Origin of the sequence: Aliidiomarina sp., from assembly GCF_047920995.1 — a bacterium.
Taxonomy (GTDB): domain Bacteria; phylum Pseudomonadota; class Gammaproteobacteria; order Enterobacterales; family Alteromonadaceae; genus Aliidiomarina.
In genome coordinates this window covers 1-56,963 of sequence record NZ_JBLRWZ010000012.1, presented here as the reverse complement: position 1 = coordinate 56,963, position 56,963 = coordinate 1, and the positions used below count along the sequence as shown (strand labels likewise).

Below are 56,963 nucleotides of genomic sequence, written 5' to 3'. Positions count from 1 at the left end.
AGCAGCAAATGATTTATCGCCCATTAAACGACAAAATCAGCGATGGCACGATTCATGCTCTAACAATTAAAGCGTTTACTCCAGAAAAATGGCAGCGTGAAAAGCTGCTTAACATGCCGGGCTGAGTTTAGATTTATGGAAAAGTTAGTTGTTCAAGGCGGTACCCGCTTACAAGGCGAAGTGCGCATTTCTGGTGCGAAAAACGCGGCGCTGCCAATTCTTCTGGCATCAATTTTAGCACGCAGCCCGGTACGTATTCATAACGTTCCGCGCTTGCAAGATGTAGAAACTTCGTTGGAACTTCTTGGTGAGCTCGGCATTCCGCATGAACGCGAAGACGCATGTAGTTATTTAATTTCCCCGCCGGAAAAACACGGTTACATTGCTCCCTATGAGCTGGTGAAAACCATGCGCGCATCTATTTTGGTGCTCGGCCCTTTGCTGGCAAAGTGTGGCCATGCGGAAGTGTCGTTACCCGGTGGTTGTGCCATTGGTGCGCGGCCGGTAAATCTGCATATTGAAGGTATGCGGCAGATGGGCGCCAAGGTAGTAGTAGAAAATGGCTATATCAAAGCGCATGTTCCTGCCGAGCTGGGTGGCCGCTTGCAAGGCGCGCACATTATTATGGATATGGTGAGTGTTACCGGCACTGAAAACCTGATGATGGCTGCTGTGTTAGCGCAGGGCGAAACCATTATTGAGAACGCGGCGCGTGAGCCAGAAATTATTGATTTAGCTAACTTCCTTAACGCGCTGGGCGCTGATGTGCGCGATGCCGGTAGCGATACGATACACATTCATGGTGTAGAACGCTTGCATGGTGGTGAGTACGCAGTGCTGCCAGATCGTATTGAAACCGGTACATTCTTGGTGGCTGCGTTAGCCACGCAAGGGCACATTCGCTGTACCCACACGAACCCGAACTTTTTAGATGCGGTATTGAAAAAGCTTACCGAAGCTGGCGCCGAAATTCGCAAAGGCGATGATTGGATCGAGCTAATTAGCCACGGCCGGCCACGTGCTGTGAGTTTAGTTACTGCGCCGCACCCCGCGTTTCCTACCGATATGCAAGCACAGTTCATTGCGCTTAATGCCGTAGCGGAAGGCACAGGTGTAGTGCGAGAAACCATTTTCGAAAATCGTTTTATGCATGTACCGGAATTGCGCCGGATGGGTGCAAACATCGAACTTGAAGGCAATACTGCTATTTGTACTGGCGTAGATACCTTAATGGGTGCACAAGTAATGTGTACCGATTTACGGGCATCAGCATCATTGGTGATTGCTGGCATGGTTGCTGAAGGTACTACGGAAGTTGAGCGGGTATATCACATTGATCGCGGCTACGAAGCGATTGAAGAGAAACTGCGTGCACTAGGTGCCAATATTAAGCGTGAGCAAATGTGCCCAACGCGAATAAAACGCACGCAAGATTAGCAGCTAGGGTAAGCATTAGGCCTCAGGCTTTGGCAGTGTAAGCGGCAGCAATGCCGCTACTGCAATTTTTCGAGAATTACCTGTACTTCCATTTCCCGATTACCACGATAAAAACGAATATCCAGCGCACTGCCGGGTTTCGCTTCTGCCACTAAATCAAGGCCTTGGTTTACAGATGTAACGGCTTGGCCACCAATTTCAAAGATAAAATCACCTGGCCGTAAGCCCGCCCGCCATGCTGGCCCTTGGTCGTCTACTTCATCTACTCGTAAACCGCGAGTAGAGAAATCATCGCTATAATATTGCCCAGCTACGATACCGAGATAGCCGCGTGTTACCGTGCCTTCACTAATCAGCTGGCGCATAATGCGCTGCGCAAGGGGGTAGGAAAGGGCGAAGTAAATGCCTTGCGAACCGCGGCTGCTGTATTCTGCTTGGTACGAAGCACTGGCAATACCTACCAGTTCGCCACGGCTGTTCACTACAGCACCACCCGAGTTTCCTTCGTTAATGGCGGCATCCATTTGAATAAACTCTGCATACGCGCTGCCTAAGCTAATGCGGCCGGTTGCGGAGATAATGCCTTGGGTAACGGTTTGCCCAAGGTTGTAGGGGTTACCAATCGCCAGCACGATATCGCCAGCGCGTGGATTGTAGCTTTCGTTTACGGCAATGGTAGGTAGGTTCGCTGCATCAATTCGCAATACGGCCAAATCGGTAAGCGTATCGCTGCCCACCAATTGCGCACCGAATATACGCCCATCTTGCAACGCCACTTCAATTTGATCTACATCTTGCACCACATGCAATGCGGTAAGAATATAGCCGCGGCTCTCCATGATAATGCCAGAGCCCAAACGCATTGCCGTAGCAGGGCGGTTACGCACCCGCGTATCGCGAATGGATTGGGTGGTATAAATATTTACTACGGCCGGCGCAGCACGCTCGAAGGCGCTAGAAAAGCTCATTACATCGGAGCTTGCTGGCGGCTCAGGGAATTCGCTTGCAGGATTCGGCCGGTTTATGAACCACAACACAATAGCGGCAACAATCAAGCCCAGCAACGCTGGTTTAACGATATATTGCAGCAATAGCTGGCTAAAACTAATTAATTTGCGGCTTCCCGCCTGCCCAGTGTTTGGCTTCATTTTGGTTATTGATCGCTAGTTCTATGGAGTAGAATTTAACGATTAATATAACAGGAATACACCGGCTCGGATAGAGCCGGCGAATTCCCAATAACAGCCTAAATGTTGTTATAAAAGCTTAGTTTGGCAGCACTAAATACAATTGCGAGTTACCGCGGCGTACGTTTAATGCCACTACACCACTGGTTTCACCTATAGCCTGTTGTAGCTCACGGGCGTTGTTTACTAGCTGTCGGTTTACGGCAATCACCACATCATTTTCACGTAAGCCAATGCGATCTGCTGGTGAGCCAGTTTCTACGGCAATAACACGTATGCCTTGCCGATCATCGGTACGTAACTCGGCTCCACGCAGGGCTGGATGAAGCGTATCTGCGGCAATTTGTTGAGTTTGTTGCTTATCTAACTCAACAGCTACCGTTAACTCGCTGCCATCGCGCAGCAAAGTAAGTTCTACCGTGCGGCCAGCGCCAATGGTGCCTACTTTTGCAGCCAGTTCAGCAAAGGAGAACACCGTGGTGCCATCCAGCGCAATAATCACATCGCCAGCTTGAATGCCTGCTTTCGCTGCGGCACTGTCTTCTACCACTTCGCTTACCCATGCGCCTTGAGTGCGGTTAATATCTAGAGCATCGGCTAGCTCCTGGGTAAGGTTACCGCCGCGAACGCCAAGCACCCCACGGCGCACTTCACCAAACTCTACGATTTGCTCAACCAGGTTTTTCATCATGTTGGCAGGAATGGCAAAGCCAATGCCGATGTTGCCTCCTGCGGCACCTAAAATGGCAGTATTAATGCCAATCAAGTTACCCTGCAAATCTACCAGGGCACCACCTGAGTTGCCGCTATTAATGGCCGCATCGGTTTGAATGAAGTTCTCTAAGCGATCGATACCCAGGCCGCTGCGGCCAAGCGCCGAGATAATACCCGAGGTTACGGTTTGGCCGAGGCCAAATGGGTTACCAATGGCAACCGCAAAATCACCAACGCGAAGTTGGTCTGAGTTACCAATCTCGATTTGCACTAAATTACGCGGGTTTTCGAGTTGCAATAGGGCGATATCCGATTCTTCATCACGGCCCAGCACAGTGGCACTAAACTGGCGGCCATCTTTTAAGGTAACGGTTATTTCGTTGGCATCGTTAATCACGTGATTGTTGGTTACTACATAGCCTTGTTCGGCATCAATAATTACGCCAGAACCTAAGCCCTGAAATGGTTGTTCGCGCACTTCTTCGCGCGGCGCGTTGGGGCCAAAGAAAAAGCGAAAGGCTTCCGGTAGGCGTTGGCGGGTTACCCGTTTGCCTTGTACAGAAATATTCACTACCGCAGGAGTTACTTCTTCTAGCATCGGCGCAAGAGTTGGTACGCCGCGCTCGTTGGTAGCGGTAGCAGGAAAGTTAGCAAATGCTTGGCCACTTACGGCAGGTGAAAGCAAAAGTGCGCTGGCAATGGCCAGCGAAGCACACAACGTCGCTAATTTTCTCATTAATGATTCTCCGATTGATTACCAAAGTTAACGATAAAAAAGCACTGCGCGGTATTTAATGCGCGCAACTGCAGTATTAGTTACTGATGTTATTCACTACAAAGACCATAATTTTTGCAAATAAGTTCTGCGGAAATATTTTTCAAGCGAAAAATGCGCAAAAAAAAGGAGCCATGCGGCTCCTTTCTATGAATATTTTTTGGCGATTAATCTTCTTTCATAGCCTTAGGTATTGGCGTAAATAAACCGCTGCCTGGCTCTGAGTAATCACGCGGGGGCAGTTCTGCGGTATCACTTTCACTGCGGCGATCTTTATTCAGAATGTTCGCTTGCCGAATCGAGCGAATCGTATCTTCGGAAAAGAATGGTAATGTTTGCTGCCAATCTTTCTCTTGCTCTAATAGTTGTTGGCTATCTTGCAGAAACAGATTCAAGCGATGCTGGATATCTGTTACCTCAGAGGCTAACTGACGTGCAGTAGAAAGTTGCTCTACTACATCTTTACGGTAGGCTGAAAACTGCTCTTGCGAGCTCTCAATTTGTGCTTTTAGCTCTGCGGCATCACTGTACTTCGCCAGATAATGGCGTGCCGCGAAAAAGCCAATAACAGTACCGGCAATTAATAATAAAACTCCAACCAGCCAATCCATAATAAGTTCCTCTTAATGGTAATAGAGCACAGCTTAGTTTATTTCTAGCAGCTTAGCTTGTGCTTTGCTGCATATTCAAGTGTGATCCTGATGCTGAGTTAATGGTATCATGTAATTATTCAAACAGTCGTCAGATGTCAGGCAAATTTGTGTCGGAAAATGTAAATACTCCTTGGTTAGCTTACCAACGCGATCTAGAACGTGATGATTTTCATCATGATCCTGCGCAAGAAGAAGCTGTTCGTCACTTACAGCGGTTATATGATGATTTACTCGCCGTTAAACCCGCGCGTGGAATCAAAAAAATCTCCAAAAAGATACTGGGTAAACAAACTAAGGCTCGCGTAACCGGTTTGTACTTCTGGGGGGGCGTGGGCCGCGGTAAAACTTATCTGGTAGATACCTTCTATAATGCACTGCCATTTGAGCAAAAGTGGCGGGTACATTTCCATCGCTTTATGCATCGAGTGCATCACGAACTTGGCGAGTTGAAAGGAAAGGCCGATCCACTTCCCTTGATTGCCAAGCAGTTTGCGCGCGAAGCGCGGGTTATTTGCTTCGATGAGTTTTATGTACAAGATATTACCGATGCCATGATCTTGGCTACCTTACTCGATGCCTTGTTTAAAGAAGGTGTGGTGTTAGTAGCAACCTCGAATATTGTGCCGGAAGATTTATATAAAAATGGTTTGCAACGCAGTCGTTTCTTGCCTGCTATCGATTTAATCCAGCAGCATTGCGAGGTTGTGAATGTGGATGGCGGTATTGATTACCGGTTACGCACACTCACCCAAGCAGAAATCTATCACTCGCCGTTAGATCCGCAAGCTGATAAAAATTTAATTAAATACTTTTATCAACTAGCGCCAGATCACCAAGCGCACCGCTGTGATGAGAGCATTGAAATTAATAACCGCAAGCTTATGGTGCGATGCGAAACTGATGATGTGGCCTTTTTTGATTTCAAAGTGCTTTGCGAAGGGCCCCGTAGCCAAAATGATTACATTGAGCTAGCAAGGTTGTACCACGCGGTACTCATTAGTAACGTGCCAGAGCTTGGTCGAGAGAATGATGATGCGGCAAGGCGCTTTATTGCGTTGGTAGATGAATTTTATGAGCATCGCGTGAAACTTATTATATCCGCAGCTGTGCCGTTATCTGATTTGTACAGCGGTGGCACGTTAACCTTTGAATTTCGCCGTTGCTTAAGCCGATTACAAGAAATGCAATCACATGAATATTTAGGTTTCTCGCATCTACCGTAATTTCTTCAAGATCGTACGGATCTTCGTTGCGTTTAAAGTGCTGCGTGTATATAATACCCGCCGCCCACGTTACCTCCCCCGGTTCAAAGCGGGGTGAAACATAATTGGCATTTCGCGGGGAAGCCCGGAAGGCCCCAGGTAAACTCATGAATTTGGGTAATAGATAACTCATGAAAACATTTGTAGCAAAAGCAGAAACTGTAAAGCGCGACTGGTTCGTAGTTGATGCAGACGGTAAAACTCTTGGTCGTTTGGCCACTGAGATCGCAACTCGTTTGCGTGGCAAGCATAAGCCTGAATATACTCCACACGTGGATACTGGCGATTACATCGTTGTTGTTAATGCTGAAAAAATTACCGTTACTGGTAATAAAGCAAAAGACAAAATCTATCACTCGCACAGTGGTTATCCAGGTGGTTTGAAGTCTATCAGCTTTGAAAAGCTACAGGCGAAGAAGCCAGAAATGATCATCGAAGCAGCCGTAAAAGGCATGCTGCCGCGTGGTCCTTTGGGTCGTGCCATGTTCCGTAAGCTTAAAGTGTTTGCGGGTCCTGAGCATGCACATGTAGCTCAGCAGCCTAAAACTTTAGAGATTTAATACGGAGCATATACAGATGGCAGATAATCAATACTACGGTACAGGTCGTCGCAAAAGCTCTACAGCTCGCGTATTTATGCGTGCTGGCGGCGGTGACATTAAAATTAACAATCGTACGCTCGAAGAATACTTCGGTCGTGAAACTGCACGCATGGTAGTGCGTCAGCCGTTAGAACTTCTTGAAGTTACTGAGAAGTTCGATCTTTACGTTACCGTTACTGGCGGTGGTACTACTGGTCAAGCGGGTGCAATTCGTCACGGTATTACTCGTGCACTTATGCAGTACGATGAAGCATTACGCGGCGAATTACGTAAAGCGGGTTATGTTACTCGTGATGCGCGTAAAGTTGAGCGTAAGAAAGTTGGTCTACACAAAGCACGTAAGCGTCCACAATTCTCTAAGCGTTAAGCTGGAAAATTACCGACCTGTTGCAAGACCATTTGCAAGACAAAAGAAAGCCTGGCTCACGCTGGGCTTTTTTATATCTGCAGTTCAGCACTCCCCCGATGAACTCATTCTAGGCATTTCTCGTAACCCTTATAGAAGTAAAGCTGCGAAAGAGTTACCCAACACTGGTTATATGCTGAATAGCCCCTCATTTCACCCTGATTTGATTGCTGATTCACCTTGTAAAGAGAGTGGCTTTTCTTTATCATTATGTAGATTTTTTTTCGTGCGAGCATTGAGTAAAATTAGCTGCGAAATATCGCACAGCGTCCAAACTGGAGAGAGATGGATGAGCAATGCGCCTGTAGATAAAGGTCGCCGTCGGTTCCTAACCGTCGCTACTGCGGTAGTGGGTGGAGTAGGAGCTGTTGGTGCAGCCGTGCCTTTCATTGCTTCATGGAACCCGAGCGCTAAAGCCCGTATAGCGGGTGCTGCGGTGGAAATGAAGATTGATAAGATTGACCCGGGTCAATTAGTTCGTGCCGAGTGGCGCGGTAGCCCAGTGTGGGTTATTCGTCGTACTCAAGCCATGTTAGATAGCCTCCCATTAGTGGAAGGCAACCTACGTGACCCTGAATCAAACGAACCACAGCAACCCGAGTATGCAAAGAACCAACATCGTTCAATCGACCCTGAGTGGTTTGTTGCGGTAGGTATTTGTACCCATTTAGGTTGTTCACCACAATTTATTCAACGTGATTTCGTGGATATGGAAGGAGTAGATTCAGGTTTCTTCTGCCCATGCCATGGTTCACGTTTTGATATTGCTGGTCGGGTTTTCTCAGGTGTTCCGGCACCTACCAACCTAGTGATTCCGCCTCACTATTTTGTTGATGATGCAACAATCTTAATTGGTGAAGAAGAGGGAGCAGCCTAATGTCCTTCATGAATTGGCTTGATAAGCGTATCCCGTTTAGCAACACGATGAAGTTGCACGTAACGGAATACCCGGCACCAAAGAACTTCAACTTTTGGTACTTGATGGGCTCTTTAGCCATCGTTGTGTTGGTTAACCAAATTGTTACTGGTATTTGGTTAACAATGAACTACAACCCAAGTGCGGAAGGTGCGTTTGCCTCAATTGAATACATCATGCGTGATGTAGAATATGGTTGGTTATTACGTTATATGCACTCCACCGGCGCCTCGGCATTTTTCGTGGTGATCTATCTGCATATGTTCCGCGGCATGATGTATGGCTCTTATCAAAAACCACGCGAATTGCTGTGGATTTTCGGTATGTTGATTTTCTTAGTGCTTATGGCAGAAGCCTTTATGGGGTACTTGTTACCTTGGGGCCAAATGTCATATTGGGGTGCACAGGTAATTATTTCACTCTTCAGCGCAATACCGGTGGTAGGTGATGAACTCACCACTTGGATTCGTGGTGATTATGTAATTTCCGGCGCTACCTTAAATCGCTTCTTTGCTTTACACGTAATTGCCCTACCTTTGGTGATTGTGATTTTGGTGTTCTTACACTTAATCGCGTTACACGAAGTTGGCTCTAACAACCCTGAGGGTGTTGATAACAAGAAGCCAAAAGGTACTGTGAAGCCAGAAGATCAAGCGCAATTTAAGTTCCACCCACGCTACACTGATAAGTACGATATCGTTGATGCGATACCGTTCCACCCGTATTACACGGTGAAAGACATTGTGGGCTTGGTGGTATTCTTAATCTTGTGTTCATTGGTAATTTTCTACGCACCTACAATGGGCGGCTTCTTCCTTGAGCCACCAAACTTTGAAGCGGCAGATCCAATGCGCACACCAGAGCACATTGCACCAGTTTGGTATTTCACGCCGTTCTACGCAATTTTACGGGCGGTTCCAGATAAGTTGTTAGGTGTAGTTGCAATGGGTGGTGCTATCGTAATGCTTGCATTACTACCATGGCTCGATCGCTCGAAAGCGCGTTCTATCCGTTACCGCAGCACCTTGCATAAAGTGAACTTAACGCAGTTTGCTATTTCATTCGTAATCCTAGGTTACCTAGGTGCGATGCCAGCAACTGATTTGTACACCTTAATGGCACGTATTTGTACGGTGTTATATTTCGGTTTCTTCATCTTCCTCTTCTTGTACAGTAAGAATGAGAAGATCAAGCCATTACCAGAGAGGTTACTGAAATGATGAAGCGTTTTCTAATAGCTCTGGCATTCTTGTTACCTGCCGCTGTAATGGCGGCACCGTACTCGGGCCCGCTAGACAAAGCTGATATCGATCAATCTGATAAAGTTTCGTTACAGCGTGGTGCGCAAATCTACATGAACTTCTGCTTGGCTTGCCATAGCATGCAGTATCAGCGCTATTCGCGTACGTTCGATGATTTGGGTATTCCGGCTGATCTAGGTGAAGAGTACTTGCAGTTTACCGGTACCCCTGGCTCGCATAAGTTTTCAGCTATCGATCGTGAAGCAGCGGCAGAATGGTTTGGTTTGGCTCCGCCAGACCTCACCATGGTTGCTCGTGTGCGCGGTGCCGATTGGTTGTACACTTACTTCCGCAGCTTCTACGAAGATGATAGCCGTCCGTTTGGCGTAAACAATGAAGTATTTGAAAACGTGGGCATGCCGCACGTTTTACAAGAGCTTCAAGGTATACCGCGAAAAACGTACGAGCGTCGTATGGTAGATGGCGAAATGCGCGAAGTGTATGTAGGCATCAAATCAGATGGTTCAGGTTCATTAAGTGATGATGAGTTCGATCAAGCTATGCTCGATCTTACTAATTTCTTAGTGTACACCGGCGAGCCAATGATTCTCGAGCGCCAACGTATGGGCATGTTCGTGATTGGCTTTTTGCTAGTATTGTTAATTCTCAGCATCTTGTTGAAGAAAGAATACTGGCGTGATGTTAAGTAATTCATTTTACTTAAACATAATTACTAGTTATTGAGTATTAAACGTAAAGCATCCTGTTATGAGTTGCGTTATGTACTGATAGTTAAGTAATATTTTCGGGGGCGATATTCGCCCCCTTTGCTGTTTTCAGAGAGTGGAGAATTGTATGGCTGTGGCTGCCAATAAACGTTCAGTAATGACCCTGTATTCGGGTAGTGATGATTTGTTTAGTCATCAAACACGTATCGTGTTGGCTGAAAAAGGTGTAACTGTTGAGATCGCTTTTGTAGATCAAGGCAATCAACCGGAAGATTTACTTCAGTTGAACCCCTATGCAGATAACGTTCCTACGTTGGTAGATCGTGAGCTAGTGCTATATAAAGCACAGATCATTATGGAATACCTTGATGAGCGTTTTCCACATCCGCCGTTAATGCCGGTATATCCAGTAGCCCGCGGAACCAGCCGTTTAATGATGTATCGTATTGAACGCGATTGGTACACATTAGCGGATACGGTTTTGAAAGGTACCAAAAAAGAAGCCGATGCAGCTCGCCAAGAATTGAAGGAAAGCTTGTTAGCGCTTGCTCCAGTATTCTCTGAAATGCCGTACTTCATGAGCGAAGAGTTCACTTTAGTAGATTGCTACTTGGCACCGTTGTTATGGCGCTTACCAGTATACGGTATCGAATTAAACGGCGCCGGTGCGAAAGAAGTGAAAGCTTACATGTTACGTGTTTTCGATCGCGAATCGTTCCGTGATTCGTTAACCGAAGAAGAACGTGAAATCGGCCGTAGCTAAATATCACTAAAATTCAATGTAATTGAGAGTTTAGATTTGATGACACCAAAACGCCCCTACATTTTACGCGGCTTGTACGAGTGGTTAATCGATAATGAATTAACCCCGCACATCGTAGTAGATGCGGAGTGGCCCTATATTCAGGTGCCACAGCAGTACGTGCAAGATGGGCAGATCGTATTGAACATTGCTCCAGGTGCTTTACAAGGCTTGCAAATGGGCAACGAAGAAATTCGTTTCTTTGCACGCTTTCAAGGTAAAGAGCAGCGCGTACTCATTCCTATGGGTGCGTTACTGGCGATTTATGCAAAAGAGAATGGCGCAGGTACTATTTTCGAACCGGAAGAAGCTTATCTACTAGAAATACAAGATGAGCAGCAAGGGGCGAGTGGCATTGCGCTGGCCACTACTGATGCAAGCCCTGATTCGGGCCCTGATTCGAGTTCCGATTCAAGCACTGATTCGAGCACTGATTCAAGCACTGATTCGAGCCCTAATTCGAGCAAGAATGCGAATGCTGATCAAGATGATAGTCACGATAGCAGTAGTAAAACCGCGAAGAAGAGCCCAAGCTTGCGGATCGTAAAGTAACAACCAGCGAGTAAACGAGCAGCAACTAAACCCGATAATTACACAGTAATTAAGCAGAAAGCGGATAATTTACATCCGCTTTTTTTCTCAGTGAAGCTTTTGCAGAAAGCGCGTAAGGCAATACAGGCGGGCAGCTGTGTAAGGTTAATGTGGCTCAGCTTATGGGCTAATGGTTAACACATTCACCACTTTTTCAACGCCCCGAACATGCCGCGCTATTTCAATCGCTCGATCTGCGGCCTCGCTATCTACCACACCCAGCAAAAACACTTCGTTGTTCTCGGTAATTACTTTAATACCAGAGGTTTCGTATTGTTGCTCGCGCAGCAGTAGTGTTTTTACGCGCGTGGTAATCCATGTATCGTCGCTGCGGGTAATGAAATTGGTTCGCTCGCGAATACGGATTTGGTTAAACACATTAACGGCTCCAGCAGTTTCGCGTGCGTATTGCTCTGCTTGCCGAGCGATACTTTCACTTTCCGCCTGCCCATACAGTAAAATATCGCCGTTATAGGCCACAAATTTCACGCGCTGGTTAGTAAACGCGGTGTTCTGCTGTAATTTTGTAGATAGCTCTAAGCGAATGCCCGAATCATCAATTTGCCGATTCACATCGCGGCTATCTAATAACACCGCAGTAGTACCTACGGTTGTGCCAATTACCACCGCTGCGCAACCTTGTAACAAGGGTACGCAGCATACGATTGCTAATACTAATCCGCGAAGCATTGCCATTTATCCCCCGTGAAATATCTCTTGTTCAATTAAATCGCAAAGCAGTTGGCTGATAAACAGTTGTTGCTCAACAATCCGTGATGGATTGGTACTTGGAATGCGTACCTCAACATCAGTAGGGCCTAATAAACCGGTAATCTCTTGCGCCTCATCGCCAGTAACGGCAATGATCGTCATCTCGCGGGAAAGCGCCGCTTCCATCGCTTGGTGTACGCGTTCGGATTGCTGTTGGCTAACAAAGGCTACCAGCAAATCACCGGCACTACCCAAAGCACTTAGTTGGCGAGCTAAACTGCATTGCTCACTGGGCAGCATCGAGTTTGCGCCTAAAGTAACTGCAGGGAAAGGTGGGCGCTCTAGCTGGCTGCCATGCAATAGGAGATCACTGAAGTGCTGCGCAACAAAGCTACTGTTGCCATCGCCACAACTAAAGATGCGGCGGCCTTCAAGCAAGCTGGCTACCATTAAGTTGGCGGCGTGCTGAATTGAAGGGGCTAATGTATCGGCGGCGGCAACCTGAATTTGAATGCTTTCGCTGAAATAGGCTTTAATGGTGTCTTGCATACCTAAAATGCGTCCTTAAACCACTCGATATGAAACGGCTCACCGGTAATGATCACAATATCGAAACGGCATTGGGTTAAATGTTCATTGATACCATTGTGCGCCATCCATACCCTTGCGGCATGCTTAATGCGTTGTAACTGTGCGTTTCGCAACTGCTCAAGTACTTGCGCAAAATGTTGGTTTCGCCGGTACTTTACCTCAACAAACACCAAATAATCACGATCTTGTAAAATTAAATCTATTTCTGCGTGAAATACTTTCTCATTTTTCGCAATGGGGGTTAACCCATGTTCGCACAAATACGCCTCGGCATTGGCTTCGTAGTTAGTTCCTACTGCTCGTGTTGATAACACTACTGTGCTCCAGTTTGATTTCGTGTCCATCAAACTTAGCCCAATCGAGTTCGCGTTCCACTGTATGTGCAGATATACGCAATAACCCAGTTAATCCGGTATGGCTATAGCCTGGTATTCGCTGCATTACTGTCAGCTTGCTGGCTAATTGCATAGCATCGTAACCCATGGCAACCAAACGTTGGCGATTCAATGACCACGGCTGCATCGCGCTGCTTAACTGGTTTTTTAAATCGGCTTGCAAATCATGCTGCAACGTAAACGGTGCATCGGAAAAGAAAATACCATCGAGATCGTTTTCACCACGGCTACGCTGCTCTTCATGCACCAAGCTACTGGCATACACTGGAATGCGGCGGCCAAAGGCACTTAAATTTACATCGATATAAGGTTTCAATAAACGCACCTGGTTGGCATCGCCTAGCAAATAAATTGCATCTATATCTTGGCGGCTGCGTAATTCGTGATGTAGTTCAGGAGATTCACGACGAGCATTCTGCAAGCTTCGATCGTTGTTTACTAAACTCTCGGTACGGTTAATACGCGCTGAACTCTGTTGCACATGCAGCGCTTGTTGCACTATCTCCACCATATCGCCACTGGAAGTGTAGAACCAGCTTTGCGCATTTTGGGGGCCATACTGCTCTTGCCACCATTGTTCTAAACGAATTGCTGTGCCGCGCCCACGTTGGGTATCCGGGCCTAAAAACAGCACATTGCGATGCCCTTTACTGGCCAGCCAACGTACCGAGGTTTCCGCTTCGGATTCTGAATCAAGCGCAAAAAATGCATCCTGCGGGCCGGGTTTATGCTCCGCTGGCGCTTGGTTTAGCCATAACTGCTGCCACTGCCGTAGTTCTATTGCCGGTATATCTGGTACATCCATTAGCAGCGCATGGTTAGCACCTGCGGCAATAAACTGTTCGATAGCATTTCGATCGAGCGGGCCTATCACCACATCAGCATGTGAGTTGCTTAACTGCCGATGAATCTCGACCAAAGATAATTGGGCCGTGTCAAAAAATACCACGTTAGTTCTGCTATCGGCATGTAGTGCGGCAATAATACCGTTGCGAACTGCAATGCCAGAGCTGGCAAGTGAACCGCTTAACGGCAGTAGTACTGCAATTTGTTCGGTGGGCTGAGTAAAGCTTTCATCGTTTAGCAATGTTTCTGCCACGGTTTGCGCTGGGTGATTTGGATATGCGCGCTGCCACGCAGCAATAGCAGAACTCATGGATTGTTGGTTATCTGCCGCGAGGGTTATGCGTTGTAATAATGCGGCCCAGCCGCGAGTTAACTCATCGCGCTCGGTGCGGCCTTGGCGCCAAAAGCTTGCAGGAACATAGGTTAACGCTTCCCATACTACCGCTGCGTTAGCTTCAGGCAGGTAGCGTGATTCTTGAATACGCGCATAAGCAGCTTCTTGGAATTGCTGCTGTTGGTAAAATGCTTGATAGCGTAACTGAAAAACTTGTGCTCGTTGCTGGCGTTGATTGAACTGAGTATCGAGGCCCTCAGTGAGTGCGAGCACCTGCTGCCAATTATGTAATTCGGCAGCAAAGCGGGCTTTTTGCAGCTCTAACTGATTGGCTGGCATAGGCCGCAGCTGTTGGGCATTAATTAAGCTTAACAGCACGCCAGCACGGTTCACTTCACCCGCATCCAGCATTTGTGTAGCTGCAGCAACTAAATGCTCGTAGCGTTCATGCGCTACCGTTGCCTGTTTGGCAGCATCTAAGTGCTCTTGAATGGATGTACCGGTTGGCTGCGGCTGAGTAACTGGTTCTAGGGTAGGCTCGCGTTCACCCACAGGATCAGGCGCAGTTGCGCAACCACTTAGAAATACCGCGCCAGCGGCGAAAACAAATATGCAACGAACGAACTTATTTGGCACAATAACCATCTCATCTAACAGCGATGCCCTACTATAAACTGCGAGCAGCGGTGAAACAAACAACGCGAGCCATAATACCGCGTAAAGAGAGCGAAAAATGACAGCCGGAACACTCTATATCGTACCAACACCTATTGGTAATTTGAATGATATCACGTTGCGGGCACTGGAAGTGTTAGAGCAAGTAGATGTAATTGCGGCCGAAGACACTCGCCACAGTGGTATTTTACTCAGCCATTTTGGTATTAAAGGCAAACTATGGGCATTGCACGAGCACAATGAGCGGCAAAAAGCAGAAGCTATCGTGGCGCGCATAGCCGAAGGCCAAAACATAGCCTTAATTAGTGATGCGGGTACGCCGCTAATTAGCGATCCCGGTTATCCACTGGTAAGTGCTTGCCGCGCTGCAGGTATTACCGTAACAGCCCTGCCAGGGGCGTGCGCTGCCATTACGGCATTATCAGCTGCTGGCTTACCCACCGATCGCTTTCTTTTTTGTGGCTTTTTACCAGCGAAGCAGCAAGCGCGTATTTCCGCTTTAGAGGCACTAGTAAGTGAACCCGCTACCATGGTGTTTTATGAATCGCCGCGACGCATTGTGGATACGCTACAAGCGATTATCACTGCCTTTGGTGGTGAGCGTGAGGTGGTATTAGCCCGCGAAATTAGCAAACAGTTTGAAACTTATTTGCATGGCTCAGCCAGTGCACTGTTGGCGCAGGTGCAAGCCGATGCCAACCAGCAACGCGGTGAGATGGTGTTGATGATTGCCGGTGCGAAGTTAGATCAGCAAACGATTCCTAGTGATGCATTGAAGTTGCTGAAAGTGCTGAGTGCAGAGTTACCGCCGAAAAAAGCCGCGAAAATCGTAGCCGGGCATTACAATTTGCGGCCGAATGATTTGTATAAACATACTATGGCCGATACAACGGAGTAGGCTTGGCGAAAGTGGCCCCCCAACATTGCTTGGAGCGTGCGCTCGTGCGGCAAAATAACATCGAACAATCGGTTTACTATGTGCCATTGCGTAGGCCCCGCATTCGCGTATAATCAGCCGCGGAGTTGGCCGAGGCAATCGCTGCTTGTGTTTACACAAGGGGAGGAAAGTCCGGGCTCCAAAGGGCAGGGTGCCAGGTAACGCCTGGGCGGCGTGAGCCGACGACAAGTGCAGCAGAGAGCAAACCGCCGATGGCCCGTTGTTTCGCAAGAAAGAATGGGATCAGGTAAGGGTGAAAGGGTGCGGTAAGAGCGCACCGCACGGCTGGTAACAGTTCGTGGCTGGGTAAACTCCACCCGGAGCAAGACCAAATAGGAATCCTTGGGGCGGCCCGCTTCGGATTCGGGTAGGTTGCTTGAAACTACGAGCGATTGTAGTTCTAGACGAATGATTGTCCACGACAGAACCCGGCTTAATGGCCAACTCCACCTTCTTTTTTCGGAGGAATACTGCGGTTATTACTGCCATACTTGGCAATCAAATTGCCGAGCGGCATTGGCCGTGCGAAGTAAAATCCTTGAATCAAATCGGCGCAATGGGCATGTAAGAACTGCACTTGCTGCAAATTTTCCACACCTTCTGCTACCACATCAATTGCCAATGCACTGGCCATCTGAATCAGCGCATTTAACAATGCGGTTTGGTGTTTATTCTCAGGAATACCATCTACAAAACTCTTATCAATTTTTAACATCGATATTGGAAAATGCTGTAAGTAGCTTGTAGAAGAGTAGCCGGTGCCAAAATCATCAATGGTAAGCAGTACACCTTTCTTGTGAATCTCGAGTAATAGATTGCGCTGGCGCTCCCTATCAGGCAGTAACATCGATTCGGTAATTTCAAAGGTAAATGAAGAAGGTGGAACCTGCAGTTCTTCCATGATTGCAAACCATACTTCTACCGCATTATTGTCGTAAAACTGATGCGATGAAAAATTAACCGCTAATCGGCCCTCAATGCCTCCCGCCCGCAATTTGGGAATATCTGTGCAAGCCTGGCGCAGAACGAAGTTACCAAGCTCACGAATGGCACCACTTTTCTCTGCAATGGGAATAAAATCATTAGGCGGTAATAAACCATGCTCTGGGTGTTGCCAACGCACTAAGGCCTCAATGCTATGCAGCTCCCCGGAATCGGCGTTGATAATGGGTTGGTATTCGATAAAGAACTCGTTATTCCGTAAGCCTTTTAAAATAGCGGTGTGCAGTTCTAAATGCGATCCGGCTTGCTCGGTAAGTACGAGATCAAAGAAAGAGGTGGTACCGCGGCCTAAACTCTTCGCGTTGTACATTGCTAAATCGGATGATTTCAGTAATTCATTCACGCTTGTGCCATCATGAGGATAAATGGCGATACCAATTGAGGCGTTCACAATAACTTCTCGTTGCTGCAGAGAAACAGGCTCATGGATATGCTTTAACAACTTCTGTGCCTGCATTTGCGCATGCATGGGTTCGGTAATATTTTTCAGCACCACAATAAATTCATCGCCACCTATACGCGCAACAATATCGTTGGAGCGCAACGCGCTTTGCAAACGCAGGGAAATCACCATCAGCAATTCATCACCAGCGGCATGCCCTAATGCGTCATTTACCTCTTTGAAATGATCAAGATCGATAAAAAGTAGGGCAAACTGTTCCTCGTGGCGCTCACAATCGGCGATGTAATCACCTAACAAATCTTGAAAATAATGCCGATTAGGTAAACTGGTAAGCGAATCAAAGCGGGCTTGTTGAGTAATGATTTGAAATGCTTGGCGCAAACGTTGTTGGTTGGCCAAAATCACTGCTACTAAGCCGCTAATAAATAAAACAAAGATAGTGCCGGCTAAACCAATCCAAAGATAAAAATAGTTGTTCTTCAGCCAACTGCCGCTGCGAGGTATGGCTGCTAATGCCCAATTACCGGTAGGTAAGTTTACATCTAACTGAATGGGGGCTTGCTGCCAAATATTTATATCACCCATAATCAATGGGCCGCTAGCGCCGCTGCCATCAAGGCCACGTAAACTAATTTGCAGATCAGGATGGTTATTGAGGCCAGCATCATTAAACAGGCGCTCATGCTCAATTACTTGGGAAATGATTACGTTAACAGTACGTTCATGGTTAAACACAGGAACGCGGGCAATTAACGCGCTACCGCCTTGTACTAACTCTACCGGCCCGTTGATGGTGATTTCACCTGTGCTCATTGCTGTGCGAAATGTTGCAAGTTGCTCAGGAGTACTGCGGTAATCAAAGCCAATTGCGCCTTCATTACCCTCCAGCGGATAAATCATTTCTAAACGGTAGTTGCGGCCGATAGCAATATGGCGAATATGTAGCTCAGGTGAAAGTAAGCCACTCGAAATTGCGCGAAAGCGCTCTTCATCAATTTCTGGATTAATGGTGAATTCAGTGCGGAGTTGCCGAATGGCAATTAAGTTGGCTTGTAGAGCACCCTCTAAACGGGCTCGAACCGTTGCCAGTTGCTCTAAGGCAACATAGCGGTTCGTTTCAATTGCTTTACTTCGTTCAGTAAGAACCATGTGGGTAACTATCAGTTCTCCACATAGAAATACCGCCAAACTAATCAGCACAACATGAAATTTCTTCAGCACAACCCGATCCTTAGATTCATTACTACACAAATAGTTAACGAATCCCTATCAGAGCGCAAGTTAAAAGTGATCAGATTGTATAAAAACTAACGCATTTTTCCTTGACAGGGGATCATTATGGAACCTAGACTGTATCATTGTGGGGAAAAGTGGAGAGAAGTGGATCATTCTGTGATCCTGCTAATAAACTATGTTTCGTGGAGCAAACAGCATAAGTCTTGATGACAAAGGGCGTTTAGCGATACCCGCGCGGTATCGTAACCTGTTGTCATTGGATTGCGAAGGTAAAATGGTCTGCACTGTGGATAACAAGCAGCCATGCCTTTTGCTGTACCCGCTTCCCGAATGGCAAGAGATTGAACAAAAGCTTGCCGGTTTATCCTCTATGAACCCCATTGAGCGTCGCCTCCAACGTTTATTACTCGGTTATGCCGAGGATTGTGATATGGACAAGAACGGTCGGGTTCTTATCGCACCGCCACTCCGCCAATTCGCTAATCTCACTAAAAAACTAATGCTGGTAGGCCAGCTAAACAAGTTTGAGATTTGGGATGAAGAGGTGTGGCAGCAGCAAGTAGCAGATGATATTGCTGCGGAGCAGGCAGGCGACTTTACATTAACTGATCGACTACAAGACTTTTCACTATAATGGCGCAAACACCGCAACATGTGCCGGTGTTGCTAACTGAGTCGATTACCGCGTTAGCGATTCAACCGGACCAAATATATATCGACGCGACCTTCGGGCGCGGCGGCCATAGCAGGGCAATTCTGAAAGAATTAGGCCCGCAGGGTAAACTTATTGCTTTTGATCGTGACCCCACCGCGGCAAAAGCAGCTGAAGCGCTATCCAACGACCCTCGTTTCCAGTTTTTCCACACTCCTTTCTCGAAACTCGCAGAAATTATTGCTGCGCAGCACTTAAATGGCCGCGTAGCCGGCATTTTGTTTGATCTTGGCGTGTCGTCCCCACAATTAGATGACGCCGAGCGGGGCTTTAGCTTTATGCGCGATGGTCCCTTAGATATGCGTATGAACCCAGGCGCTGGAGAATCGGCTGCCGAATGGCTAGCGCATGCGGATATGGATGCGCTTTGCTATGTATTCCGTACTTACGGAGAAGAGAAATACGCAGCCCGTATCGCCCGCGCTATTATTGAGCATCGGGAGAAGCATCCCTTCACCCGCACCGCCGAGCTGGCGAACTTAATTGCCAAGGTGAACCCAAGCCGCGAGAAAAGCAAACATCCAGCAACACGGGTGTTTCAGGCGATTCGCATTCATGTAAATCGGGAGCTCGATGAAGTTCGCGAAGCACTTACAGCGGCGCTTGATGCGTTAATGCCGGGTGGCCGTTTGGCAATCATCAGCTTTCATAGCCTTGAAGACCGGATAGCCAAGCAGTTTATTCGCGAGCAAAGCCGGCGTGAGCAAGTGCCCGCTGGCTTGCCAGTAACGGAAGATCAAATTGCCGATTACCGCACTTTGCTACCGATTGGTAAAGCCATTAAGCCGAGCCAAACCGAGCTTAACCATAACCCACGCGCGCGCAGTTCGGTGTTACGTATTGCCGAACGTTTACCAGAACGCTCTGCACCACGGGAGATGGGCGCATGAAGAAACTCGATCTAAAGCGCTTTGATACGCACCAAGGGTTATTGCAAATCATTTGGTCTGATATTCAACACTATCGCGGCTTAGTGCTGTGGTGTGTGATTGCTTTAGTGAGTGCCTTAGCGGCCGTGTATTTAACCCATTTGAATCGTGAACTACTTGCTGAGCGCGAAGATTTATTGCGTGAGCGTGATGCCATTGATGTGGAGTATCGGCACTTAGTGCTCGAGCAAAACACTCTAGGCGAGCACAGCAGAATAGAAACACTAGCGCAACGTGAGTTGGGCATGCAACGGCCCACTGAACAACAAGAGGTGTTGGTGCCATGGCGGTAAAACGTAACGAAAAAATACTTCGGCCAGAGCCACTACCAGGACGCTTCATGTTCCTGTTGGTGTGCATCTGTTTGGGGTTTGTTTCGTTAATTGCCCGGGCTGCTTACATTCAAGTAATTGAGCCGGATCGTTTGCGCTATGAAGGTGATTTACGCTCTGTTCGCGTGGCACAAGATCGTATCCAACGCGGTAACATTACCGATCGCAATGGCGTTGAACTAGCTGTGAGTGTACCGGTACATACGGTTTGGGCTGATCCGAAGGTAGTGCACGATCGGGGTGGTTATACCGATACGCGCCGTTGGCAAGCCATGGCCGATGTGCTGAATACCACGCCAGAGCAATTATTGCGTAAAGTTGAAAATCCAGAGCGGCGTTTTGTGTATCTTGAGCGCATGATTACTCCCGCGGTGGCGAATTACATTCGTGATTTGCGTATTCCCGGGGTGGGTTTGAAAGAAGAATCTCGGCGGTTTTACCCAGCCGGTGAAATTACTGCACATGTGATTGGCATCACCAACATAGATGCAGAAGGGTTGGATGGTTTGGAAGCAGTATATAACAACGTACTTACCGGCACCCCAGGGCAACGCAGATACCGCAAAGATGGCCAAGGCCGTTTGGTAGAGTTGCTCGAGGCCACCGATTCCGAGTTGCCGCAAAACTTAACCTTAAGTATTGATCAACGCATTCAGGCGTTGGCTTATCGTGAGCTCACCAAAGCAGTGCGTTTTCATCAAGCCACATCAGGCTCTGTGGTGGTAATTGATGTACAAACCGGTGAAGTGTTGGCGATGGTGAACAATCCTTCGTACAACCCTAACAACCGCTCGGGCTTACAACCGCACCAAATGCGCAATCGCGCCATTACCGATAGCTTTGAACCTGGTTCTACGGTGAAACCATTGGTGATTTTGGGTGCCTTAGCCAACGGTGATGTAACCATTGATAGCAAAATTAGCACCAGCCCAGGGTGGATGCGTGTAGGTGGCCGCCGTGTGCAAGATGCCCGCAACTACGGCGAGCTTGATTTAGCCGGCATTTTAGCTCACTCAAGCAACGTGGGTACTTCGCGCTTAGCACTGGATATGGAACTGGAAGATTTATTGGATTTGTATAGTTCAGCGGGCTTTGGTTCTGATACCGGTATCAACATGCTCGGTGAAAGTATGGGTATGTTCCAACATCGTAACCGCTGGTCGAATTTTGAAGTAGCAACCTTGTCTTACGGCTATGGCTTGAGCACCACTACACTGCAGTTGGCGCAAATGTACGCCACACTCGGCAATGGCGGCAATCGCTTACCGTTATCAATTTTGAAGATTGATGAGCCATTACCAGGCCGGCAGGTATTTAGCCGCGAAATTTCTCGGCAAGTAGTGCAGCTAATGGAAGCCGTTACTGCTGATAGTGGTACGGGTAGCCGTGCACGAGTGCCTGGTTACCGCGTAGCTGGCAAAACCGGTACTACTCGAAAAGCGGTAGCCGGTGGTTACGGCGATGAATATGTTGGTTTATTTGCTGGGGTGATTCCCGCAAGCCGCCCACGCGTGGCCATTGCGGTGATGATTAACGAACCGGCGGGTGATAGTTACCATGGGGGAACTGTAGCGGCCCCAGTATTTTCCGCTATAGCAGAAGAAACGATGCGAATTTTGAATGTAGCACCTGATAATTTAAACGGCCGCGAACTGCGTGTAGCTGGGTTTGGAGGGCGGCCATGATGTTGCTTACTAACCTGCTGCCCGATTGCCCGTTGCCATTACCTGCGATTCAGATTGCTGGGCTTAAGCTTGATAGCCGTAAAGTAGCGGCTGGTGATGCCTTTATTGCGGTACCAGGGTATGCAACCGATGGCCGCGAATACATTGATGCTGCCGTAGCCGCTGGCGCCAGTGTAGTGCTAGCCGACATGGATGAGTGGACCCACGGTGAATTGGATGGCACTCCTATTATTGGCATCCCCAATTTACATGGCCTAATTTCGCAAATAGCCGGCCGCTTTTATCAGCAGCCGGCTACGCAGTTATGCTTGATTGGCGTTACCGGCACCAATGGCAAAACCACGGTGAGCAACTTAGTGGCGCAGTTATGGCAACAACTTGAACCTGCTGCAGCAGTGCTAGGTACTTTAGGTAGCGGTTTATTGCCGAACTTACTTCCTGAACAAAACACCACGCCAGATGCAGTAACAGTGCAACAGCGTTTAGCTGGCTTTGTGGCTGAGGGCGCGAATGTTGCGGCCATGGAAGTTTCTTCTCATGCGTTGGTGCAAGGGCGTGTGGAAGCATTGCACTTCGATACTGTAATCGGCACCAACATCAGCCGTGATCACCTTGATTACCACGGTAGCATGGGCGAATACATTGCTGCGAAAGCGCGTTTGTTTACTGATTTTCCCGCCCGAGTGCGCATTTTAAATGCTGATGATAAGCATGTAGCGCGTTGGGGAAACCAAGATGATTTCTGGTACAGCACCGATGCCAAGCGCGTTGGGCAAAAGAATACCTTGGTGGCTACCGATATCGAGTTCGGCCATACCGGCACGCATATGTTGCTACATTGGCAAGAACAACAAATTACCGTAACCAGCCCATTACTGGGCGATTTCAACGTAGAAAATTTATTGGCAGCGCTACTTAGCCCATTAAATAGTGGTTATAGCCTTACCTATGTAGCGGCACTTGTACCGCAATTACAGCCAGTACCAGGGCGCATGGAAACGTTTGGCGGCGATCAGCAACCTTTACTAATCGTTGATTATGCGCATACGCCTGATGCTCTTGAGCAAGTGCTAACAGCGGCTCGCAGGCATTGTGCCGGCAAACTGTGGTGTTTATTTGGCTGTGGTGGTGATCGCGATCGGGGCAAGCGCCCACAAATGGGTGAAGTTGCTGCTCGGCTGGCAGATTGCGTGGTTGTTACCGATGATAACCCGCGCACAGAAGAGCCTGCCGCCATTATTCAAGACATTATCAGCGGTATGCCGAATTCAGCACACTACACAGCAGTTCCAGGGCGTGCGCAAGCGGTTCGCGATACTTTCGCGAACGCGGCACCTGGTGATGTAATTGTGTGCGCAGGGAAGGGGCATGAGGCGTATCAAATTATTGGCACGAAAGTTCATGATTATGATGAACGTGCGCTCGTTGCCGAGCTTGTAGAAGCTGAGTTGCGCGGAGGTGGCAAATGATTCCGGTATCATTGCAGTGGATTACAGAAAAAGTAAGTGGTCACTTACAAGCCGGCGACGGTGAGCTGGTAATACCCTGTTCAGTATTGGCGAAAACTGCGATGCACGGCATGGTGCGCATTGATAGCCGAACGATTCAGCCCGGTGATGTGTTTATCGCCATCAAAGGCCCGAATCATGATGGCCATGATTTCGCTGATGCCGTGGCTGAAGCCGGCGCCATCGCGATTATCTGCTCTACCCCGGTAGCTGCCGAGATTCCGCAGATATTGGTAGATGATACTCACCAAGCATTGGGCGCACTAGCGGCAGCAGTAAAAGCTGAAGTGCAACTAAAAAGCTGTGCGATTACCGGTAGCAGTGGCAAAACCACCGTAAAAGAAATGGTAGCAACTATCTTGCGCCAAGCGAAAAGTGTACAGGGAAAAGTGCTGGCTACGGCGGGTAACTTTAACAATGATATTGGTGTGCCGCTCACCCTACTTGAGCTTACGCACGAGCATGAATATGGCGTGTTTGAGCTGGGCGCAAATCACCGTGGCGAAATTGCCTATACCACCAGCTTAGTGAAGCCCGATGTTGCATTAATCAATAACATTGCCCCTGCTCACGTAGAAGGCTTTGGTGATATCTGCGGCGTGGTGAAAGCGAAAACAGAAATTTTCCGTGGTTTAGGTGAGCAAGGCATTGCAATTACCAATGCCGATTCCGATTTCCATGAATATTGGCTGCGCGAGTTGGAGGGTAAAAATCATCATACCTTCGGACTAAACGCAGAATTGGCCGATGTAAGTGCCACTGATATTGAACTTGATAGTGATGGCTGTGCCTCGTTTACATTGCATGTAGATGCGCAAACCACCCCAGTTAAGCTGGCAGTTCCGGGCCGCCATAACGTGAAAAATGCACTGGCAGCCATTGCCATTTGTCGAGGCTTGGGAATTCAACTTGCCGAGATCGTAAGTGGCTTTGGCGCGATGCCAACGGTTCCGGGCCGCATGAATGTGCATACCCCTGCGCCGGGCATTCGAGTAATTGATGACACATACAACGCTAACGTAGGTTCGGCCAAAGCAGCCATTGATGTATTAGCCAGTTTGCCGGGGAAACGCATTTTCGTGTTCGGCGATATGGGCGAGCTAGGCACGCAAGCACGAGCCTACCATGAAGAAGTAGGTGCACATGCCATAACAGCAGGCATAGACGGGTTGTTTACGCTGGGCGTGTTAAGCCAAAGCGCCAGTGAAATCTTTAATGGCCATGGTGGCCGCCATTTTGATAGCGCAGAAAGCATCGTAGGTGCGCTGTTAGAGCTTATTGCAGAAGGCGGCGATGTTACCATTCTAGTGAAAGGATCTCGAAGTTCACGCATGGAACGTATTGTGGAATCGCTGCTTGCAGTTGATTTACAACCTTACCTACAGGGGAAAGCCGCATGTTAGTTTGGCTGGCAGAATACTTACAACAAAATGTTGCCACCGGCTTCAATGTTTTTTCGTACCTTACGATGCGTACGATTATGGGCATACTTACAGCATTGCTTCTTTCGCTGTGGATGGGGCCGCGCATTATTCGTAGATTGCAGTTACTGCAAATTGGCCAAACCGTTCGTGATGATGGCCCACAAAGCCATTTAAGCAAATCAGGCACGCCTACTATGGGCGGCATTATGATTCTGGTGAGCATTCTAGTAGCGGGGTTATTGTGGGCTGATTTAACCAATCGTTATGTATGGGTAACGCTACTTACACTTACCGGCTTCGGCATTATTGGTTTGGTGGATGATTACCGCAAAGTGGTACGCAAGGATCCGAATGGTTTAATTGCCCGCTGGAAGTATTTTTGGCAATCCGTATTGGCCGGAACCGTGGCGGTTTATTTGTACTACACCGCGCAAAATCCAGCGGAAACCCAATTACTGATTCCATTTGTAAAAGATGTAATGCCGCAATTGGGCTTAATGTACATCGCCTTAGCGTATTTCGTGATTGTAGGTACCAGTAACGCGGTAAACCTTACCGATGGCTTAGATGGCTTGGCCATTATGCCCACGGTAATGGTTGCCGGTGCCCTAGGCGTATTTGCCTATGTAACCGGCAATATCAATTTCTCTGCGTACTTGAATATCCCGTACATTCCAGAAGCTGCCGAACTCACCATCTTGTGCGCTGCTATTGTGGGTGCCGGGCTTGGTTTCCTGTGGTTTAACACCTATCCGGCGCAAGTATTTATGGGCGATGTAGGCTCATTAGCACTTGGCGCAGTGCTGGGTGTAATTGCCATTTTGGTGCGCCAAGAGCTGGTGTTGGTGATTATGGGTGGGGTGTTTGTTATCGAAACACTCTCGGTGATGCTGCAAGTAGGCTCTTACAAAATGCGCGGTAAACGAGTATTCCGCATGGCGCCTATTCATCACCATTACGAATTAAAAGGCTGGCCAGAGCCACGCGTAATTGTGCGGTTTTGGATTATTTCATTGATTTTAGTGTTGGTGGGTTTAGCCACCTTAAAACTGCGTTAAGGAAAACCTAATGCAACAGCAATTAGCACACTATAAAACGATTACGGTATTAGGCTTCGGCGTAACCGGTATGTCGTGTGTGCGTTATTTGCTGGCGCAAGGGATTCGCCCAATCGTATTGGATACCCGCGCAACTCCGCCGGGAGCAGAGCAAGCTCCGGAACTGGTAGCGCAAGCGGAATGCTATTTCGGCGATTTGCAGCTTGAGCACTTACTGCAAGCGGATCTGTTGTTGGTAAGCCCAGGCATTGATCGCCGACAAACCTTTATAGAAATGGCTGCCGATGCGGGCGTGGTGATGATCTCGGATATCGAGCTATTTGCGTGGCAAGTTACTGTGCCTGTAGTGGGTGTAACCGGTTCGAACGGTAAATCTACCGTGGTGAATTTAACTACCCATATCTTGCGCGAAAACGGCGTACAGGCGATTGCTGCTGGGAATATTGGTATTCCGGTTTTAGATTGTTTACTCCCTGATGCGGAACCGGCCGATTGCTTCGTGCTTGAGCTCTCCAGCTTTCAACTAGAGCTCGTACAAAGTTTGCAGTTAAAAGCCGCCACGATTTTGAATATTAGTTCTGATCATTTGGATCGCTACGATGATGAGCGCTCGTACGAGCGGGCCAAGCATCGTATTTATCAGAGCACAGAAATGTGTATCTGGAATCGTGATGATGAAAAAACAAAACCTCTTTTTCGCAAGAAAGGTATGCAACAAATTAGCTTTGGTAGCAGTGATGCTGCGAAAGGATACGGCATTACCCGCACTGGTAGTGAGTTAGCAATCACTTACGATAATCATCCGATTTTATTCGCTAATGAATTGCCGCTAACTGGCGTGCATAACCTGCTGAATGTGCAAGCAGCATTAGCCCTAGCGCAAGCGTTAGGGTTGAACATGATTGCTGCAATCGCAGGTATTACTGGCTATCAATCGTTACCACACCGCTGTGAGCGCATTGGTGAGTTTAATCAAGTAACTTGGATTGATGATTCCAAAGCTACCAATCCTGGCGCGGCTATTGCTGCTATTGAGGGCATGCGCCCAGCCGTTACCGGCAAGCTGATCTTGATTGCGGGTGGTGATGCTAAAGGCGCCGATTTAGTAGTGCTAGAACCTGCGTTATCGCAGGTAGATGAATTAATTACGCTAGGCCGTGATGGTGGCAAAATCGCTGAACTGAAAGCGAATAGCCGGCAAGTGCAAAGCTTAAACGAGGCCGTAGCCTATGCCGCGAAAGTAGCTACGCCAAATAGCATGGTGCTGCTATCTCCGGCCTGTGCCAGTTTAGATATGTTTAAGAACTACGCCGATCGTGGTGCGCAGTTCAAAAAAGCGGTGGAGGCATGGTATGCGCTCAGCTGAACCGCAATTAGAACTAGAAATTCGCGCCCAAAGCAATTTGTGGCAGCAATTTGCTGGGTTGTTTCAAAACAACACCAGCTATCAGCTATATGATCGCCAGTTATTGTGGCTTGCGGCGCTGTTAATGGGTATTGGTTTGGTGATGGTAGCTTCTGCTTCACTACCAGTAGCCGAACGCTTAACAGGCAACCCGTTTTATTTCTTAATTCGCCACAGCATATACATGGTGCTAGGTATTAGCCTCGCGGTGATTGTTGCCATGATTCCGGTGGCGAAATGGCAGCAAATTAGCGGCACTTTGTGTTTGTTGGCTATTGCCATGCTGATCGCTGTGTTGGCGGCAGGGCATACGGTAAATGGTGCTACGCGCTGGTTGAAGGTTGGCCCATTTACGCTACAAGTAGCCGAATTTGCGAAACTATTTTTTGTTATTTACATGGCCAGCTACTTAGATCGCCGTTACGACGAAGTGCGCAGAAACTGGCGCGGCTTTATGAAAGCGCTGTTTGTACTTGGCATTCTTACCATATTGATTTTGATGCAACCCGATTTAGGGTCGGTAATTGTACTTGGGGTTACCGCGGTTGGCTTATTGTGGGTTGCCGGTGCAAGGTTATTCCAGTTCTTCGCGCTGGTAGTTACTTTGCTCGTGGCCTTCGTACTACTGATTATTTTCGAGCCCTACCGGATGGCGCGGGTAACATCTTTTATGGATCCATGGGATGACCCATTCAATAGTGGCTATCAACTCACCCAATCGCTCATGGCATTTGGCCGCGGTGATTGGTTTGGCCAAGGTTTAGGCAATAGCGTACAGAAATTACAATATTTGCCCGAAGCACATACTGATTTCATTTTGTCGGTAGTAGGCGAGGAGCTCGGCTTTGTTGGCATTACTTTAATTATCGGGCTTTCCTTCGTGCTCGTGCTAAAAGCATTATTGTTAGGCCAGCGCGCGTTGCGCCAAAAGCGGCCATTCTCCGGTTATTTGGCCCAAGGTATCGGCATTTGGTTTGCCTTCCAAGTGGGTGTGAACATGGGTGCAGCCTCAGGCTTAATTCCAACCAAAGGCTTAACGATGCCGTTGGTAAGTTATGGCGGCAGTAGCTTATTAGTAAGTTTGGTAGCGGTAGCATTGTTACTGCGCATTGATTACGAGGTGCGCACCGGATATCGCCTTATTCGTTCAGCAGGTGAAGCAGCCCAAACTCCGCAGCGCAATAAACGTAAAACCCGCGGAGGTGCCCGATGAGCCACGTTTTAATTAGCGCGGGCGGCACAGGCGGCCACGTATTCCCAGCCTTGGCGGTTGCGGCAATATTAAAAGAGCAGGGCCATCAAATTACTTGGCTAGGTACTACAGATCGCATGGAAGCGGAATTAGTGCCCGCCCATGGCTATCGCTTTATTGGCATGCAACAACAAGCATTGCGGGGCAAAAGCAAACTTAGTTTGTTGTTAGCGCCTTTTAAATTATTGGCAAGTATTCGCCGTTGCAGAGCGTTGTTAAAACAAGAAAAACCCGATTTAGTACTAGGCTTTGGTGGCTATACCGCTGGGCCTGCGGGAGTTGCAGCATGGAGCTTGAAAACACCGCTTATTATTCATGAGCAAAATGCTATTCCGGGGCTTACAAACAAGTTGCTTGCGCGCTTTGCAACGCGTACCCTGCTCGGCTTTTCGCGAGCGCAGCAGTTTTTAGCGCAGGGTGAATTAGTAGGTAATCCAGTGCGGGCAGAAATTACCGATCTGGATAACACGGTGGCCAACACACGTAATACTGCGGCAGCTTTAAATATTTTGGTTGTGGGGGGCAGTTTAGGTGCGGCGTACTTGAATACCTTGCTACCGGCAGCCTTAGCAAATTGGCAAGGCGGCTCGGTGAATGTGCAACACCAAGCAGGTAAAGGTAATGCGGCAGCAGTGGCTGCAGCCTATGAACAAGCTCAGAAGAATACAGCGGTAAATGTGCAGGTAAGTGATTTTATCACCGATATGGCAGCGGCTTATACGGCTGCGGATATCGTTATTTGCCGCGCAGGAGCACTTACGGTTGCTGAGTTAGCCTGTGCAGGTAAAGCCGCCATTTTGGTGCCTTACCCCTATGCGGTAGACGATCACCAAACTGAAAATGCCAAGGTGTTAAGTGAAGCCGGTGCAGCATTATTGATCCAACAACAAGATTTAACGGCGCAGTGGTTGCTTGAGCAGCTAGCAGACTTAGTAGCTGAACCCGAGCGGTTAACCATCATGCATGCGCAGGCTTTAAAAGCTGCAGAGCCAAATGCTACTGCCCATATTGTGGCGGTGTGTAATGAATATATCGAGCTGCAGGCAGAGCCGGCAGCACATTCAAAAACGGAGCAAACGAGTTTATGACGGTTGCTAAAGAGCAAGCTTTCACCATTGTTAACGTGCCAGAAATGCGCCGCGTACGCTGCATCCACTTTGTGGGGATTGGCGGTGCGGGTATGGCGGGTATTGCAGAGGTGTTGCTCAACCAAGGGTATCAAATTTCCGGTTCAGATATTGCGGAAAACCCGAGCACATTAAGGTTACGCCAGTTCGGCGCCAAGATTGCTATCGGCCATGCGGCTGAGCATGTGGCAAAAGCGAGCGTAATTGTAGTGTCTACCGCGATAAAAGCGGATAACCCAGAATTAGTAGAAGCGCAGCGGTTATTGATTCCAGTGGTGCGGCGGGCAGAAATGCTGGCCGAACTGATGCGTTTTCGCCATGGCATCGCTATTTCAGGAACCCATGGCAAAACAACCACCACCAGCTTGATTGCCAGTATTTTTGCGGAAGCAGAGCTTGATCCAACTTTTGTGATTGGCGGCTTGCTGAATAGTGCGGGCACTAATGCACGTTTGGGCAATAGCAAGTACTTGATTGCCGAGGCCGATGAGAGTGATGCGTCGTTCTTGCATTTGCAGCCGATGGTAGCTGTGGTAACCAATATTGAAGCCGACCATATGGATACCTATGCGGGCGATTTCAATCGTATGCAAGATACCTATATCGAATTCTTGCACAACTTGCCGTTCTACGGCTTAGCAGTAATGTGTATTGATGACGACACCATTACTGGGCTGCTAACGCGCGTGGGTCGGCAAATTACTACTTACGGGTTTTCCGAAAATGCTGATGTGCGGGCCACTACCTATCGCCAAGTAGGTAATCAAAGCCAGTTTGTGGTGCTGCGTAAAGGCCGCGAACCACTCGCTATTGAGCTGAATTTACCAGGCAAGCACAACGCCTTGAATGCGCTAGCAGCTATCGCTGTAGCTACCGATGAAGGCATTGAAGATCAGGCGATTGTCAAAGCATTAGCGAAGTTTGAGGGTATTGGCCGAAGATTCCAGCAATACGGCAGCTTTGCTTGTAATGATGGCGATGCCTTGCTTATCGATGATTATGGCCATCACCCATCTGAGGTGGCGGCAACGGTGGCAGCTATTCGTGCCGGTTGGCCAGAGCGCCGTTTAGTAATGTGCTTTCAGCCACATCGCTACAGCCGCACGCGTGATTTGTATGAAGATTTTGTAGATGTACTTAGTGAAGTAGATGCCTTACTGATGCTGGAAGTGTATTCAGCAGGCGAGGAAGTGGTTGCCAACGCGGATAGCCGTTCGTTGTGTCGTTCTATTCGGCAACGGGGCAAAGTAGAGCCGGTATATGTGAAAGATGTAAGCCAGCTTCCCGAGCGCCTTGCCGAATTAATTCAGCCCGGCGATATCGTGCTTACCCAAGGGGCCGGTAATGTGGGTGGTTTAGCAAAAATACTGAACGAATTGCAACTGGATCGCGAGCGCATGCAAGCATATGAGGGCGCAGAATGAGTAAACACTCGGTAGCTGAATTTGGCAAAGTAGCCGTTTTAGCCGGTGGGAATTCTGCTGAGCGCGAAGTATCGCTGCGTTCAGGTGCTGCAGTGCATGAAGCATTACAAAATGCGGGTGTAAATGCAGTGCTATTTGATCCAGCACAGCAGCCCCTAGCTGATTTAGTAGGCATGGGTGTAAACCGAGTATTTATCGCTTTACATGGCCGCGGTGGCGAAGATGGGCAAATTCAAGGGGCATTAGAAACCTTGGGCTTACCGTACACCGGCAGCGGCATTATGGCTTGTGCACTCAGTATGGATAAAGGCCGCACCAAAGCGTTATGGAAAGGCATGAGCTTGCCAACTGCACCTTCGATAACGGTGCAAAGCTCGCAAATGGGCGCAGTAGATTGCGAGCAATTATTGGCTGAGCTTGGCGGCCAAGTAATGGTGAAGCCAGCCCATGAAGGTAGCAGTATCGGTATGGGTATGGCGCGCAACGCTGAAGAACTAGCAGCAGCGCTTGCTGCGGCAGCAGAATTTGATAGCGATATGCTGGTAGAGGCTTGGTTGAGTGGCCCAGAATACACCGTGGCGATTCTTGGTACGCAAGCATTACCAGCCATTAAAGTGCAAACGCCGCACGCATTTTATGATTATGCGGCCAAGTATCAAGATAATACAACGCAATATATTTGTCCGGCAGAACTTTCTGCAGAGCAGGAACAAGAAGTACGCGCGCTGGCAACGGCAGCCTTTTTTGCGGTAGGCGCTGAAGGCTGGGGACGAGTTGATTTAATGATGAATGGGCACGGTGAATTGCAGTTATTAGAACTGAACACTGTGCCAGGAATGACCGCGAAAAGTTTAGTGCCTATGGCCGCTCGTGAAGTTGGGCTTTCGTTCACAGATTTAGTGCTCGAGGTTCTGGCAACCACAGTGGATGCATAATTCATGGCCAAGGCAGAAGCGCACAAGAACGTTACAGCAGAGCCAAGCCGGTGGGAGTTTGTAACAGGTATAGCAGTGTTCTTGGTGATTGTGCTGGGCTTGGTGATTGGTAGTTATCAGTTATTGCAGTGGGTAACCGATGCCGAGCAAGTGCCACTGGAAGGTGTAATTATTCAGGGCGAGCGGGCATTTACCAGTGATAGTGATGTGCGCGAGGCGATATTAAGTGGTGAAGTAGGCAGCTTTTTCACCGCCGATGTAGATGAGATTCGCCAACGTATTGAAGCATTGCCTTGGGCATATTCAGCTTCAGTACGAAAAGAATGGCCACAGCGGTTGCGGGTGTTTCTGGTGGAGCAAGAGCCCATCGCCATTTGGAACCACGAGTGGATTATTAATCGCCAAGGGGAAGTGTTTTCGGCAGACCCAGCGTTAATAAAGGGCACGGTACCTGAGTTTACCGGCCCGAAAACGGCAGAAACAGAGGTATTGCGGCAGTATCAGCGAATTTCTGGATTATTAGGCATTCATGATCTGCAAATTCGCCGCATTGAATTAAGTGAACGTTTTGCGATTCGAGTATGGCTGAACAATGGCATCGAATTGCAACTCGGTAGAGAAGCACGATTGGAACGTATTCAACGGTTTTTAGATTTGTATCCGTTGATTAAAGCAGAAAGCGAACGGGCCATAGCGTATGCAGATTTGCGCTACGACACCGGGGTTGCCATAGGTTGGCATGAAGAAGAGCCAGAGTAATGGTAACCCATGAAAATACACGTACGGTGATACGTTACTAACTAACGTAATAGATAGGTGAGAGAGCTGTGATCGCAAAATCAGAAACAGACAATATGATCGTTAGCCTCGATGTGGGTACCAGCAAGGTTACCGCACTGATCGGCGAAATTTTACCAGCGGGTGAGCTGAACGTTATCGGCGTGGGCGTAACCCCAGCGCGCGGAATGGATAAAGGCGGGGTAAATGATTTAAACCTCGTAGTGCAATCAATTCAACGTGCCGTAAACGAAGCTGAGTTGATGGCCGATTGTAACGTTTCTACCGTGTATTTGAATATTTCTGGGCGCCACATTGGCTGCCAGAATGAAGATGGCATGGTGCCGATTAATGATGCAGAAGTAACGCCTGATGATGTAGATAGCGTAATTCATGCTGCAAAATCAGTACCTATTGCCCAAGAACGCCGCATTTTGCATGTGTTACCGCAAGAATTTGTGATTGATTCACAAGAAAGTATTAAAAGCCCAGTGGGCATGTCGGGCGTTCGTATGGAAGCGCGGGTACATATTATTACCTGCGCCAATGATATGGCGCGCAACATCGTAAAAGCGGTAGAGCGCTGTGATTTGCGAGTAGAAAGCTTGGTGTTCTCGGCACTCGCTTCTAGCCATGCTGCGCTAACTGATGATGAGAAAGAGCTTGGTGTAGCGTTGGTAGATATGGGCGCGGGCACCATTGATATCAGTATTTTTTCCGGTGGCGTACTGCGCCATACCGCAGTAATTCCAGTAGCGGGTAACCAAGTAACTAGCGATATCGCAAAAATCTTCCGCACGCCATTAAGCCACGCAGAAGAAATTAAAGTGCAATACGCTTGTGCGCTGCGGCAAATGGTAAGCATGGAAGACAATATTGAAGTGCCATCGGTAGGTGGCCGGCCAGCGCGCTCAATGTCTCGGCATACCTTGGCTGAAGTAGTAGAACCGCGCTACCAAGAACTATTTGAACTGGTGCGTGATGAAATTTATGGCAGCGGTTTAGAGGAACAAATTGCAGCGGGTGTAGTACTTACCGGCGGCACGGCAAAAATGGAAGGTGCAGTAGAGTTTGCCGAAGAGATATTTCAGATGCCAGTTCGGCTCGGTTCGCCGATTGGCATTAAAGGCTTAAGTGATTACGTAAGTGACCCGGAGTACTCTACAGGAGTGGGTTTGCTGCGATTTGGTCAGCTGCAAATAGCAGACCAAGAAGCCGAGAATCAACGCTCGCATAAACCACATTGGTTACAGCGAATACAGAGTTGGTTCAAAGGCGAGTTTTAAATCAATAAGAAACTTTGCTTTTTTTGGGGTAACAACAGAAAATACGGGTAAGTGGAGAGGTAACGATTATGAATATGTTTGAATTAAAGGATGATTTCGAAGCCGATGCAGTAATAAAAGTTATCGGCGTAGGTGGTGGCGGCGGTAACGCTGTTCAGCACATGGTTGCTCAGCATATTGAAGGTGTGAAATTCATTGCTGCCAATACCGATGCACAAGCTCTGCGTAAGCACGATGCTGATGTAATTGTGCAATTGGGTAATGAAGTAACCAAAGGCTTAGGTGCTGGTGCGAACCCAGAAATTGGCCGTATCTCTGCTGAAGAGAATCGTGAGCAAATCGCTCGCGAACTGGAAGGTGCAGATATGATCTTCATCGCTGCAGGCATGGGCGGTGGTACTGGTACTGGTGCCGCTCCAGTGGTAGCAGAAATTGCCAAAGAATTGGGTATTCTTACCATTGCGGTAGTAACCAAGCCATTCCCGTTTGAAGGTAAAAAACGGATGGCTGCTGCCGAAGAAGGTATTGCTCAGCTCAGCAAGCACGTGGATTCATTAATCACGATTCCAAATGAAAAATTGCTGAAAGTGTTAGGTAAAGGCACTTCGTTGTTAGATGCATTTGGTGCAGCGAACAACGTATTAATGGGTGCAGTGCAGGGTATTGCCGATCTCATTACTCGCCAAGGTTTAATCAACGTCGATTTTGCTGATGTGCAAGCCGTTATGCGTGAAATGGGCACTGCAATGATGGGTACTGGCGTAGCAAGTGGCCCAGATCGTGCACAAGAAGCGGCACAAATGGCGATTAACAGCCCATTATTGGAAGATATCGATCTTTCTGGCGCGCGCGGCGTATTAGTAAACGTTACTGCGGGTATGGATATGGGCATCGATGAATTCGAAACGGTGGGTAGCGTAATTCGCTCATTCGCATCTGAGAATGCAACGGTAATCGTAGGTACGGTAATCGACATGGAAATGTCTGATGAAATGCGCGTTACGGTAGTTGCTACTGGTATCGGCGCAGAGCGTAAGCCAGATATCTCCTTAGTTGAGAAAAAATCTGATGCACCAGCTACGCGTGCAAGTGGCGGTGGCTATTCACAGCGCCAAGCTACAGCGCCGAAAATCGAAGAGGATATCGATTTTGAGCTGGAAGAAAAACCAGCGCGTAAAACTGGCGAACCAGACATTTTAGACATACCAGCGTTTTTGCGCCGCCAAGCTGATTAATCGGTAACGAGGAATCGCTTGGCAGAGAAGGTGTTTATAGCAAACTGGATTGACCAGTGCTCTACCATTTGGTATAGTATTCGGCCAATTTGCTGAAGGAGGGTTCAGTATGATTAAACAGCGCACCATCAAACAGATGATTGCTACCACTGGAGTTGGCTTGCATAAAGGCAATAAAGTCAATCTAGTGCTGCGTCCAGCTGCGCCAGACACGGGCATTGTGTTCCGTAGGTCTGATCTGAGCCCTATGGTAGAAATTAAGGCATCACCTGAATTGGTGAAAGATACGCGTATGTGTACGTGTTTAATTAACGACGACAACGTGCGTATCTCCACTGTAGAGCATTTGCTTGCTGCAGTAGCAGGAATGGGTATCGACAATCTTATCGTGGAAGTAGATTCCCATGAGATTCCGATTATGGACGGCAGTGCCCACCCATTTATTTACTTGCTGCAATCTGCTGGTATTCAAGAGCAAGCAAAAGCCAAACGCTTTATTAAGGTGAAGAAGCCAATTCGTGTAGAAGAAGACGATAAATGGGCCGAGTTGTTACCCCACCACGGCTTTAAAATCGACTTCGCTATCGATTTCGACCACCCGGCAATTGCTGATACCAATCAAGTAGTATCCATGGATTTCAGCAGCCAGAATTTTATTCGTGATATCAGCCGTGCCCGTACGTTTGGTTTCATGAAAGATATTGAATACCTGCGAGCCAACAACCTAGCATTAGGTGGCGGTTTCGATAACGCAGTAGTGCTCGATGAATTTAGAATACTCAATACCGATGGCCTGCGTTACGACGATGAATTTGTAAAACATAAAATTCTCGATGCAGTAGGTGATTTGTATATGGGCGGCCACAGTATTTTAGGCCACCTAAGAGCCTTTAAATCAGGGCATGCGCTGAACAACAAATTGTTAGTGGCGCTCATGCAACAGCAAGAAGCGTGGGAGTTCACAACATTTGAAGAACCGGCCGCAGAGGCACCAATTAGTTACCTCAGCCCGGTGATGGCATAACAGGAAAGGCCGCTACTTTGTAAGCGGCTTTTTTGCTATTCAAGCGTGGGTTTAATTTGAATATCAAGGCTGCGCACCTGCGCGTCTGGATATTCATTGAATTTCCGCATAATATGCGTTTGTAGTAAACGTATTCGCGTGGCCCAAGCGCCACTGCGAGCATAAACTACAAGGGTTTGTCCTTGTACTGAAAAACAGCGCGAGTTGGCAGCAAGATCAGCAGGCACTGTTTGGCCCCACATTGTTTGTAGGCGTGAGTGTTTCGCATCAGTTGCTTGTAAACGTGCAAGAGTGCTTCCAGATAGAAGCTCCTGCACAGATTTGGGTGTTTTTTTCAGCATTGCAATAAGTATACTTTTAGGTCAGGGAATTGCATGAGTTTAGCAATAATTTACCGCGGTGAGAAAATTCGTTTTAAGCTGCGCTTCACAAAGCGCCGTTTATTATCGTTATTGGCGATTTCTGCGTTCCTATCGGTGGCATATGTGCAGCCTTGGCAAGGAATGGAACGCAATACCTTAGTAAACCAAGAGCGCATTAAATCTAAGCAAATGTCGTTAGCCATGCAATCCGAGGCCGTGCAAGAAGTGCGTGGCCAAGCTCAGCGTGAGTTAACCGCAATGACCATGAAGCTTGGCGAATTGCAGGCGCAAATCATGCGTTTGGAAGCTTTAGGCCAGCGTTTAGCTTCGGCCGCTCAAGTAGATACCAGCGAGTTTAATTTTAATCAGAGCTTACCCGTGGGAGGCCCTGATCAAGTGCTTGGCGAATGGCCAGTAGTAAACGATCACCAGTTGCTTACCGATATCGATTCGGTACTAGAACAATTAGCGAGCCGACAAAAACAACTACGCCTCCTTGAATCTGTGATGCTGAATCACCATATAGAAGAAGAGCGTTTCATTGCTGGGCGGCCAATACAAGAAGGATGGCTTTCTTCGCAGTATGGTTTGCGCAAAGATCCATTCCATGGCAATCCATCAATGCACCGCGGTATCGATTTTGCAGCGCCAGAAGGTTCGCCGATTATTGCCACCGGAGCCGGAATTGTTGCTTTCGCCGGAAGACGCGCAGGATATGGTAAACTAGTAGAAATTGATCATGGCGCTGGTATTCGCACCCGTTACGCACATATGCGAGCCATAAATGTGCAAGTAGGGGATGTGGTTACCCGCGGCCAACAAATTGCAGAAGTAGGCACGGTAGGGCGATCTACAGGCCCACATGTACATTATGAAATCTTGGAAAATGGGCAACACGTAAACCCATCTCGCTTCGTATTTCGGCAATCGCCGGGCGAGTAAGTATTACCAGGGCGCAGCAATCGGCACCCGTTTGCGGTGCCGTTTTATTTTCCTAACACTAAACTGAATTTTTAACAGGAATTTGAATCCCCATGCTAGGTAGTCTTTTTAAACGAGTTTTTGGTAGCCGTAACGATCGTATTATTCGTGGTACCCGCAAACAGGTTGAGCAAATCAACGCCCTTGAAGCTGAATACGAAAAGCTAAGCGATGATGAAATAAAAGCGAAAACTGCCGAGTTTAAAGAGCGATTAGGCAAAGGCGAATCGCTCGAAAAAATGCTCAATGAAGTATTTGCGGTAGCGCGAGAAGCGAGTAAGCGAGTTTTAGAAATGCGCCCGTTCGATGTGCAGCTTGTGGGTGGTATGATTCTCCATGAACACCGCATCGCGGAAATGCGTACAGGTGAAGGTAAAACCCTTACCGCATTGTTACCAGCGTACTTGAATGCCCTTACCGGCCGTGGTGTGCACATCATTACCGTGAACGATTACCTTGCTCGCCGTGATGCGGAATCTAGCCGTCCGTTTTTTCAATTCCTCGACATGACCGTAGGCGTAAACGTTGCCGGCATGCACCCTACTGATAAAAAAGCGGCTTATACCTGCGATATCCTGTACGGCACTAACAACGAATTCGGCTTCGATTACCTACGCGATAATATGGCCTTTACTAAAGATGAGCGCGTGCAGCGTGATTTGCACTATGCAATCGTGGATGAGGTGGATTCAATCCTTATCGATGAAGCACGTACACCGTTGATCATTTCTGGCCCAGCTGAAGATTCTTCAGATTTATATAAGAAAATTAATGATTTGGTGCCGCAATTGCAGCGTCAACCAGAAGAACACCCTGAAGATGCTGAACCTGGTGATTTCACTGTTGATGAAAAAGCACGGCAACTTTACCTTACTGAGCATGGCCAAGAGCATATTGAAGAATTGCTCCGCAGTAACGGTTTAATCGATGAAAATGAATCATTGTATTCAGCGAGTAACATCTCGTTACTGCATCACGTGAATGCGGCGCTACGCGCGCACCATTTATTTAACCGTGATGTAGATTACATTGTGAAAGATGATCAAATCGTAATTGTTGATGAACATACCGGCCGTACCATGGAGGGCCGCCGTTGGTCTGAAGGTTTGCACCAAGCTGTAGAAGCGAAAGAGGGTGTGAAAATTCAGAATGAGAACCAAACGTTAGCATCGATCACCTTCCAGAATTACTTCCGTTTATACGATAAGCTTGCCGGCATGACCGGTACCGCCGATACCGAAGCATTCGAGTTTCAATCAATTTACGGTTTAGAAACCGTAGTTGTACCAACCAATAAGCAGATGATTCGTGATGATCAGCCGGATCTTATCTTCCTTACGGGTGCTGAGAAGTATCAAGCTATTGTGGATGATATCCGCACCCAGCGTGATAACAAACGGCCGGTGTTGGTGGGTACTAGCTCAATTGAAAGTTCAGAGCTGGTATCGCGTTTGCTTACCAAAGAAAAAATTAAGCACAAAGTATTGAACGCGAAATTCCACGAGCAAGAAGCGGAAATTATTGCTCAAGCAGGCCAAGCTGGTGCGGTTACTATCGCTACTAACATGGCTGGCCGTGGTACCGATATCGTGTTGGGTGGTAATTGGCAGGCAGAAGTTGCCGGCATGGATAACCCAACCGAAGAGCAAGTGAAAGCAGCGCGCGTTGAATGGCAAAAGCGCCACGATGCGGTAATTGAAGCGGGCGGCTTGCACATTGTAGGTACTGAACGCCATGAATCTCGCCGTATCGATAACCAGTTACGTGGTCGTGCGGGTCGCCAAGGTGATCCGGGTTCCTCACGTTTCTACTTATCACTTGAAGACAGCTTAATGCGCATTTTCGCTTCCGATCGTATGGCCGGTATGATGAAGCGCCTGGGTATGCAAGAAGGCGAAGCCATTGAGCATCCGTGGGTAACCAAAGCGATTGAAAACGCCCAGCGTAAAGTTGAGCAGCGTAACTTTGATATTCGTAAGCAATTGTTGGAATACGATGATGTAGCCAACGATCAGCGCAAAGTAGTGTACGAGCAGCGTAATGAATTGCTTGATGGCGATGAAATTAAAGAAACCATCGCGGTAATTCGTGAAGATGTTATTAGCCGTATTATCGATGAGTACATTCCACCGCAATCATTGGAAGAAATGTGGAATATCGCTGGCTTAGAAGATCGCTTACGTGCCGATTTTGATTTGGATTTACCATTGCAAGTATGGCTAGATACCGACGATAAGCTGTTCGAAGAATTACTGCGTGAGCGTATTCTTGAAGAAGCAGTAAAAGCTTATGCAGAGAAAGAGCAGCAAGTAGGTGAAAAAGTACTGCGCCACTTCGAGAAAGCGGTAATGTTGCAAAGCTTGGATTCTCATTGGAAAGAGCATTTGGCGGCAATGGACCATTTACGCCAAGGTATTCATTTACGTGGCTACGCGAACAAAAACCCGAAACAAGAATATAAGCGTGAAGCCTATAACTTGTTTACAGAAATGCTGGAATCATTGAAAGTTGATGTAATTGGCATTTTAAGTAAGGTTCGTGTGCGTGCCGAAGAAGACGTAGAAGAGATGGAAGCCAAGCGCAAAGAAGCAGAGCAACGCGCAGCCCGTGAATATCAGCATGCCAGTGCGCCAAGTGCAGATGCACCGAAGCAAGCCGGTGGCCAAGTTGGCCAACCAGCTGGCGCGCCAGTTGTTCGCGAAGGCGAGAAAGTAGGCCGAAACGATCCGTGTCCTTGTGGCTCTGGTAAGAAATACAAACATTGCCATGGCAAGCTTGCATAAGCTGCCATTGGCCTTGAGCTTGAGATTATGAACCCAACTCCCACATCACCGCAGCAGGCTGTTCACGTAGCCGTTGCGGTGGTTGTGAATCAACACGCACAAATCCTAGTAAGTAAACGCGCCAACCATCAGCATCAAGGTGGTTTATGGGAGTTTCCCGGCGGCAAAGTTGAAAACGGCGAGCCTGTGCAAATCGCATTAGCGCGCGAACTCCATGAAGAACTTAATATTAGCCTAAGCAACGCTACCCCATTACTGCAGGTAAGCCATGATTATGGCGATAAATATGTAGTGTTAGATGTGTGGTGGGTAAGCGATTATGCTGGTGAAGTACATGGCAATGAAGGCCAAGAATGGCAATGGGCCGATGCGCAAACCTTGGCAATATTGCCGTTTCCAGCCGCTAATAAACCTATTTTAACGGCTGTACTCGAGCGTTTAGCAAGCTTAGCTTAATGTGTGTGTCGAGTTTTTAACGCCGAGTTGAGTGTATGGCGTTACATCTAGAAGTGCTCGGTTTAATAATCGTCTTCAGGATTAGCAATTGGCGGTAGATCATCGCCCGGAATCCGTTTTTCTTCCGCAGCCCATTCCCCTAAATCAATCATTTTACAGCGCTCTGAACAAAACGGGCGAAACGCTGATTTTTCACTCCATGCCACTTTTTTACCGCAGGTAGGGCAATCAACAACCATTGGGGTGCTCTTCGACATAACTTCTAAAATCCTTAAATACAGCGGGCAAGCTGGAATGGAACCGGGCCACTATGCGCAACGCGCTCAGCATTATCAGCTTGCATAAAACGAATATTGTAACGTTGCCGATGGCCGCTAATTAGCGGATACACGGCAAGCTCTGCAGGAATGCGTAGCCGCAATAGCGAAAGCTTTTCCTCATTCCCTTGCCAGCTACCATTTTCGGCCACCAGATCTTTAAATTCAGTTTGTTCGCGTAACATGGTCATTTCCATGCTCAAAGCATCGCGCAACACGGTAAGTTGCTCTAGCCAGGCGCGGGTATCGGTTACCCTATCTACCGCTGGCTTTTGCAGCCAAAACTGTAAATCAGGTAATTCGTGATGGCATTGCCCACCCATGATACCCATGCGTTGGCGCACATTGCCTAGCAAACGATGATCACGCAACGTATAACCAAACTTATGGCCTTCACAGAGTGCTTGCAGCACCGAGCGCAGTTCGCCATGAATGTCTTGTAGGCGCCGCTGGTCTACAGCAGGGTGATTGAAATAAGCCATTAACTTACTCTCGCGGCGTTCTAAATCTTTGATTAAATCGGCGCGCGTATCGGTGCGATCGAGTAAATCGAGGAGGTTGAATAGGCCGCCAAAAAACAAAGGGTAATTCTCTGAACTTACCTGCTTGGCGGCATGGTTCAGCTGATCAAGTAACGCTTCAATCCGTAAATAAACTCGAACGCGCTCTTCGAGAGGGTGTTCGTATGCTTTCCAGGTCATTTTATTCTTCTTTGTAGAACTGCTTCTCTCATGATAACGAGCTATTTATTCAGTGCAATGGTTTTTCACTCATTTAACGCTTTCAGGTACTGGCTGTGCAGTTTTTCTACTTGCACACGCAAATCAGTAAGCGAACCGCTGTTATCAATAATGTCATCTGCTTTCGCAGTGCGCTCGGCGCGTTTCAGCTGCGCTGCCATAATCGAGAGCACTTGCGCCTCATCAACACTATCACGGTTCACGGTGCGCTGCAGCTGCACCGCTTCGGGAACATCTACCACCAGCACTCGGTTGCATAAATGCTCTAGGCCATTTTCTAACAATAACGGTGCAGAAAGAATTACGTAGGGCGATGTGGCGGCAGCGAGCTGGCGATGGATTTCATCACGAATAGCTGGATGCATAATGCTATTAAGCTGTTGTTTGGCCACATCATCGGCAAAAATAGCGGCCCGTAGCTTGGCCCGATTTAGTGAGCCATCGGCATGTACTATTTCATTGCCAAACTGAGCCACAATGGTTTGCAATACGGGGCTGTTTGGCGCCACGATGGCGCGCGCAATTACATCGGCATCTACCACGGTAATACCTAGCTTTTGAAAATGCTCGGTAGCCGCGCTTTTCCCAGAGCCAATCCCGCCGGTAACACCCACTACCATCATATTACCCAACTCCAATACCACTGATAAATGGGTTGCGCATAAAACAGCGCAATACCGCCGGCAATGGCTAAAAATGGGCCAAAGGGCATCGGCTTACTGTGTTCATGCAAATGCAGCACAATCAGGCCAATGCCATACACGGCGCCTACCAAAGAAGAAAGCAATATTACCAACGGCAGCGCTTGCCAACCGAGCCATGCGCCAATTACCGCCAGCAATTTGAAATCGCCGTAGCCCATGCCTTCTTTACCAGTAATCAATTTGAATGCCCAAAATACCGACCACAAGAACAAATACCCGGCTGCTGCACCAATCAGCGCATCTACTGGGCTTACCGGCAATATGGAAATACTTAACAGCAAGCCAAGCCAGAGCAGGGGCAAAGTGATTTGATCAGGCAACAACATGGTTTGCCTATCGATCATGGTGAGAATTAGTAAGCAATACAGCAGTACGGCGTAGGCTAAGCCCACGTAGCTAAAGCCGAAATGCAGCACTGCAGCCAAGGCAAGCAAGCCAGAAAGTACTTCTACAATTGGATACTGCATGGAAATCTTAGTTTTACAGGCCGAGCACTTACCACGCAGAAACAAATAGCTAAGTAGGGGGATATTTTCATACCACCGAATGCGGTGGCCACAACTTGGGCAGTGTGATGCCGGGTAGGCTAAATTAAAGCGCGTGCGCGGCTCTTCTTCGTTGTGTTCTTGTAGCTCGGTAAAGCTCTCGGCACATTCTTTGCGCCATTGCAGCTCTAACATGCGCGGCAAGCGGGCGATTACCACATTGGCAAAGCTACCAAACACAAGCCCGAGTAGGGTGGCAAACACATACCCTAGCATTGGGTAAACTTGAAAAACTTCCATTCGCTATATCCTTGTTTATACATAACCGGCGGCCGTAGCCCGTATCTTAACGCACTGTTTGGCCAAGCTGAAAGAGTGGCAAATACAATGCCAATAATAACAGTAATACAATAATACTCACGGCTATTAATACAACAGTGGGCAGCAATTGGCTGATTCGTTGCTGTTGCTCGCTAAGCTGCTCGGTAAGTTGGCGCATAGCGAACTGCAGTTGCTGCACAAGTTGCCCGCTTTGCTCGCCAGTGGCGATGGCTTCCAGCAACACCGTGGGCAATATAGTGCGGCTTAGGGTTTGCGCCAAAGTAATACCTTGGCTGAGGTGTTTACTGGCCATGTGCCAATGGTGTTGCCAGTAACCACTGGCAGAAAATCGCGCAATTAGCGCACAGCCTTGCTGCAAAGGAATGCCACTGGCGAGGGTAAGCACCAGCATATCCAGACCATGCAATACATGTTGGTTGCTCCACCATCGGCCCAGCAGCGGTAGAGCATAAATTCTGCTGGCACCACGAAAGCTCAGCATGGCTATGCTAGCTCGGTAGCGAATGAAGAGTAGCAAGAGTGTGGCCGCCACTAGCCCTAGCACCATCTGTTGCTGTATGGCTGGGCTATTCAGTTGCAACAGCAGCGCGGTTAAGGGCGGCAGCGGCACTTCCAACTGCGCATAGATTGCCGCGAATTTAGGTAATAGAAAAAACACCATTAACAATACCGTAAGCCCCGCCACGGCCAACACAATGAGTGGATAGCGCAATGCTGCTCGCATTTGTTGGCGGCGGCTTTGCTCTGCGGTTAAGTTGCTTACCAAGCGCGATAGCACATCGCCTAGCCGGCCGGTTTCTTCACCAATTTTTACCCATGCACAAATCGAATCGGGGAACAGTTGGGGATATTGGCCCATGGCTTTCGCAATACTTAGGCCTTCGTTTAAGGCCCGAACAACCCCCGCGCTGGCGTCGGCCTGTAATTGGGTTTTGCTTTGTTGGTGCAAGTGCATCCATGCTTGGCGATGATCAAACCCAGCACTTAACAAGCTCTGCCATTGATACAAAAACTTGCATAAAAATTGGCTGTTATCTGGTTGGCGATACTGTGTGCCCATAGGCTTGAGTGCCGTTACGCGAATTTTCTGCTCACTCAACGTAAGCGCAGCAGCCTGTTGCGAGCGTGCTTTCAGTAGCCCGCGTTGTGGGCCGGTTTCCGCGTGCAGGCCTTGCCATTTAAACCATACCATAGCAGTTCCTATTGTTCGCTCAACCGTACGCTATCGGTGAATTCACTTAACGAGCTCACCTCAGTGTGTTGTAAGCACTGCCGCAATTGTTGCCAATAGTTGGCTTGCGATGGCCCCGCCAACAAGGCTTGGCGCAACTGCTCATGCATTGCATGCAGCTGAAATACGCCTTGGCGCTGTTTGGCCACGGTAATTAACCGCTGGTTTATCAACAGTTGCAGGCAAGTTGCCAATTGGTAGTTATCTATCCCTAGTTGTTGCAGGCGAATAATAGCGTTCAGCGCCGCGCTAGCATGTAGGGTGGCAAACACTAAATGGCCGGTTTGTGCTGCTTGCACCGCAATATGGGCGGTTTCTGCATCGCGAATTTCGCCCACCATCAACACATCCGGATCTTGCCGCAATAGCGCGCGCAAAGCCGTGGCGAAGGTAAGGCCAATGGCGGGTTTTATTGGTACTTGGTTAACGCCCGCTAAAGCTACTTCTACTGGGTCTTCCACGGTGGCAATGTTCTTGGTTTGCGCGGCAAGAATCTGCAGCATGGCATATAAGGTGCGAGTTTTGCCGCTGCCGGTAGGGCCGGTAACTAGAATAAGCCCTTCTTGCAATTGTAAAGCGCTTTCGGCTTGTTGCAGTTGTTGTGGCAGCATACCCAGCTCGGTAAGTGGCAGTGCCTGTTGGTGGGTTAACTGCAAGCGCAGCACCAGCTTTTCGCCGCGCAACGTGGCAATACTGTTGAGCCGGCAATCGATACACCCTGTGCTCGCGGTAATTTGAATGCGGCCATCCTGTGGCAATCGGCGCTCGGTAGTATCAAGCCCAGCGGCTGTTTTCAACGCGGCAATAATGCGTAAACCTTCATGCTCACTGAGCAGCTGTTGCTGCTCAGGGGGCGCGCTCAGTTCACCTAAAAACCGACACCGCCAACGATAGCCGTTATTCACTGCCTCGAGGTGCAGATCGGAAACACCGCGGTTGGCTTGCGCTTGCAAAAAGGCACTGAGATCTTGGCTGAGTTGATGCATAAATTCATTTGCTCTCTATGGCTTAGGAATGCGGGTGTAGCTGCAGCCGTGAACGATAAGACCAAGCTAAAAACAACGCTATAAACTAGGAACTAAGCGCTGCAGCGCAATGGGGAATACGCATGCCAAGGCCTTCACTGGCACCAAAATCGGAACAGGCAATTAACCATTGCAGTTGGGTTGCGGTAGCAGCGGGGCGCAGCTCTACTTGCAGAGCGTTACCTTGCCCATCACGCACACTTAAAGTGGCGCGAATTGAACCGGCCACCGAGCCTGGGCTAATACTTTCCACGCCTTCTGGGTAGGGTGCGGTAGATACGGGAATACCGCGTTGGCCAAAGCTAGAGCAGGGGGTGAGTGAGCCTTCCATTTGCCAGCACAAATTAATTGCGGTTTGCCATGCCTGCAAACTTACCAGCGCCGTGCCAGCCCGAGCACGTTGGGTATAATCGGTGTACGCGGGTACGGCAAATGAGCTGAGCACGCCAATAATGGCCACCACAATCATGAGCTCAATTAAGTTAAAACCACGGGAATAGGTAAACAACCTCATCAGCAATTCCTTTTGCGAGTAAGAAGTACACCATGAGTAATAGAAGGGAAATGCGAGAGGGTAAAGAAAAGTAGCTCTCGTTCCGCTTTAACTTACAACAAAGTAGTAATGCGCATCGATAAATCCATCGCGTGCACATGCTTAGTTAGCGCGCCCGAAGAAATATAATCTACGCCAGTAGCTGCATACATCGCCAACTGATCACTGGTTACATTGCCAGACACTTCTAATTTGGCTTGGCCACGGGTAAGCTCTACCGCAGTGCGAATATCTTCCAAGCTGAAGTTATCCAACATAATCACATCGGCACCAGCGGCCAATGCCAGCTCCAGCTCGGCAAGGCTTTCAGTTTCTACTTCTACCCAACGGCCGGGGTAATTCTGCCGGGCAGAAGCAATGGCCTGGCGAATGCCGCCGCAGGCCGCTATGTGGTTTTCTTTAATCAAAAAGGCATCAAATAAGCCGATACGATGGTTGCTACCGCCACCACAGCGTACCGCATATTTTTGCGCCAAGCGTAGGCCAGGAATGGTTTTTCGCGTATCTAATAGCTCGGTATTAGTACCTTGTAAATGCTGCACAGCACTGGCTACAGCTGTAGCGGTAGCGGAAAGGGTTTGCAGGAAATTCATGGCGGTGCGCTCGCCAGTTAACAATGCACGCGCGGGGCCATGCAAGCTACACAGCAACTGATTCGGTTGTACGTTATCGCCATCGGCTACGTGCCATTCAACGCTTACGCTATCGCCCAACTGGCGAAATACTTCGTTCACCCAAGCTACCCCACATAGCACACCGGCTTCTCGGGTTATTAGCCGCGCACTCGCTTGTTGCTGCTCGGGAATTAAGCTGGCGGTAACATCGGCATCGGCATTCATTTCGCCACCCAAATCTTCCGCAAGTGCGGCAGTAACTTGGGCTGGAATGCTTTCTAGAAGTGCGGTATCGGTTCCTAAAATTGCAGAACTTAATCGTTCAGAGTGTGCGGTACTCATGCGCAGCAATTACCTTGCAGTTAGTGCGGCTGGGCAACGTTGCCCGAGCCAAAATCAAAAGTTACTGGCGAATCGTTAATACCCGATCGCGTTGGCTAAATTCAAGGGCGCGCAACGCGCTCATGCCCAATAAAACATGGTTGCTATCGTAATCGGGAACAATAGTAGCGGCAACATTATACAGGCGAATCTCGCCAAGTTGCAGCTCTGATATTTCTGTTTGGTAGGCGGTAGCAATGCCACTCGCGGTGCGCACTTGCACCCGTTGGCCGGCCCGCAAGTTTAACGAATCGGCCATCCGGCCAGGAATCGCCACTTGGGTAGCGCCGGTATCGAGCAAAAAGCTTACCTGTGCGCCATTAATAAAACCGTTGGCAATGTAGTGGCCACTGGGATTTTGCTTTAACTCTACTACTGCAGTGCCATTATCGCGGTAGCTCATTACTTGTTGGTTGGGGTTTTCTTTCTTATCCAAAAAGTTATCGAACCATGTGTACAGCACAAACAGCACAGCTATCCAAGCAAACCATGCAAACCAACTGCCTACGCGCTTGGTTGGATCATTCGAGCTAAACATCATTTTCATTGCTGTATATGCCCCACTTTACCTTTACCGATTAAATTCGGATACTGTATGCATCATATCAAGAACATACGCGAACAGCGAAATCATTGAGGTTACTTGTGCTTATTTTGCAACACCACCGATTACAGCCGGTTGCCCACTGCGTATCACCCCACGCCGATGCGCGGCCCGATAGTACCGATATTAGCTTGCTCGTAGTGCATGGCATTAGTTTGCCAGCTGGCCAATTTGGTGGCCCTTACATTAACGATCTATTTCTAGGCTGCTTGGATTGTAATGCCCATGAAGATTTTGTAGTACTACAAGGATTACGTGTTTCCGCCCATTGTTTGATCAGGCGCGATGGCAGTATTGTGCAGTATGTTGATTTCGATCAGCGTGCGTGGCACGCCGGCGTTTCAGAATGGCAGGGGCGCGAACGCTGTAATGATTTTTCCATCGGTATCGAACTTGAGGGAACGGATAACACCCCCTACACTGAATTACAGTATCGATCGTTAGCGGCAATGGCGGCAGTTATTCAAGAAAACTATCCGGCCATTACTGATTCGCGTATTGTTGGCCATGAAGATATAGCGCCTGGGCGCAAAACAGACCCAGGCCCGGCATTTAACTGGCATCATTTTCGTACCCTTTTGCAAGCGCAAAAGGCCATTAATAACACAAGGAAATAATCAACATGATCGTGTTTTCGTTATTTATAGCGTTAATTTTGGAGCGCCTCCGAATAACACCCGATATATGGAAATTAACCGCCATTGCGGAACGTTGGGATCGCTGGCTTAGCGAGAAAGATGATGTAAGCAGTTGGCGTGAGCATGATCTATTCGGTCCGTTATTGGTGTTAGCGCCGGCGATTCTGCTGGCGCTGCTGATGTGGATTAATAGCAGCGTGCTAGCAGCGGTATTAGTGAACATTGTTGTACTTACATTAGTGCTCGGTTGTCGGCCGCAGCGAGCAGCATTGCGGGCGTATTTTCTAGCAGCAAAGCGGGGCGATGACGAAGAAATGCAAGAGCACATGCAAGCAATTCGCTATCCGGCAGATACGGAACTCCGTGTAGGGCAACAATTGGTGTGGCTAAATTTCCGTTATTACGCGGCGGTATCGCTGTGGTTCATTATTTTAGGCGCACCCGGTGCGTTAGCCTATGGCTTGCTGCGTGAACGTGCAGAAGTATTTCCAAAGCTATTAGCTTGGGTAGAATGGTTGCCACTGCGCATTGCGGCGTTTGGCTATTTACTCGTAGGGCATTTCACGCGCGGTTTGGCGGCTTGGTTAGATATTCTGCCAAAAGGTATTCATGAGCCAGAACAGCAATTGAATAGCGTTGCCGTAGCCGCTGAAGATATTGATGTGGAAGAAGATGATGAGGTGGTGGAAGCCGAGATTTTAGTGGCTTTAGCGCGCCGCAATATGATTTTAGTGTTGGTGGCGGTGGCCATTCTTACCCTCTTCGGTTGGGTGGTATGACCAATTGGGTAGTTTAAAATACTTGGGTTTTTGCTAAAACAGCGTTATAATCTCGCTCAAGTGGTAAATTGGTAATACCAATTATTCGTGAGGTGGCAGTTTTCCTAGCCGGAAAGCTGCCACTCGCACAAAACCAAATGGGAAATGAATGATTCAACGCGTAGCGCAAACCAAGCTTTCCGATATTATCGTTGCTCAAATAGAAGCAATGATAGTTGATGGCACCTGGGGGCCAGGCGAACGCTTGCCTTCTGAGCGTGAGCTAGCGGTGAAATTTGCGGTTTCCCGCCCTTCGTTACGAGAAGCCATTCAAAAGCTAGAAGCCAAACGCTTACTTTCGCGGCGCCAAGGCGGCGGAACCTACGTAAGCGGTGCACTTGATCAGCAAGTAAGCGAGCCATTGTTCGAATTACTTGCACGCCACCCCGAATCACAATTTGATTTACTCGAATTTCGCCACGCATTAGAGGGCGTTTCCTCTTTTTACGCGGCGATGCGCGGTACCGATACAGATTTAGTACACATCGCGGAAAGCTTTGCGGCGATCCGCGAGCTGCGCGAAAGCAGTATAGAAGAACAAGCAAAAGCATTAATGGTGTTTTATGCCAGCATCGCGGAAGCTTCGCACAATGTGGTGTTATTGCACCTTGTGCGCGGTATGCGCGAATTGCTGCAAGAAAATATGCGCCGTAATTTAGAAATTCTTTCCCAACGCAGTGATGTGCGGGAGCAGTTACATATTCATCGGCAAGCAATTGTTGATGCAATTATTGCACGAGAGCCTGAGCAAGCACGGGATGCCTGCCACCAACATTTGGCTTATATTGAAGGAACGTTATTACACCTGAATCGGGAGCACACCCGGCTGCAACGAGCGTTGCGGCGGAGTGAACCGTTATCCACTCCAGCGGAGAAGTAAGGAATTACTATGTCAGATTTAGATCAACACGATATTGATCAGCAAGAAACACAAGAATGGCTTGATTCACTAGAAGCCGTACTTGATGCTGAAGGCCCAGAGCGGGCGCATTTTATTCTTGAGCAGCTGATTGATAAAGCGCGCCGCAGTGGTGCGTATTTGCCGTATCAGCCTACTACTGCCTACCTGAATACCATTCCAGTTAGCCAAGAGCCAGTAATGCCGGGCGATCATACCTTGGAAGCGCGGATTCGGGCAGCGATTCGCTGGAACGCATTGGCGATGGTATTGCGGGCTTCGAAGAAAGATCTAGAGCTTGGCGGCCACATTTCCAGCTTTGCTTCTTCAGCCATGTTGTACGATGTGGGCTTCAACCACTTCTTCCGTGCTCCAGGTGAAGATGGCGGCGATTTCTTATTTATTCAGGGCCACGTTTCGCCAGGTATTTATGCCCGGGCGTTCCTTGAAGGCCGGCTTACCGAAGAGCAACTGGATGGCTTCCGCCAAGAAGTAGATGGCACCGGTATTTCTTCGTATCCGCATCCGAAGTTGATGCCAGATTTCTGGCAGTTTCCAACCGTATCTATGGGCCTTGGCCCAATGCAGGCAATTTATACCGCGCGTTTCTTGAAGTACCTTACCGATCGCGGCATTAAAGATTGCTCGAACCAGCGCGTATATTGCTTCTTAGGCGATGGCGAAGTAGATGAGCCAGAAAGCTTAGGTGCCATTGGTTTAGCTACCCGTGAAGGTTTGGATAACCTTACCTTTATCGTGAACTGTAACTTACAGCGCTTAGATGGCCCGGTACGTGGTAACGGCAAAATCATTCAAGAGCTGGAAGGCACATTCCGTGGTGCTGGCTGGGAAGTAATTAAAGTAATTTGGGGCCGCTACTGGGATCCGCTGTTATATCGAGATACCGAAGGTAAGCTTGCCGAAATTATGCAAACCAGCGTAGATGGCGAATACCAAAACTACAAAGCGAAAGGTGGTGCGTATACCCGCGAGAAATTCTTCGGCAAAACGGAAGAAACTAAAGCGATGGTGGCCAACCTTTCTGATGAAGATATTTGGCGCTTAAACCGTGGTGGCCACGATCCAGTAAAAGTGTACGCGGCTTACCATAAAGCAGTGAACACCAAAGGCCGGCCACAGGTTATTTTGGCGAAAACCGTAAAAGGTTACGGCATGGGTGCTGCGGGTGAAGGTAAAAACGTAGCGCACCAAGTGAAGAAAATGGATGTAGAAGCCATTAAGCACTTCCGCGATCGCTTCAACATTCCAGTTAAAGATGAAGATTTAGAAGAAATGCCGTTCTATCGCTTCCCAGAAGATAGCGAAGAAATGAAGTATATGAAGGAACGCCGCGAGAAGCTGGGTGGCTTTATGCCAGTGCGCCGCGCTGAAACCGATAAAGATCTCGAGATTCCAGCATTGAAGATTTTTGATGCGGTATTGAAAGGCTCAGGCGATCGGGAAATTTCTACCACTATGGCGTTTGTACGTGTACTTACGGCATTGCTGAAAGATAAGAAAATTGGCCAGCGCATTGTGCCAATTATTCCAGATGAAGCGCGTACTTTTGGTATGGAAGGCTTGTTCCGCCAAGTAGGTATTTATTCTAGCCAAGGCCAGAAATATACCCCACAAGATGCAGATCAAGTGGCCTACTATCGTGAAGATAAAAAAGGCCAGGTACTGCAAGAAGGGATTAACGAACTAGGTGCAATGGCATCGTTTGTGGCAGCGGGTACTAGCTACTCTACCAACAACGAGCCGATGATCCCGTTCTACACTTATTACTCAATGTTTGGTTTCCAACGTGTAGGTGATTTAGTGTGGGCCGCTGGTGATAGCCAAACTCGTGGTTTCTTGATTGGTGGTACGGCAGGCCGTACAACCTTGAATGGCGAAGGCTTGCAGCACCAAGATGGCCACAGCCACTTGCATTTCGGTACCGTGCCAAACTGTATTACCTACGATCCAACCTATGGCTACGAAGTAGCGGTAATTGTGCACGATGGTATGCGCCGCATGTATGGTGAGCAGGAAAACGTGTTCTATTACCTAACGGTGCTGAACGAGAACTACAAGCAGCCAGAAATGCCAGAAGGTGTTGAAGAAGGCATTCTGCGTGGTATTTACCAGCTAGACGAAGTGAAGCCGAAGAAAGCGAATGGCAAAGTACGCTTATTAGGTTCGGGTTCTATTTTGCAGCAAGTACGTAAAGCAGCCAGCATATTGGCCGATGATTTCGGCGTACAGGCAACCGTGTTCAGCGCTACCTCGTTTAACGAACTTGCGCGCGATGGTTTGGATGTAGAGCGTTACAACATGCTGAATCCAAGCAAGAAAGAGAAAAAGGCTTACATTACTGAGTTACTTGAGAAAACCGAAGGCCCTGTAATTGCAGCAACGGATTACATGAAGCTTTACGCCGATCAAGTACGTGCATGGGTGCCAGCGCCGTATCGCGTATTAGGTACCGATGGCTTCGGTCGTTCAGATAGCCGCGAGAACTTGCGCCGCCACTTTGAAGTGAGCCCAGAGTACATCGTATTGGCAGCACTTTCTGAGCTAGCGAAAGCAGGGGATATCGATAAGAAAGTAGTAACGAAAGCCATTAAAGATTTCGGTATCGATGTAGATAAAGCGAACCCACTCAACGCGTAAGGAGAACATGATGGCTGATGCAAAAGAAGTTAAAGTTCCCGACGTTGGTGGGGAAAGTGTAGAAGTAATTGAAGTATTGGTAAGCGAAGGCGATAACGTTGATGCAGAAGATTCACTGGTAACAGTGGAATCGGATAAAGCCTCGATGGATATCCCTGCGCCATTTGGCGGCGTAGTGAAAAGCCTGAAAGTGAAAGTGGGCGATAAGATCAGCGAAGGTGATTTGCTGGCGCTTATGGAAGCTGCAGATTCTGGCTCTGATGAAGAGGCCGATGAGAAAGCTGAAGCGCCAAAAGAAGAGAAAGAAGAGAAAGAAGAGAAAGAAGAAGCGCCGAAAGAAGACGCTGAGAAAGAGACACCAAAAGCTGATGCTAAGCCGAAGAAATCGTCTGGCGGTAGCAAAGTAATTGAAGTAAGCGTGCCTGATATCGGTGATTCCGGCGAAGTTGATGTTATCGAAGTATTGGTTAGCGAAGGCGATGAGGTATCGGAAGAAGATGGCCTAATTACCCTAGAAACCGATAAAGCCACCATGGATGTGCCTAGCCCACGAGCCGGTAAAGTGAAAAGCTTGAAAGTGAAAGTGGGTGATAAAGTAAAAGAAGGCTCGTTAGTGCTAGAGCTGGAAATCGCTGGTGAAGATGATGGCGAGGAAGAGGCTGATAGCGCAGATTCTAGCTCTGATACGCAAGAAGAAAAGAGCTCGAAAAGCGAAGCTGATTCGAAAACAGACACAAGCGAAAGCGATGCGAGCAGCAGTAGTGAGCGCAGCTCTGGAAGCAGAAAAGAGCCGCCAGTGCCCGATCATCCGCTGGGCCGCAAAGGCAAAGCCGATGCATTGGTACACGCTTCACCGGCAGTGCGCCGGGTAGCACGCGAGTTTGGGGTAGATCTTAGCAAGGTTTCTGGCACCGGCCCGAAAAACCGCGTACTGAAGCAAGATGTGCAAGAGTTTGTGAAATACGAGCTTTCACGGCCAAAAGCATCTTCAGCACCAGGCACCGGTGGCGAAGGCGGCTTGCAAGTGATTGCCCAGCCAAAAGTAGATTTCAGCAAGTTTGGTGAAATTGAAGAAGTAGAAATGACCCGTATTCAGCGTATTTCGGGGCCAAATCTACATCGCAACTGGGTAACCATTCCACATGTAACGCAGTTTGATGAAGCAGATATCACCGAGCTAGAAGCATTCCGTAAAGGTGAAAACGAGCAGTTAGCGAAGCGCAAAGCCGATGTGAAGTTCACGCCACTGGTATTCATTATGAAAGCCCTGGCGAAAGCATTAGCCGAGTTCCCGCAGTTCAATTCTTCATTGCACGAAGATGGCGAGCACCTGATTATGAAGAAGTATATTCATATCGGTATCGCGGTAGATACGCCAAAAGGTTTGGTAGTGCCAGTAATTCGTGATGTAGATAAGAAAGGCATTGTGGAGCTTTCACGTGAACTCGCCGATGTAAGCATTCGTGCCCGCGATGGCAAATTGAAATCAGCCGATATGCAAGGTGGCTGTATGTCAATTTCTAGCCTAGGTGGCATTGGTGGTACTGCGTTCACGCCAATCGTTAATGCGCCAGAAGTAGCTATTTTGGGCGTATCGAAAAGCGATTTCAAACCGGTATGGAATGGTAAGGAATTCGAGCCACGCTTAATGCTGCCGCTCAGCCTTTCTTACGACCATCGGGTAATAGACGGCGCGCTCGCAGCACGCTTTACTGTGTACCTGAGCAGCGTACTAAGCGATATCCGGAAAATTATACTCTAGGCAAGACGTACCGAGGTTTTCTCGGTACAATATTGCCCGAAAAGTGAATTACAAAGCGAATTGCGTGGTTGAAAGCAGAAATATCCTCATCAGCTACGCCATTGGCAAACAGAATAGGGGTGAACATGAGCAACGAAATTAAAACACAGGTTGTAGTTCTAGGCGGTGGCCCTGGTGGTTACTCAGCAGCGTTCCGTGCAGCCGATTTAGGTTTAGATGTAGTTATCGTAGAGCGTTACAACGTGTTAGGCGGTGTGTGCTTGAACGTAGGCTGTATCCCTTCAAAAGCATTATTGCATTTGGCCAAGCACATTGATGATGCAAAACACCTAGGCGACACCGGTGTTTCGTTTGCTGAGCCAAAAATCGACCTCGATAAAATTCGTGAGCACAAAAGCAAAGTAGTAAGCCAGCTTACTAACGGCCTTGGGCAAATGTCGAAAATGCGTAAAGTGCAAGTGGTTACCGGTAAAGGTGAATTCACTGGCGCTAACGAACTAAAAGTTACTGGCGATAAAGAAACAGTAATCAAGTTCGATAACGCGATTATTGCTGCCGGTTCACAACCTGTAGAATTGCCGTTCATTCCACATGACGATGAGCGTATTTGGGATTCTACCGATGCGTTAGAACTACCATTCGTACCGAAGAAAATGTTGCTTCTTGGCGGTGGTATTATCGGCTTGGAAATGGGCTGTGTATACAGCGCATTAGGCTCTAAGCTAGATGTAGTTGAGTTCATGGACCAGCTAATTCCAGCAGCCGATAAAGATTTAATTAAAGTGTTTACCAAATCGATGAAATCGAAATTCGATAACATCATGTTGGAAACCAAGGTAACTAAAGTAGAAGCCAAGAAAGATGGCATTCACGTAACCTTCGAAGGCAAAAACGCCCCAGAAAAACCAGTGAAATACGATGCTGTACTCGTAGCTGTTGGCCGTACACCAAATGGCGGCAAGTTGGGTGCAGATAAAGCTGGCGTAAAAGTTACCGATAAAGGCTTCATTGAAGTAGATAAGCAATTGCGCACCAACGTAGAGCACATCTTCGCTATTGGCGATATCGTTGGCCAGCCAATGCTTGCCCACAAAGCCGTACACGAAGGCCACGTAGCTGCCGAAGTTATTTCTGGTAAGAAGCACTTCTTCGATCCAAAAGTAATTCCTTCAATCGCGTACACCGATCCAGAAGTTGCATGGGCAGGTTTAACCGAGAAAGAAGCCAAAGAGCAGAATATTGCCATTGAAACCGCGGTATTCCCTTGGTCTGCTTCTGGCCGAGCAATTGCTTCAGGCGCAACCGATGGCTTTACGAAATTGATTTTCGATAAAGAAACCCATCGAATTCTTGGTGGCGCAATGGTTGGTGCACACGCCGGCGAACTACTTGGCGAAGTGTGCTTAGCAATTGAAATGGGTGCCGATGCAGAAGACATCGCGTTAACTGTACACGCCCACCCAACCTTACATGAATCAGTAGGCCTAGCCGCTGAAGTAATGGAAGGTTCAATCACCGATTTACCAAACAAGAAAGCGAAGAAGAAGTAATTTCTAGCTTTTGAACGCTTAGTGGCTGTGGTGAGAAACCCTACCCGCTAAATCTAATTAAGGCCTTCGATGATGCAAATCATTGTTAGGCCTTTTTTGTTGCACTAACTCCACGAACTACAGCAACTCACAAAGATATTCAAGCGTGCGCAATAACGCGCAACCCAATTCTCGTTATCAACTTGCCCTTCTGCAAAAAAAGCCGTAATGTTAACAACTTGTAATTTAAACAACCCAGATACTGAGCATCGCTACCGGAATTAATGCGCACGCACACTATCTATAATAAACAGGAACGCTCACTTTTACGCCGAGCACTACAGGGACGCATTTCATTATTCTTCTTTAATTTCAATGCCCCTTATGTTTTTTTAACGCTCTGCCATGCGCTGCAAAGTGTGCGTGCTTTATATACAAATGTTAGCATTCAAAGAGGTGTTGAGTGAAAGATGGATTTATAGCTCTAGTACCAATTGTCGGTTTTTTTGGCGTGATAATAGGGGC

General features: G+C 48.2%; 53 protein-coding genes, 1 other RNA gene and 1 pseudogene (1 of these 55 running past the window's edge). 37 read left to right on the top strand and 18 right to left on the bottom strand.

Annotation, left to right across the window (positions count from 1 at the left end):
* Together ACNA7P_RS04995 and murA are read left to right on the top strand one after the other, a co-directional pair.
* Window positions 1-125 carry the end of a BolA family protein gene (locus ACNA7P_RS04995; protein WP_416257509.1) on the top strand. It extends 133 nt beyond the left edge of the window, so 125 of the gene's 258 nt are visible here — the last part of the coding sequence; its start codon lies off the left edge, out of view; it ends in the stop codon at window positions 123-125.
* 10 nt (window positions 126-135) lie between these two features.
* Window positions 136-1,437, top strand: coding sequence for a UDP-N-acetylglucosamine 1-carboxyvinyltransferase (gene murA, locus ACNA7P_RS04990; protein ID WP_416257508.1), 1,302 nt, complete (start codon window positions 136-138; stop codon window positions 1,435-1,437).
* Between the two features lie 56 nt (window positions 1,438-1,493).
* Here murA and ACNA7P_RS04985 read toward each other — a convergent pair whose 3' ends face one another.
* From ACNA7P_RS04985 to ACNA7P_RS04975, 3 genes are all read right to left on the bottom strand, one after another.
* The gene (locus ACNA7P_RS04985) at window positions 1,494-2,585 is read right to left on the bottom strand and encodes a trypsin-like peptidase domain-containing protein (RefSeq protein WP_416257507.1); all 1,092 of its coding nucleotides are present in this window, start codon (window positions 2,583-2,585) and stop codon (window positions 1,494-1,496) included.
* A 118-nt stretch (window positions 2,586-2,703) separates the two neighbouring features.
* Window positions 2,704-4,074: a DegQ family serine endoprotease gene (locus ACNA7P_RS04980; RefSeq protein WP_416257506.1), complete on the bottom strand. Its 1,371-nt coding sequence runs from the start codon at window positions 4,072-4,074 to the stop codon at window positions 2,704-2,706.
* Window positions 4,075-4,280: 206 nt separating this feature from the next.
* On the bottom strand, window positions 4,281-4,724 hold the full coding sequence (locus ACNA7P_RS04975; RefSeq protein WP_416257505.1) for a YhcB family protein: 444 nt from the start codon (window positions 4,722-4,724) through the stop codon (window positions 4,281-4,283).
* Between the two features lie 134 nt (window positions 4,725-4,858).
* Between ACNA7P_RS04975 and zapE the strand changes: the two genes are divergently transcribed.
* The 8 genes from zapE to ACNA7P_RS04935 all read left to right on the top strand — a co-directional run bounded on the left by zapE (window position 4,859) and on the right by ACNA7P_RS04935 (window position 11,275).
* Complete coding sequence (gene zapE, locus ACNA7P_RS04970) at window positions 4,859-5,989, top strand: cell division protein ZapE (RefSeq protein WP_416257504.1); 1,131 nt, start codon at window positions 4,859-4,861, stop codon at window positions 5,987-5,989.
* Window positions 5,990-6,159: 170 nt separating this feature from the next.
* Window positions 6,160-6,588 (top strand): 50S ribosomal protein L13, encoded by a 429-nt coding sequence (rplM, locus tag ACNA7P_RS04965; RefSeq protein ID WP_126806900.1) that lies wholly within the window; start codon window positions 6,160-6,162, stop codon window positions 6,586-6,588.
* A 16-nt stretch (window positions 6,589-6,604) separates the two neighbouring features.
* Window positions 6,605-6,997, top strand: a complete 393-nt coding sequence (gene rpsI / locus ACNA7P_RS04960) for a 30S ribosomal protein S9 (RefSeq protein WP_007420843.1) — start codon at window positions 6,605-6,607, stop codon at window positions 6,995-6,997.
* Between the two features lie 328 nt (window positions 6,998-7,325).
* On the top strand, window positions 7,326-7,913 hold the full coding sequence (gene petA / locus ACNA7P_RS04955) for a ubiquinol-cytochrome c reductase iron-sulfur subunit (protein ID WP_416257503.1): 588 nt from the start codon (window positions 7,326-7,328) through the stop codon (window positions 7,911-7,913).
* Complete coding sequence (locus tag ACNA7P_RS04950; protein ID WP_416257502.1) at window positions 7,913-9,172, top strand: cytochrome b; 1,260 nt, start codon at window positions 7,913-7,915, stop codon at window positions 9,170-9,172. The genes petA and ACNA7P_RS04950 overlap by 1 nt, the downstream gene beginning before the upstream one ends.
* On the top strand, window positions 9,172-9,903 hold the full coding sequence (locus ACNA7P_RS04945) for a cytochrome c1 (protein ID WP_416257523.1): 732 nt from the start codon (window positions 9,172-9,174) through the stop codon (window positions 9,901-9,903). Before ACNA7P_RS04950 ends, ACNA7P_RS04945 begins: the two co-directional genes overlap by 1 nt.
* A gap of 145 nt (window positions 9,904-10,048) precedes the next feature.
* Window positions 10,049-10,684 (top strand): stringent starvation protein SspA, encoded by a 636-nt coding sequence (gene sspA / locus ACNA7P_RS04940; protein ID WP_416257501.1) that lies wholly within the window; start codon window positions 10,049-10,051, stop codon window positions 10,682-10,684.
* Window positions 10,685-10,723: 39 nt separating this feature from the next.
* Window positions 10,724-11,275: a ClpXP protease specificity-enhancing factor gene (locus tag ACNA7P_RS04935; RefSeq protein ID WP_416257500.1), complete on the top strand. Its 552-nt coding sequence runs from the start codon at window positions 10,724-10,726 to the stop codon at window positions 11,273-11,275.
* A 159-nt stretch (window positions 11,276-11,434) separates the two neighbouring features.
* On the opposite strand, the gene ACNA7P_RS04930 is transcribed toward ACNA7P_RS04935, so the two are convergent.
* The 4 genes from ACNA7P_RS04930 to ACNA7P_RS04915 are packed head-to-tail and all read right to left on the bottom strand — an operon-like array spanning window position 11,435 to window position 14,827.
* Window positions 11,435-12,010, bottom strand: a complete 576-nt coding sequence (locus ACNA7P_RS04930) for a BON domain-containing protein (protein WP_416257499.1) — start codon at window positions 12,008-12,010, stop codon at window positions 11,435-11,437.
* Complete coding sequence (locus ACNA7P_RS04925) at window positions 12,011-12,574, bottom strand: D-sedoheptulose-7-phosphate isomerase (protein WP_416257498.1); 564 nt, start codon at window positions 12,572-12,574, stop codon at window positions 12,011-12,013.
* A gap of 2 nt (window positions 12,575-12,576) precedes the next feature.
* Window positions 12,577-12,930, bottom strand: coding sequence for a YraN family protein (locus ACNA7P_RS04920; protein WP_416257497.1), 354 nt, complete (start codon window positions 12,928-12,930; stop codon window positions 12,577-12,579).
* A complete protein-coding gene (locus ACNA7P_RS04915) occupies window positions 12,902-14,827 on the bottom strand; it encodes a penicillin-binding protein activator (RefSeq protein WP_416257496.1) in 1,926 nt (641 codons plus the stop codon). Before ACNA7P_RS04915 ends, ACNA7P_RS04920 begins: the two co-directional genes overlap by 29 nt.
* Window positions 14,828-14,924: 97 nt before the next feature.
* Here ACNA7P_RS04915 and rsmI point away from each other — a divergent pair, with 97 nt between their 5' ends.
* Window positions 14,925-15,764, top strand: a complete 840-nt coding sequence (rsmI, locus tag ACNA7P_RS04910; protein WP_416257495.1) for a 16S rRNA (cytidine(1402)-2'-O)-methyltransferase — start codon at window positions 14,925-14,927, stop codon at window positions 15,762-15,764.
* Between the two features lie 121 nt (window positions 15,765-15,885).
* Window positions 15,886-16,255, top strand: an RNA gene (rnpB, locus tag ACNA7P_RS04905) — RNase P RNA component class A.
* Window positions 16,256-16,332: 77 nt separating this feature from the next.
* Here rnpB and ACNA7P_RS04900 read toward each other — a convergent pair.
* Window positions 16,333-18,357: pseudogene (locus tag ACNA7P_RS04900) on the bottom strand (putative bifunctional diguanylate cyclase/phosphodiesterase); the annotation flags it as partial.
* Window positions 18,358-18,619: 262 nt separating this feature from the next.
* On the opposite strand from ACNA7P_RS04900, the gene mraZ reads away from it, so the two are divergent.
* The 16 genes from mraZ (at window position 18,620) to lpxC (ending at window position 36,557) form a co-directional block, all read left to right on the top strand.
* Window positions 18,620-19,078, top strand: coding sequence for a division/cell wall cluster transcriptional repressor MraZ (gene mraZ, locus ACNA7P_RS04895; RefSeq protein ID WP_416257494.1), 459 nt, complete (start codon window positions 18,620-18,622; stop codon window positions 19,076-19,078).
* On the top strand, window positions 19,078-20,046 hold the full coding sequence (gene rsmH, locus ACNA7P_RS04890) for a 16S rRNA (cytosine(1402)-N(4))-methyltransferase RsmH (RefSeq protein WP_416257493.1): 969 nt from the start codon (window positions 19,078-19,080) through the stop codon (window positions 20,044-20,046). Before mraZ ends, rsmH begins: the two co-directional genes overlap by 1 nt.
* Window positions 20,043-20,378, top strand: a complete 336-nt coding sequence (ftsL, locus tag ACNA7P_RS04885; protein ID WP_416257492.1) for a cell division protein FtsL — start codon at window positions 20,043-20,045, stop codon at window positions 20,376-20,378. The genes rsmH and ftsL overlap by 4 nt, the downstream gene beginning before the upstream one ends.
* Window positions 20,369-22,102: a penicillin-binding transpeptidase domain-containing protein gene (locus tag ACNA7P_RS04880; RefSeq protein WP_416257491.1), complete on the top strand. Its 1,734-nt coding sequence runs from the start codon at window positions 20,369-20,371 to the stop codon at window positions 22,100-22,102. Before ftsL ends, ACNA7P_RS04880 begins: the two co-directional genes overlap by 10 nt.
* On the top strand, window positions 22,099-23,571 hold the full coding sequence (murE, locus tag ACNA7P_RS04875; RefSeq protein WP_416257490.1) for a UDP-N-acetylmuramoyl-L-alanyl-D-glutamate--2,6-diaminopimelate ligase: 1,473 nt from the start codon (window positions 22,099-22,101) through the stop codon (window positions 23,569-23,571). The genes ACNA7P_RS04880 and murE overlap by 4 nt, the downstream gene beginning before the upstream one ends.
* Window positions 23,568-25,013, top strand: a complete 1,446-nt coding sequence (locus ACNA7P_RS04870) for a UDP-N-acetylmuramoyl-tripeptide--D-alanyl-D-alanine ligase (protein ID WP_416257489.1) — start codon at window positions 23,568-23,570, stop codon at window positions 25,011-25,013. Before murE ends, ACNA7P_RS04870 begins: the two co-directional genes overlap by 4 nt.
* On the top strand, window positions 25,007-26,092 hold the full coding sequence (mraY, locus tag ACNA7P_RS04865; protein ID WP_416257488.1) for a phospho-N-acetylmuramoyl-pentapeptide-transferase: 1,086 nt from the start codon (window positions 25,007-25,009) through the stop codon (window positions 26,090-26,092). Before ACNA7P_RS04870 ends, mraY begins: the two co-directional genes overlap by 7 nt.
* 10 nt (window positions 26,093-26,102) lie before the next feature.
* Window positions 26,103-27,458: a UDP-N-acetylmuramoyl-L-alanine--D-glutamate ligase gene (murD, locus tag ACNA7P_RS04860; protein ID WP_416257487.1), complete on the top strand. Its 1,356-nt coding sequence runs from the start codon at window positions 26,103-26,105 to the stop codon at window positions 27,456-27,458.
* Window positions 27,445-28,710: a putative lipid II flippase FtsW gene (ftsW, locus tag ACNA7P_RS04855; RefSeq protein WP_416257486.1), complete on the top strand. Its 1,266-nt coding sequence runs from the start codon at window positions 27,445-27,447 to the stop codon at window positions 28,708-28,710. Before murD ends, ftsW begins: the two co-directional genes overlap by 14 nt.
* Window positions 28,707-29,837: an undecaprenyldiphospho-muramoylpentapeptide beta-N-acetylglucosaminyltransferase gene (murG, locus tag ACNA7P_RS04850; RefSeq protein WP_416257485.1), complete on the top strand. Its 1,131-nt coding sequence runs from the start codon at window positions 28,707-28,709 to the stop codon at window positions 29,835-29,837. The genes ftsW and murG overlap by 4 nt, the downstream gene beginning before the upstream one ends.
* Entirely contained in the window at window positions 29,834-31,300 is a 1,467-nt protein-coding gene (murC, locus tag ACNA7P_RS04845) for a UDP-N-acetylmuramate--L-alanine ligase (RefSeq protein WP_416257484.1), read from the top strand. Before murG ends, murC begins: the two co-directional genes overlap by 4 nt.
* A complete protein-coding gene (locus ACNA7P_RS04840; protein ID WP_416257483.1) occupies window positions 31,297-32,235 on the top strand; it encodes a D-alanine--D-alanine ligase in 939 nt (312 codons plus the stop codon). Before murC ends, ACNA7P_RS04840 begins: the two co-directional genes overlap by 4 nt.
* A 3-nt stretch (window positions 32,236-32,238) precedes the next feature.
* The gene (locus tag ACNA7P_RS04835; protein WP_416257482.1) at window positions 32,239-32,994 is read left to right on the top strand and encodes a cell division protein FtsQ/DivIB; all 756 of its coding nucleotides are present in this window, start codon (window positions 32,239-32,241) and stop codon (window positions 32,992-32,994) included.
* Window positions 32,995-33,089: 95 nt separating this feature from the next.
* The gene (ftsA, locus tag ACNA7P_RS04830; protein WP_416257522.1) at window positions 33,090-34,298 is read left to right on the top strand and encodes a cell division protein FtsA; all 1,209 of its coding nucleotides are present in this window, start codon (window positions 33,090-33,092) and stop codon (window positions 34,296-34,298) included.
* A gap of 74 nt (window positions 34,299-34,372) precedes the next feature.
* Window positions 34,373-35,533 carry a cell division protein FtsZ gene (gene ftsZ / locus ACNA7P_RS04825; protein WP_416257521.1) on the top strand — a complete coding sequence of 387 codons (1,161 nt, stop codon included), beginning with the start codon at window positions 34,373-34,375 and terminating at the stop codon, window positions 35,531-35,533.
* A gap of 109 nt (window positions 35,534-35,642) precedes the next feature.
* Window positions 35,643-36,557, top strand: a complete 915-nt coding sequence (lpxC, locus tag ACNA7P_RS04820) for a UDP-3-O-acyl-N-acetylglucosamine deacetylase (protein WP_416257481.1) — start codon at window positions 35,643-35,645, stop codon at window positions 36,555-36,557.
* Window positions 36,558-36,592: 35 nt separating this feature from the next.
* Here lpxC and ACNA7P_RS04815 read toward each other — a convergent pair whose 3' ends face one another.
* On the bottom strand, window positions 36,593-36,898 hold the full coding sequence (locus tag ACNA7P_RS04815; protein ID WP_416257480.1) for a DciA family protein: 306 nt from the start codon (window positions 36,896-36,898) through the stop codon (window positions 36,593-36,595).
* A 33-nt stretch (window positions 36,899-36,931) separates the two neighbouring features.
* Here ACNA7P_RS04815 and ACNA7P_RS04810 point away from each other — a divergent pair, with 33 nt between their 5' ends.
* From ACNA7P_RS04810 to mutT, 3 genes are all read left to right on the top strand, one after another.
* A complete protein-coding gene (locus tag ACNA7P_RS04810; protein ID WP_416257479.1) occupies window positions 36,932-37,861 on the top strand; it encodes a M23 family metallopeptidase in 930 nt (309 codons plus the stop codon).
* 92 nt (window positions 37,862-37,953) lie between these two features.
* Complete coding sequence (gene secA / locus ACNA7P_RS04805; RefSeq protein ID WP_416257477.1) at window positions 37,954-40,683, top strand: preprotein translocase subunit SecA; 2,730 nt, start codon at window positions 37,954-37,956, stop codon at window positions 40,681-40,683.
* A 27-nt stretch (window positions 40,684-40,710) separates the two neighbouring features.
* The gene (gene mutT, locus ACNA7P_RS04800) at window positions 40,711-41,139 is read left to right on the top strand and encodes an 8-oxo-dGTP diphosphatase MutT (protein WP_416257476.1); all 429 of its coding nucleotides are present in this window, start codon (window positions 40,711-40,713) and stop codon (window positions 41,137-41,139) included.
* A gap of 62 nt (window positions 41,140-41,201) precedes the next feature.
* Here mutT and yacG read toward each other — a convergent pair whose 3' ends face one another.
* The 9 genes from yacG to ACNA7P_RS04755 form a co-directional block, all read right to left on the bottom strand.
* Window positions 41,202-41,378: a DNA gyrase inhibitor YacG gene (gene yacG, locus ACNA7P_RS04795; RefSeq protein WP_416257520.1), complete on the bottom strand. Its 177-nt coding sequence runs from the start codon at window positions 41,376-41,378 to the stop codon at window positions 41,202-41,204.
* 32 nt (window positions 41,379-41,410) lie between these two features.
* On the bottom strand, window positions 41,411-42,157 hold the full coding sequence (locus tag ACNA7P_RS04790; RefSeq protein ID WP_416257475.1) for a cell division protein ZapD: 747 nt from the start codon (window positions 42,155-42,157) through the stop codon (window positions 41,411-41,413).
* Between the two features lie 65 nt (window positions 42,158-42,222).
* Entirely contained in the window at window positions 42,223-42,819 is a 597-nt protein-coding gene (gene coaE / locus ACNA7P_RS04785; protein ID WP_416257474.1) for a dephospho-CoA kinase, read from the bottom strand.
* Window positions 42,816-43,685 carry a prepilin peptidase gene (locus ACNA7P_RS04780; protein WP_416257473.1) on the bottom strand — a complete coding sequence of 290 codons (870 nt, stop codon included), beginning with the start codon at window positions 43,683-43,685 and terminating at the stop codon, window positions 42,816-42,818. The genes coaE and ACNA7P_RS04780 overlap by 4 nt, the downstream gene beginning before the upstream one ends.
* Window positions 43,686-43,731: 46 nt before the next feature.
* Complete coding sequence (locus ACNA7P_RS04775) at window positions 43,732-44,919, bottom strand: type II secretion system F family protein (RefSeq protein WP_416257472.1); 1,188 nt, start codon at window positions 44,917-44,919, stop codon at window positions 43,732-43,734.
* An 8-nt stretch (window positions 44,920-44,927) separates the two neighbouring features.
* A complete protein-coding gene (locus ACNA7P_RS04770; protein ID WP_416257471.1) occupies window positions 44,928-45,944 on the bottom strand; it encodes a GspE/PulE family protein in 1,017 nt (338 codons plus the stop codon).
* Window positions 45,945-46,029: 85 nt separating this feature from the next.
* The gene (locus tag ACNA7P_RS04765) at window positions 46,030-46,497 is read right to left on the bottom strand and encodes a pilin (protein ID WP_416257470.1); all 468 of its coding nucleotides are present in this window, start codon (window positions 46,495-46,497) and stop codon (window positions 46,030-46,032) included.
* 92 nt (window positions 46,498-46,589) lie between these two features.
* A complete protein-coding gene (nadC, locus tag ACNA7P_RS04760) occupies window positions 46,590-47,492 on the bottom strand; it encodes a carboxylating nicotinate-nucleotide diphosphorylase (protein ID WP_416257469.1) in 903 nt (300 codons plus the stop codon).
* Window positions 47,493-47,553: 61 nt separating this feature from the next.
* Window positions 47,554-48,078, bottom strand: coding sequence for a retropepsin-like aspartic protease family protein (locus tag ACNA7P_RS04755; RefSeq protein WP_416257468.1), 525 nt, complete (start codon window positions 48,076-48,078; stop codon window positions 47,554-47,556).
* Window positions 48,079-48,176: 98 nt separating this feature from the next.
* On the opposite strand from ACNA7P_RS04755, the gene ampD reads away from it, so the two are divergent.
* From ampD to lpdA, 6 genes are all read left to right on the top strand, one after another.
* Window positions 48,177-48,752, top strand: a complete 576-nt coding sequence (gene ampD, locus ACNA7P_RS04750; protein ID WP_416257467.1) for a 1,6-anhydro-N-acetylmuramyl-L-alanine amidase AmpD — start codon at window positions 48,177-48,179, stop codon at window positions 48,750-48,752.
* Window positions 48,753-48,757: 5 nt separating this feature from the next.
* Window positions 48,758-49,552, top strand: coding sequence for a regulatory signaling modulator protein AmpE (gene ampE / locus ACNA7P_RS04745; RefSeq protein WP_416257466.1), 795 nt, complete (start codon window positions 48,758-48,760; stop codon window positions 49,550-49,552).
* 148 nt (window positions 49,553-49,700) lie between these two features.
* On the top strand, window positions 49,701-50,471 hold the full coding sequence (gene pdhR, locus ACNA7P_RS04740; protein WP_416257465.1) for a pyruvate dehydrogenase complex transcriptional repressor PdhR: 771 nt from the start codon (window positions 49,701-49,703) through the stop codon (window positions 50,469-50,471).
* Window positions 50,472-50,480: 9 nt separating this feature from the next.
* The gene (aceE, locus tag ACNA7P_RS04735; protein ID WP_416257464.1) at window positions 50,481-53,147 is read left to right on the top strand and encodes a pyruvate dehydrogenase (acetyl-transferring), homodimeric type; all 2,667 of its coding nucleotides are present in this window, start codon (window positions 50,481-50,483) and stop codon (window positions 53,145-53,147) included.
* Window positions 53,148-53,157: 10 nt separating this feature from the next.
* The gene (aceF, locus tag ACNA7P_RS04730; RefSeq protein WP_416257463.1) at window positions 53,158-54,909 is read left to right on the top strand and encodes a dihydrolipoyllysine-residue acetyltransferase; all 1,752 of its coding nucleotides are present in this window, start codon (window positions 53,158-53,160) and stop codon (window positions 54,907-54,909) included.
* Window positions 54,910-55,034: 125 nt separating this feature from the next.
* Window positions 55,035-56,459 (top strand): dihydrolipoyl dehydrogenase, encoded by a 1,425-nt coding sequence (gene lpdA / locus ACNA7P_RS04725; RefSeq protein WP_416257462.1) that lies wholly within the window; start codon window positions 55,035-55,037, stop codon window positions 56,457-56,459.
* The last annotated feature ends 504 nt before the right edge of the window (window positions 56,460-56,963 follow it).

What these genes read in the sequence shown, in the direction of transcription:
- murA (WP_416257508.1), top strand. Translation starts at nt 136, where the DNA reads ATGGAAAAGTTAGTTGTTCAAGGCGGTACCCGCTTACAAGGCGAAGTG.
- ACNA7P_RS04985 (WP_416257507.1), bottom strand. Translation starts at nt 2,585, where the DNA reads ATGAAGCCAAACACTGGGCAGGCGGGAAGCCGCAAATTAATTAGTTTT.
- ACNA7P_RS04980 (WP_416257506.1), bottom strand. Translation starts at nt 4,074, where the DNA reads ATGAGAAAATTAGCGACGTTGTGTGCTTCGCTGGCCATTGCCAGCGCA.
- ACNA7P_RS04975 (WP_416257505.1), bottom strand. Translation starts at nt 4,724, where the DNA reads ATGGATTGGCTGGTTGGAGTTTTATTATTAATTGCCGGTACTGTTATT.
- zapE (WP_416257504.1), top strand. Translation starts at nt 4,859, where the DNA reads ATGTCAGGCAAATTTGTGTCGGAAAATGTAAATACTCCTTGGTTAGCT.
- rplM (WP_126806900.1), top strand. Translation starts at nt 6,160, where the DNA reads ATGAAAACATTTGTAGCAAAAGCAGAAACTGTAAAGCGCGACTGGTTC.
- rpsI (WP_007420843.1), top strand. Translation starts at nt 6,605, where the DNA reads ATGGCAGATAATCAATACTACGGTACAGGTCGTCGCAAAAGCTCTACA.
- petA (WP_416257503.1), top strand. Translation starts at nt 7,326, where the DNA reads ATGAGCAATGCGCCTGTAGATAAAGGTCGCCGTCGGTTCCTAACCGTC.
- ACNA7P_RS04950 (WP_416257502.1), top strand. Translation starts at nt 7,913, where the DNA reads ATGTCCTTCATGAATTGGCTTGATAAGCGTATCCCGTTTAGCAACACG.
- ACNA7P_RS04945 (WP_416257523.1), top strand. Translation starts at nt 9,172, where the DNA reads ATGAAGCGTTTTCTAATAGCTCTGGCATTCTTGTTACCTGCCGCTGTA.
- sspA (WP_416257501.1), top strand. Translation starts at nt 10,049, where the DNA reads ATGGCTGTGGCTGCCAATAAACGTTCAGTAATGACCCTGTATTCGGGT.
- ACNA7P_RS04935 (WP_416257500.1), top strand. Translation starts at nt 10,724, where the DNA reads ATGACACCAAAACGCCCCTACATTTTACGCGGCTTGTACGAGTGGTTA.
- ACNA7P_RS04930 (WP_416257499.1), bottom strand. Translation starts at nt 12,010, where the DNA reads ATGGCAATGCTTCGCGGATTAGTATTAGCAATCGTATGCTGCGTACCC.
- ACNA7P_RS04925 (WP_416257498.1), bottom strand. Translation starts at nt 12,574, where the DNA reads ATGCAAGACACCATTAAAGCCTATTTCAGCGAAAGCATTCAAATTCAG.
- rsmI (WP_416257495.1), top strand. Translation starts at nt 14,925, where the DNA reads ATGACAGCCGGAACACTCTATATCGTACCAACACCTATTGGTAATTTG.
- mraZ (WP_416257494.1), top strand. Translation starts at nt 18,620, where the DNA reads ATGTTTCGTGGAGCAAACAGCATAAGTCTTGATGACAAAGGGCGTTTA.
- rsmH (WP_416257493.1), top strand. Translation starts at nt 19,078, where the DNA reads ATGGCGCAAACACCGCAACATGTGCCGGTGTTGCTAACTGAGTCGATT.
- ftsL (WP_416257492.1), top strand. Translation starts at nt 20,043, where the DNA reads ATGAAGAAACTCGATCTAAAGCGCTTTGATACGCACCAAGGGTTATTG.
- ACNA7P_RS04880 (WP_416257491.1), top strand. Translation starts at nt 20,369, where the DNA reads ATGGCGGTAAAACGTAACGAAAAAATACTTCGGCCAGAGCCACTACCA.
- murE (WP_416257490.1), top strand. Translation starts at nt 22,099, where the DNA reads ATGATGTTGCTTACTAACCTGCTGCCCGATTGCCCGTTGCCATTACCT.
- ACNA7P_RS04870 (WP_416257489.1), top strand. Translation starts at nt 23,568, where the DNA reads ATGATTCCGGTATCATTGCAGTGGATTACAGAAAAAGTAAGTGGTCAC.
- mraY (WP_416257488.1), top strand. Translation starts at nt 25,007, where the DNA reads ATGTTAGTTTGGCTGGCAGAATACTTACAACAAAATGTTGCCACCGGC.
- murD (WP_416257487.1), top strand. Translation starts at nt 26,103, where the DNA reads ATGCAACAGCAATTAGCACACTATAAAACGATTACGGTATTAGGCTTC.
- ftsW (WP_416257486.1), top strand. Translation starts at nt 27,445, where the DNA reads ATGCGCTCAGCTGAACCGCAATTAGAACTAGAAATTCGCGCCCAAAGC.
- murG (WP_416257485.1), top strand. Translation starts at nt 28,707, where the DNA reads ATGAGCCACGTTTTAATTAGCGCGGGCGGCACAGGCGGCCACGTATTC.
- murC (WP_416257484.1), top strand. Translation starts at nt 29,834, where the DNA reads ATGACGGTTGCTAAAGAGCAAGCTTTCACCATTGTTAACGTGCCAGAA.
- ACNA7P_RS04840 (WP_416257483.1), top strand. Translation starts at nt 31,297, where the DNA reads ATGAGTAAACACTCGGTAGCTGAATTTGGCAAAGTAGCCGTTTTAGCC.
- ACNA7P_RS04835 (WP_416257482.1), top strand. Translation starts at nt 32,239, where the DNA reads ATGGCCAAGGCAGAAGCGCACAAGAACGTTACAGCAGAGCCAAGCCGG.
- ftsA (WP_416257522.1), top strand. Translation starts at nt 33,090, where the DNA reads ATGATCGTTAGCCTCGATGTGGGTACCAGCAAGGTTACCGCACTGATC.
- ftsZ (WP_416257521.1), top strand. Translation starts at nt 34,373, where the DNA reads ATGTTTGAATTAAAGGATGATTTCGAAGCCGATGCAGTAATAAAAGTT.
- lpxC (WP_416257481.1), top strand. Translation starts at nt 35,643, where the DNA reads ATGATTAAACAGCGCACCATCAAACAGATGATTGCTACCACTGGAGTT.
- ACNA7P_RS04815 (WP_416257480.1), bottom strand. Translation starts at nt 36,898, where the DNA reads ATGCTGAAAAAAACACCCAAATCTGTGCAGGAGCTTCTATCTGGAAGC.
- ACNA7P_RS04810 (WP_416257479.1), top strand. Translation starts at nt 36,932, where the DNA reads ATGAGTTTAGCAATAATTTACCGCGGTGAGAAAATTCGTTTTAAGCTG.
- secA (WP_416257477.1), top strand. Translation starts at nt 37,954, where the DNA reads ATGCTAGGTAGTCTTTTTAAACGAGTTTTTGGTAGCCGTAACGATCGT.
- mutT (WP_416257476.1), top strand. Translation starts at nt 40,711, where the DNA reads ATGAACCCAACTCCCACATCACCGCAGCAGGCTGTTCACGTAGCCGTT.
- yacG (WP_416257520.1), bottom strand. Translation starts at nt 41,378, where the DNA reads ATGGTTGTTGATTGCCCTACCTGCGGTAAAAAAGTGGCATGGAGTGAA.
- ACNA7P_RS04790 (WP_416257475.1), bottom strand. Translation starts at nt 42,157, where the DNA reads ATGACCTGGAAAGCATACGAACACCCTCTCGAAGAGCGCGTTCGAGTT.
- coaE (WP_416257474.1), bottom strand. Translation starts at nt 42,819, where the DNA reads ATGATGGTAGTGGGTGTTACCGGCGGGATTGGCTCTGGGAAAAGCGCG.
- ACNA7P_RS04780 (WP_416257473.1), bottom strand. Translation starts at nt 43,685, where the DNA reads ATGGAAGTTTTTCAAGTTTACCCAATGCTAGGGTATGTGTTTGCCACC.
- ACNA7P_RS04775 (WP_416257472.1), bottom strand. Translation starts at nt 44,919, where the DNA reads ATGGTATGGTTTAAATGGCAAGGCCTGCACGCGGAAACCGGCCCACAA.
- ACNA7P_RS04770 (WP_416257471.1), bottom strand. Translation starts at nt 45,944, where the DNA reads ATGCATCAACTCAGCCAAGATCTCAGTGCCTTTTTGCAAGCGCAAGCC.
- ACNA7P_RS04765 (WP_416257470.1), bottom strand. Translation starts at nt 46,497, where the DNA reads ATGAGGTTGTTTACCTATTCCCGTGGTTTTAACTTAATTGAGCTCATG.
- nadC (WP_416257469.1), bottom strand. Translation starts at nt 47,492, where the DNA reads ATGAGTACCGCACACTCTGAACGATTAAGTTCTGCAATTTTAGGAACC.
- ACNA7P_RS04755 (WP_416257468.1), bottom strand. Translation starts at nt 48,078, where the DNA reads ATGAAAATGATGTTTAGCTCGAATGATCCAACCAAGCGCGTAGGCAGT.
- ampE (WP_416257466.1), top strand. Translation starts at nt 48,758, where the DNA reads ATGATCGTGTTTTCGTTATTTATAGCGTTAATTTTGGAGCGCCTCCGA.
- pdhR (WP_416257465.1), top strand. Translation starts at nt 49,701, where the DNA reads ATGATTCAACGCGTAGCGCAAACCAAGCTTTCCGATATTATCGTTGCT.
- aceE (WP_416257464.1), top strand. Translation starts at nt 50,481, where the DNA reads ATGTCAGATTTAGATCAACACGATATTGATCAGCAAGAAACACAAGAA.
- aceF (WP_416257463.1), top strand. Translation starts at nt 53,158, where the DNA reads ATGGCTGATGCAAAAGAAGTTAAAGTTCCCGACGTTGGTGGGGAAAGT.
- lpdA (WP_416257462.1), top strand. Translation starts at nt 55,035, where the DNA reads ATGAGCAACGAAATTAAAACACAGGTTGTAGTTCTAGGCGGTGGCCCT.